The 55,142-nt window shown below is 64.2% G+C and carries 55 protein-coding genes and 1 pseudogene (2 of these 56 cut by a window edge); 21 read left to right on the top strand and 35 right to left on the bottom strand.

Annotated elements, in window-relative coordinates:
• From BM382_RS13340 to BM382_RS13285, 11 genes are all read right to left on the bottom strand, one after another.
• Positions 1–2,053 carry the 5' portion of a TonB-dependent siderophore receptor gene (locus tag BM382_RS13340; RefSeq protein WP_011059349.1) on the bottom strand. The gene continues 383 nt to the left of window position 1, outside the view, so only the first 2,053 of its 2,436 coding nucleotides appear in the window; its start codon is at positions 2,051–2,053; its stop codon lies beyond the left edge, outside the window.
• 300 nt (positions 2,054–2,353) lie between these two features.
• Positions 2,354–4,057 (bottom strand): bifunctional metallophosphatase/5'-nucleotidase, encoded by a 1,704-nt coding sequence (locus tag BM382_RS13330; protein ID WP_011059348.1) that lies wholly within the window; start codon positions 4,055–4,057, stop codon positions 2,354–2,356.
• Positions 4,058–4,203: 146 nt separating this feature from the next.
• The gene (locus tag BM382_RS13325) at positions 4,204–4,848 is read right to left on the bottom strand and encodes a MotA/TolQ/ExbB proton channel family protein (protein WP_011059347.1); all 645 of its coding nucleotides are present in this window, start codon (positions 4,846–4,848) and stop codon (positions 4,204–4,206) included.
• 28 nt (positions 4,849–4,876) lie between these two features.
• Positions 4,877–7,117, bottom strand: coding sequence for a TonB-dependent receptor family protein (locus tag BM382_RS13320; protein WP_072443042.1), 2,241 nt, complete (start codon positions 7,115–7,117; stop codon positions 4,877–4,879).
• 43 nt (positions 7,118–7,160) lie between these two features.
• A complete protein-coding gene (locus BM382_RS13315; protein ID WP_011059345.1) occupies positions 7,161–7,928 on the bottom strand; it encodes an energy transducer TonB family protein in 768 nt (255 codons plus the stop codon).
• 4 nt (positions 7,929–7,932) lie between these two features.
• Positions 7,933–8,340 (bottom strand): ExbD/TolR family protein, encoded by a 408-nt coding sequence (locus tag BM382_RS13310; RefSeq protein WP_011059344.1) that lies wholly within the window; start codon positions 8,338–8,340, stop codon positions 7,933–7,935.
• A 168-nt stretch (positions 8,341–8,508) separates the two neighbouring features.
• The gene (locus BM382_RS13305; RefSeq protein WP_011059343.1) at positions 8,509–9,498 is read right to left on the bottom strand and encodes a FecR family protein; all 990 of its coding nucleotides are present in this window, start codon (positions 9,496–9,498) and stop codon (positions 8,509–8,511) included.
• Positions 9,495–10,073, bottom strand: coding sequence for an RNA polymerase sigma factor (locus BM382_RS13300; protein ID WP_011059342.1), 579 nt, complete (start codon positions 10,071–10,073; stop codon positions 9,495–9,497). Before BM382_RS13300 ends, BM382_RS13305 begins: the two co-directional genes overlap by 4 nt.
• 11 nt (positions 10,074–10,084) lie before the next feature.
• Positions 10,085–10,411 carry a DUF3325 domain-containing protein gene (locus tag BM382_RS13295; RefSeq protein WP_011059341.1) on the bottom strand — a complete coding sequence of 109 codons (327 nt, stop codon included), beginning with the start codon at positions 10,409–10,411 and terminating at the stop codon, positions 10,085–10,087.
• Complete coding sequence (locus BM382_RS13290; protein ID WP_011059340.1) at positions 10,412–11,995, bottom strand: PepSY-associated TM helix domain-containing protein; 1,584 nt, start codon at positions 11,993–11,995, stop codon at positions 10,412–10,414. It abuts the gene before it with no gap.
• On the bottom strand, positions 11,992–12,297 hold the full coding sequence (locus BM382_RS13285; RefSeq protein WP_011059339.1) for a DUF3649 domain-containing protein: 306 nt from the start codon (positions 12,295–12,297) through the stop codon (positions 11,992–11,994). The genes BM382_RS13290 and BM382_RS13285 overlap by 4 nt, the downstream gene beginning before the upstream one ends.
• A 219-nt stretch (positions 12,298–12,516) precedes the next feature.
• Between BM382_RS13285 and BM382_RS13280 the strand changes: the two genes are divergently transcribed.
• The 3 genes from BM382_RS13280 (at position 12,517) to fecA (ending at position 16,542) form a co-directional block, all read left to right on the top strand.
• Positions 12,517–13,005, top strand: coding sequence for a sigma-70 family RNA polymerase sigma factor (locus BM382_RS13280; protein WP_019093370.1), 489 nt, complete (start codon positions 12,517–12,519; stop codon positions 13,003–13,005).
• An 8-nt stretch (positions 13,006–13,013) separates the two neighbouring features.
• On the top strand, positions 13,014–13,979 hold the full coding sequence (locus BM382_RS13275) for a FecR domain-containing protein (protein WP_072443040.1): 966 nt from the start codon (positions 13,014–13,016) through the stop codon (positions 13,977–13,979).
• A gap of 202 nt (positions 13,980–14,181) precedes the next feature.
• Entirely contained in the window at positions 14,182–16,542 is a 2,361-nt protein-coding gene (gene fecA / locus BM382_RS13270) for a TonB-dependent Fe(3+) dicitrate receptor FecA (protein WP_072443038.1), read from the top strand.
• 70 nt (positions 16,543–16,612) lie between these two features.
• Here the strand turns inward: fecA and BM382_RS13265 are convergent, their stop codons facing one another.
• Positions 16,613–17,020: an HPF/RaiA family ribosome-associated protein gene (locus BM382_RS13265; RefSeq protein WP_011059335.1), complete on the bottom strand. Its 408-nt coding sequence runs from the start codon at positions 17,018–17,020 to the stop codon at positions 16,613–16,615.
• A 213-nt stretch (positions 17,021–17,233) separates the two neighbouring features.
• A complete protein-coding gene (locus tag BM382_RS13260; RefSeq protein WP_015634207.1) occupies positions 17,234–18,181 on the bottom strand; it encodes a LysR substrate-binding domain-containing protein in 948 nt (315 codons plus the stop codon).
• 135 nt (positions 18,182–18,316) lie between these two features.
• Between BM382_RS13260 and BM382_RS13255 the strand changes: the two genes are divergently transcribed.
• The 3 genes from BM382_RS13255 to BM382_RS13245 all read left to right on the top strand — a co-directional run bounded on the left by BM382_RS13255 (position 18,317) and on the right by BM382_RS13245 (position 21,588).
• Entirely contained in the window at positions 18,317–19,693 is a 1,377-nt protein-coding gene (locus tag BM382_RS13255) for an L-serine ammonia-lyase (protein WP_072443035.1), read from the top strand.
• 63 nt (positions 19,694–19,756) lie between these two features.
• The gene (locus BM382_RS13250; RefSeq protein ID WP_041116018.1) at positions 19,757–21,052 is read left to right on the top strand and encodes a serine/threonine transporter; all 1,296 of its coding nucleotides are present in this window, start codon (positions 19,757–19,759) and stop codon (positions 21,050–21,052) included.
• 218 nt (positions 21,053–21,270) lie between these two features.
• Positions 21,271–21,588 carry a DUF3509 domain-containing protein gene (locus BM382_RS13245; protein ID WP_011059331.1) on the top strand — a complete coding sequence of 106 codons (318 nt, stop codon included), beginning with the start codon at positions 21,271–21,273 and terminating at the stop codon, positions 21,586–21,588.
• On the opposite strand, the gene BM382_RS13240 is transcribed toward BM382_RS13245, so the two are convergent.
• Positions 21,585–22,085 (bottom strand): phosphate-starvation-inducible protein PsiE, encoded by a 501-nt coding sequence (locus BM382_RS13240; RefSeq protein ID WP_011059330.1) that lies wholly within the window; start codon positions 22,083–22,085, stop codon positions 21,585–21,587. The genes BM382_RS13245 and BM382_RS13240 overlap by 4 nt on opposite strands.
• Positions 22,086–22,351: 266 nt before the next feature.
• Here BM382_RS13240 and BM382_RS13235 point away from each other — a divergent pair.
• Positions 22,352–22,591, top strand: a pseudogene (locus BM382_RS13235) (YebG family protein); the annotation flags it as partial.
• Between the two features lie 150 nt (positions 22,592–22,741).
• Here the strand turns inward: BM382_RS13235 and BM382_RS13230 are convergent.
• From BM382_RS13230 to BM382_RS13220, 3 genes are all read right to left on the bottom strand, one after another.
• A complete protein-coding gene (locus tag BM382_RS13230; RefSeq protein ID WP_072443033.1) occupies positions 22,742–23,194 on the bottom strand; it encodes a hypothetical protein in 453 nt (150 codons plus the stop codon).
• Positions 23,195–23,205: 11 nt separating this feature from the next.
• The gene (locus tag BM382_RS13225; protein WP_041774068.1) at positions 23,206–23,460 is read right to left on the bottom strand and encodes a hypothetical protein; all 255 of its coding nucleotides are present in this window, start codon (positions 23,458–23,460) and stop codon (positions 23,206–23,208) included.
• A gap of 79 nt (positions 23,461–23,539) precedes the next feature.
• Entirely contained in the window at positions 23,540–24,559 is a 1,020-nt protein-coding gene (locus tag BM382_RS13220) for a Leu/Phe/Val dehydrogenase (protein WP_011059327.1), read from the bottom strand.
• A gap of 182 nt (positions 24,560–24,741) precedes the next feature.
• Here BM382_RS13220 and BM382_RS13215 point away from each other — a divergent pair, with 182 nt between their 5' ends.
• Together BM382_RS13215 and BM382_RS13210 are read left to right on the top strand one after the other, a co-directional pair.
• On the top strand, positions 24,742–25,545 hold the full coding sequence (locus tag BM382_RS13215; RefSeq protein ID WP_011059326.1) for a SirB1 family protein: 804 nt from the start codon (positions 24,742–24,744) through the stop codon (positions 25,543–25,545).
• Between the two features lie 230 nt (positions 25,546–25,775).
• Positions 25,776–26,243 (top strand): GNAT family N-acetyltransferase, encoded by a 468-nt coding sequence (locus BM382_RS13210; protein ID WP_015634198.1) that lies wholly within the window; start codon positions 25,776–25,778, stop codon positions 26,241–26,243.
• Between the two features lie 13 nt (positions 26,244–26,256).
• Here BM382_RS13210 and BM382_RS13205 read toward each other — a convergent pair whose 3' ends face one another.
• From BM382_RS13205 to hmgA, 4 genes are all read right to left on the bottom strand, one after another.
• Positions 26,257–27,624 carry an MFS transporter gene (locus tag BM382_RS13205; protein ID WP_072443031.1) on the bottom strand — a complete coding sequence of 456 codons (1,368 nt, stop codon included), beginning with the start codon at positions 27,622–27,624 and terminating at the stop codon, positions 26,257–26,259.
• 138 nt (positions 27,625–27,762) lie between these two features.
• A complete protein-coding gene (maiA, locus tag BM382_RS13200; protein ID WP_019093360.1) occupies positions 27,763–28,401 on the bottom strand; it encodes a maleylacetoacetate isomerase in 639 nt (212 codons plus the stop codon).
• 12 nt (positions 28,402–28,413) lie between these two features.
• On the bottom strand, positions 28,414–29,718 hold the full coding sequence (fahA, locus tag BM382_RS13195) for a fumarylacetoacetase (protein WP_011059322.1): 1,305 nt from the start codon (positions 29,716–29,718) through the stop codon (positions 28,414–28,416).
• A 3-nt stretch (positions 29,719–29,721) separates the two neighbouring features.
• Positions 29,722–31,026, bottom strand: a complete 1,305-nt coding sequence (gene hmgA, locus BM382_RS13190; protein ID WP_011059321.1) for a homogentisate 1,2-dioxygenase — start codon at positions 31,024–31,026, stop codon at positions 29,722–29,724.
• A 167-nt stretch (positions 31,027–31,193) separates the two neighbouring features.
• Here hmgA and BM382_RS13185 point away from each other — a divergent pair, with 167 nt between their 5' ends.
• Positions 31,194–31,988 carry an IclR family transcriptional regulator gene (locus tag BM382_RS13185; RefSeq protein WP_011059320.1) on the top strand — a complete coding sequence of 265 codons (795 nt, stop codon included), beginning with the start codon at positions 31,194–31,196 and terminating at the stop codon, positions 31,986–31,988.
• A gap of 10 nt (positions 31,989–31,998) precedes the next feature.
• Here the strand turns inward: BM382_RS13185 and BM382_RS13180 are convergent, their stop codons facing one another.
• From BM382_RS13180 to BM382_RS13140, 9 genes are all read right to left on the bottom strand, one after another.
• Positions 31,999–34,554 carry a LuxR C-terminal-related transcriptional regulator gene (locus BM382_RS13180; protein WP_072443029.1) on the bottom strand — a complete coding sequence of 852 codons (2,556 nt, stop codon included), beginning with the start codon at positions 34,552–34,554 and terminating at the stop codon, positions 31,999–32,001.
• Between the two features lie 261 nt (positions 34,555–34,815).
• Positions 34,816–36,183, bottom strand: a complete 1,368-nt coding sequence (locus BM382_RS13175; protein ID WP_011059318.1) for a DUF1329 domain-containing protein — start codon at positions 36,181–36,183, stop codon at positions 34,816–34,818.
• A gap of 24 nt (positions 36,184–36,207) precedes the next feature.
• The gene (locus BM382_RS13170; protein WP_019093357.1) at positions 36,208–37,998 is read right to left on the bottom strand and encodes a DUF1302 domain-containing protein; all 1,791 of its coding nucleotides are present in this window, start codon (positions 37,996–37,998) and stop codon (positions 36,208–36,210) included.
• Between the two features lie 497 nt (positions 37,999–38,495).
• On the bottom strand, positions 38,496–38,855 hold the full coding sequence (locus tag BM382_RS13165) for a hypothetical protein (RefSeq protein WP_019093356.1): 360 nt from the start codon (positions 38,853–38,855) through the stop codon (positions 38,496–38,498).
• Between the two features lie 183 nt (positions 38,856–39,038).
• Entirely contained in the window at positions 39,039–39,950 is a 912-nt protein-coding gene (locus BM382_RS13160; protein ID WP_011059315.1) for an SDR family oxidoreductase, read from the bottom strand.
• Positions 39,951–40,088: 138 nt separating this feature from the next.
• Positions 40,089–40,991, bottom strand: coding sequence for an alpha/beta fold hydrolase (locus tag BM382_RS13155; protein WP_011059314.1), 903 nt, complete (start codon positions 40,989–40,991; stop codon positions 40,089–40,091).
• Positions 40,991–41,773 (bottom strand): class II aldolase/adducin family protein, encoded by a 783-nt coding sequence (locus BM382_RS13150; protein ID WP_011059313.1) that lies wholly within the window; start codon positions 41,771–41,773, stop codon positions 40,991–40,993. The genes BM382_RS13155 and BM382_RS13150 overlap by 1 nt, the downstream gene beginning before the upstream one ends.
• A gap of 143 nt (positions 41,774–41,916) precedes the next feature.
• Complete coding sequence (locus BM382_RS13145) at positions 41,917–42,603, bottom strand: LrgB family protein (RefSeq protein WP_011059312.1); 687 nt, start codon at positions 42,601–42,603, stop codon at positions 41,917–41,919.
• Positions 42,593–42,979 (bottom strand): CidA/LrgA family protein, encoded by a 387-nt coding sequence (locus tag BM382_RS13140; protein ID WP_072443027.1) that lies wholly within the window; start codon positions 42,977–42,979, stop codon positions 42,593–42,595. The genes BM382_RS13145 and BM382_RS13140 overlap by 11 nt, the downstream gene beginning before the upstream one ends.
• A 98-nt stretch (positions 42,980–43,077) precedes the next feature.
• Between BM382_RS13140 and BM382_RS13135 the strand changes: the two genes are divergently transcribed.
• Positions 43,078–43,974: a LysR family transcriptional regulator gene (locus tag BM382_RS13135; protein ID WP_011059310.1), complete on the top strand. Its 897-nt coding sequence runs from the start codon at positions 43,078–43,080 to the stop codon at positions 43,972–43,974.
• Here BM382_RS13135 and BM382_RS13130 read toward each other — a convergent pair.
• Positions 43,955–44,410 (bottom strand): flavodoxin, encoded by a 456-nt coding sequence (locus BM382_RS13130; RefSeq protein ID WP_015634186.1) that lies wholly within the window; start codon positions 44,408–44,410, stop codon positions 43,955–43,957. The two genes, BM382_RS13135 and BM382_RS13130, sit on opposite strands and share 20 nt — an antisense overlap.
• 154 nt (positions 44,411–44,564) lie before the next feature.
• Here BM382_RS13130 and BM382_RS13125 point away from each other — a divergent pair, with 154 nt between their 5' ends.
• Together BM382_RS13125 and BM382_RS13120 are read left to right on the top strand one after the other, a co-directional pair.
• Complete coding sequence (locus tag BM382_RS13125; protein WP_011059308.1) at positions 44,565–45,023, top strand: PAS domain-containing protein; 459 nt, start codon at positions 44,565–44,567, stop codon at positions 45,021–45,023.
• A 68-nt stretch (positions 45,024–45,091) separates the two neighbouring features.
• Positions 45,092–45,697: a hypothetical protein gene (locus BM382_RS13120; RefSeq protein WP_011059307.1), complete on the top strand. Its 606-nt coding sequence runs from the start codon at positions 45,092–45,094 to the stop codon at positions 45,695–45,697.
• Positions 45,698–45,708: 11 nt separating this feature from the next.
• Here the strand turns inward: BM382_RS13120 and BM382_RS13115 are convergent, their stop codons facing one another.
• Positions 45,709–46,650, bottom strand: a complete 942-nt coding sequence (locus BM382_RS13115; protein ID WP_015634184.1) for a MerR family transcriptional regulator — start codon at positions 46,648–46,650, stop codon at positions 45,709–45,711.
• A 211-nt stretch (positions 46,651–46,861) separates the two neighbouring features.
• On the opposite strand from BM382_RS13115, the gene BM382_RS13110 reads away from it, so the two are divergent.
• The 6 genes from BM382_RS13110 (at position 46,862) to BM382_RS13085 (ending at position 49,974) form a co-directional block, all read left to right on the top strand.
• A complete protein-coding gene (locus tag BM382_RS13110; RefSeq protein WP_011059305.1) occupies positions 46,862–47,431 on the top strand; it encodes an antibiotic biosynthesis monooxygenase in 570 nt (189 codons plus the stop codon).
• Between the two features lie 176 nt (positions 47,432–47,607).
• Complete coding sequence (gene folM, locus BM382_RS13105) at positions 47,608–48,318, top strand: dihydromonapterin reductase (protein ID WP_072443025.1); 711 nt, start codon at positions 47,608–47,610, stop codon at positions 48,316–48,318.
• A 23-nt stretch (positions 48,319–48,341) separates the two neighbouring features.
• On the top strand, positions 48,342–48,902 hold the full coding sequence (gene folE / locus BM382_RS13100; protein ID WP_011059303.1) for a GTP cyclohydrolase I FolE: 561 nt from the start codon (positions 48,342–48,344) through the stop codon (positions 48,900–48,902).
• A gap of 2 nt (positions 48,903–48,904) precedes the next feature.
• Positions 48,905–49,285: a dihydroneopterin triphosphate 2'-epimerase gene (gene folX, locus BM382_RS13095; RefSeq protein WP_011059302.1), complete on the top strand. Its 381-nt coding sequence runs from the start codon at positions 48,905–48,907 to the stop codon at positions 49,283–49,285.
• A 42-nt stretch (positions 49,286–49,327) separates the two neighbouring features.
• Positions 49,328–49,639 carry a DUF1244 domain-containing protein gene (locus BM382_RS13090; protein ID WP_169892840.1) on the top strand — a complete coding sequence of 104 codons (312 nt, stop codon included), beginning with the start codon at positions 49,328–49,330 and terminating at the stop codon, positions 49,637–49,639.
• The gene (locus BM382_RS13085) at positions 49,636–49,974 is read left to right on the top strand and encodes a HopJ type III effector protein (RefSeq protein ID WP_019093350.1); all 339 of its coding nucleotides are present in this window, start codon (positions 49,636–49,638) and stop codon (positions 49,972–49,974) included. Before BM382_RS13090 ends, BM382_RS13085 begins: the two co-directional genes overlap by 4 nt.
• 146 nt (positions 49,975–50,120) lie before the next feature.
• On the opposite strand, the gene trxB is transcribed toward BM382_RS13085, so the two are convergent.
• Positions 50,121–51,083, bottom strand: a complete 963-nt coding sequence (gene trxB / locus BM382_RS13080) for a thioredoxin-disulfide reductase (protein WP_011059299.1) — start codon at positions 51,081–51,083, stop codon at positions 50,121–50,123.
• Between the two features lie 310 nt (positions 51,084–51,393).
• Here trxB and cysZ point away from each other — a divergent pair, with 310 nt between their 5' ends.
• Positions 51,394–52,143 (top strand): sulfate transporter CysZ, encoded by a 750-nt coding sequence (gene cysZ / locus BM382_RS13070; protein ID WP_011059298.1) that lies wholly within the window; start codon positions 51,394–51,396, stop codon positions 52,141–52,143.
• A gap of 45 nt (positions 52,144–52,188) precedes the next feature.
• On the top strand, positions 52,189–53,469 hold the full coding sequence (locus tag BM382_RS13065) for a glycosyltransferase family 4 protein (RefSeq protein WP_011059297.1): 1,281 nt from the start codon (positions 52,189–52,191) through the stop codon (positions 53,467–53,469).
• Here the strand turns inward: BM382_RS13065 and BM382_RS13060 are convergent.
• Positions 53,466–54,569, bottom strand: coding sequence for an NADH:flavin oxidoreductase (locus tag BM382_RS13060; protein ID WP_011059296.1), 1,104 nt, complete (start codon positions 54,567–54,569; stop codon positions 53,466–53,468). The genes BM382_RS13065 and BM382_RS13060 overlap by 4 nt on opposite strands.
• 187 nt (positions 54,570–54,756) lie before the next feature.
• Positions 54,757–55,142 carry the 3' portion of a glutathione peroxidase gene (locus BM382_RS13055; RefSeq protein ID WP_015634175.1) on the bottom strand. It continues 97 nt past the right edge of the window, so only the last 386 of its 483 coding nucleotides appear in the window; the start codon falls outside the window, past its right edge; its stop codon occupies positions 54,757–54,759.

Raw genomic sequence — 55,142 nt, 5'->3', positions numbered from 1 at the left:
AGCTGCCGATCAGGCTCCACTGGTCGGTGAGCTGCCCGGTCAGGTCCAGCTCCAGGCCCTGGGAATGCACTTCACCGGCCACGCTGGTGACAGTCTCGGAGGCCGTGGCGGTGGTCACCAGCACGTTGCGCTTGGTGATGTCGAACAACGCCGCACTGGCGGTGATGCGCCCTGGAATGTCGAGCTTGGCCCCCAGTTCCCAGGACTTGGCTTCTTCCGGTGCGATGGAGCCGTCCAGCACCACGCTGCCGCCGGCCAGCTGGGCAATGCTGGAGTTGGGTTTGAACGACTCGGTGTAGCTGCCGTAGAACGACAGCTGGTCGGTGTAGCGGTACACCAGGCCGGCGCGGGGCACGAACTTCTGCCCGTTGCTGTCGGTATTGGCGTGGAACGGCCGGCCCTTGCCCGCGTACTGGTCGTATTCCTGGAAACGCCCGCCGCCCACCAGGATCCACTGGTCGGTGAGGTGGATGGCATCCTGGAAGAACAGCGAGTCACTGCGCAGCAGGTCGGTCTGGTCGCTGTCCGGGGCGCTGACGTTGGTTCCCGCCACTTGCTGGCCATACACCGGGTTGAGGTAGTTGAAACTGGTGTTCTTGCCGCGGATCAGGTCGGCGCGGTAGATCTTGCGGTACTCGTCGTCCAGGCCGAACACCAGGTCGTGCTGCATGCCGCCCAGTTGCACCTTGCCTTCCAGGCTGACGGTGGCATAGCGGTCGGTGGTCAGGGCATTCTTGGTGCCGTCCATGGTCCGGGTCAGGGTGCCGTTGGCGTTCACCGCGGTCAGGCGCACCTGGCTGGCGTCGTAGGTTTCACGGTTCCAGCTGTAGCCGAAGTGGGCCTTCCAGTCGTCGCTGAGCTCGTGATCGACCTCGAAACGATACAGGTCCGAACGCCCTTCCATGTTGTTGAACGGCTCGTCCAGGCGCCGGGTGGCCGGGATGTCCAGCGGGTGGTTGGTCTTGGGGTCGATGGCCGTGCCGCGGTCGAACGGGGTCAGGAATTCGCGATGCTCATAGGCCAGCAGCACCTTGGTGCGCTCGCCGTACCAGGCCAGGGACGGCGCCACCAGGGATTCGCGGTGGGTGCCGAAGTTGCGCCAGTAGTCTTCGTCTTCGTGGTCCACGACCAGCCGGTAGGCCAGCCCGGAATCCCCCAGCGGCCCGGTGGTGTCCAGGCTGCCGCCGCTGCCGTTCTTGCCCGAGCCGTAGGTCGAGCCGCGCACGGTCAGGGCCGTGGACTGCTGCAACTCGGGTTTCTTGCTGACGATGTTGATCACCCCGCCCGGGTCCTGGATGCCATAGAGCAGGGACGACGGGCCCTTGATCACTTCCACGCGCTCGGCCGTGGCGTTCAGGGCACGGCCCTGCACCACCGGCATGCTGTCGCGCATGATCGAGCCGTTGCGGTTGTCGCCGAAGCCGCGCAGCAGCACCGCGTCCTGAGTGCCGCCCAGGGTGTTGGTCTGGGTGATGCCACTGACGTTCTTCAGGGCGTCATCCAGGTTGCGCGGGGTCTGGTCGCGCAGTACCTGGGCCGGGATCACGTTGATGATCTGCGGGATTTCCTGGTTCAGCGCCTGGGAGCGGGCCACCGAGGTGGTGGCCGGCGGCTGGTAGCTGGTGCTTTCGTCGACGCCCTGGGTGGTGATGCTGGAAGTCCCCAGGTTCAGCCCGGCACCTTGGGGCAGGGGTTCGAGAACCAGGGTATGGGCGTCGCTGCGGCGATAGGTGAAACCGGAATTGCCCAAGAGACGCTGCAAGGCCTGCTCGGCACTGAGCTGGCCGGTGACGGCCGGGGCCTTGAGGTTGTAGGGCGCCTCGTCGGTGTAGACCACGCTGATCCCGGTGACCCGAGTGAAATCGCTCAGGGCCTGGGGTAGCGGCTTGGCCGCGATGGCGAAGTTGAACAGCACACTGTGCTGCTCGCTGCCGGCCTGGGCCGCCAATGCCACGCTCAGGGGCAGCAGGGCCAACCCCGAAACCACCAGCGCCGAAGCGCCGAACCACCGTTTGACCGAACCGTTTACCGCCGAATTTGCCCTGGACTTCATGCTGGAGACTCGTGTGTAAAAGCACCGTGAATGCGAATTAGTCGCACTTTCAAGCAATACACGTATGTCGTAGGCAAAGACCTCAGCATTTTTTTGAAAATATTTTCAGGGCGGCGAAAACGCCCTCCGCCCGATGCATCCCCTGTAGCCGCCGCCGCAGGCTGCAATCGAGCTGGGCCGCACTCTGACGAAGCGATCGAGGCGCTCGTGAGGCCGCAGGAGGTTTGACGGGAGACCGTCAAGCAAGGTCCTGCGGACCTTTTCGCAGCCTCGCAGGCTCGGCAGCGGCTACAGCGCTCGTTACAGGGATCGCTGGATGCGCCCGGCACTGGTGCTGGAGCCCACGGGCTTGCCCTGCTGGTCCATGTCCTTGAGGTAGTGCAGCATCGCCTCCAGGTCGCTGACCCCCAGGTCGCTGCGGTTCAGGCCGCTCTTGAACAGGCTGAAGCGGTCGCCGCCATCGGCCAGGAAGCCGTTCATCACCAGCCGGTAGTTCGCGCCGGCCTGCAGCGGCTTGCCGTTGAGGCGCACGCTGCCGGGGACGACACGGCTGTCCGGCGGGCGCTTGGGGTCCCAGCGATAGGTGAAGCCCTGGGACACTTGCAGGATGTTGGCATCGTCCGCGCCCTTCCATTGCTGGTTGAGCACCTGTTCGATCTGCCGGCCCGTGAGGTCGAAAGCGATCAGGTTGTTGTTGAACGGCTGCAACGTCGCCAGTTGCCCGTAGTTGACCCGGGTCTGCCCGGGCTCCAGGGCCAGGTCGCTGCGAATGCCGCCGGTGTTCATGAAGGCGATCTGTGCGCCGTTGGCCCGGCCGCCGGCCAGATGCGCGTCGGCAATCAGGTCACCGATGGGCATTTCCCCGGCCGCGTCGGCCCGCCGGGCAATCGGCGAGGCGGCAATCGCCCCCACCGGCTTGAGCAGCACCTGGTTGCTACGGGCCTCGACCTCCTGTTGCAACTGCGCCAGGGCCGGGTCCTGTGGATAACGGGCCGGATCGGCCAGCAGGTTGAGGGCCTGGATGCTCGCCACCCGGTGCTGGCCCGGGGTCACTTGCAGGGTCAGGTGAGTCAGCAGGTGGCCGTAGGAATTGCCCTGGGTCACCAGCAGCGGCCCGACCTTGCACAGGTAGCCCTGGTGCGAGTGGGCGCTGATCAGCACGTCCACCGCCGGGTCCAGGCGCTTGGCCACGTCGACGATATCGCCGCCGAGCTGCGAGCAGTCCTGCTTGTCGAACGGCTCCGGGGTCGAGCCGCCCTGGTGCACCACGGCGACGATGGCGTTGACACCCTGGGCATTGAGTTCGGGGATCAGCTTGTTGATGGATTCGGCTTCATCGGCCACCTGCAAACCGCGCATGCCCTTGGCGCTGACCACCGAGGCCACGTCCCGCAGCACCGCACCGACAAAGGCCACCTTGACCCCGCGCACCTCTTCGATGCGGTAGGCCGGCAGCAACGGCTTGCCGGTGTCGCTGTCCAGCAGGTTGGCCGCCAGGTAGGGGAAGCCGCTGCCGGGGTAGTTCGGGCGGAACTGGCAGGCCTTGTCCGGCCGCGACGACTGGCAGCCGCCATTGAGCTGGCGCAGGAACTCGGCCTTGCCGTTGTCCAGTTCGTGATTGCCGATGGCGCTGAGTTTCATGCCCATCTGGCGCAGGGCGTCCAGGGTCGGCTCGTCGGCCCACATGGCCGACAGCGGCGGGCTGCCGCCCACCAGGTCGCCGGCGCCGATGAACAGCAGTTGCGGATCCTGCTGGCGCAGTTGGGCAAGCATGCCGCCCAGGGTAGCGATGCCGCCGGCCGCAAGCTTGCGCACGCCGCCCGGGGCCTGGGGGTCCTTGTAGCTGAAGGGGTTGGCTTGCAGGTAGCCGTGCAGATCGTTGATGGCGACGATGTTCACCGCCACCGGTTGCGGCGGTTCAGACAGCGAGCTGCAACCGGCCAGGGTGACCAGGGCCAGGGTCAGTGCCCCCAGCATCCGGGGCATGGGACGAAGACGGGACATGAAAGAAATCCTTGGTAGATCAGCGAAAAAAAGCCGCTGGCGCAGGCCGATCAGACAGAGAACAGCGCTGGGAACAGCGCCGGCTTCGCCGTCGATCGCAGCCCGTGCCCGCGGCAGCGGCAGCGGCTACAGGTCAGGTCAGGTCATCAGGCAGGTTGCAGGCTGCCGTGGACCACCTGGGGTGCTGGCGGGGCCTTCAGCGCGGTGCCCATGCCGGCGCGCAGCAGCAGGATCTTCAGGTGGTCGGTGATGCGCTCGACCCGGTCCTGGAAGTGGTTGTGGAAGATCATGCTGCCCAGGGCAATGGCGATCCCCAGGGCCGTGGCATACAGCGCGGTGCCGATACCCTTGGACACTTCGCCCGGGTCGCTGACGCCGGTCTCGGCCAGGGCCTTGAAGGTGTCGATGATCCCCAGGATGGTGCCCAAGAGGCCCAGCAAGGGCGCAGCGGTAACCACGGTTTCCAGCAGCCACAGGCCATGCATCAGCTTGCTGCGGGTGGCGATGTAGATCGACTCGCTGAGGTCTTCCAGGTCCTTGTGGCTGGCCAGCCCCTGCTTGTGGGCAAACAGCTCGGCGACCATTTCCAGGGGCAGGCTGTTGCGCTCGCGCAGCGGGGCGGGCAGATCGTCGACGCTGTGCATCTTCGGGTTGAGCACGGTCTCCAGTTTCTTCGCCTGGCGCAGGCTGAAGCTGAAGTAGATGCCCCGCTCCACCGCGATGAAGGCGGCAATCGCGGCAGCGCCGTACATGGTGTAGAAGGTGATGTCGTGCAGCAGATTCATGTCCATCGTCATTTCCTCTTGTGCCTGAATCGAATCAGAACGCAGCTTCCAGGGAGACCATCGCGGTGCGTTCTTCACCCACGTTGTAATAGGCGGTGCTTGGCGCCAGGCCATTGGTCCTTACCGAGTTGAAAGACACGGTGCGTACCGACGCCAGGTATTCCTTGTCGAACACGTTGAGCATCGAGAAGCGCAGGGTCGCGGACTTCAGCACCTTCTTGTCCACCGGCAGGTGGATACCGGCATTGAGGTCGAACACGGTGCGTCCGGAGATCTTCTCGTCGTTGGTCAGGTCGCCGTAGAAGGCGCCGACGTACTTGCCCACCACGTTGCCGTAGTAGAGCGAATCGTCGTAGCCCAAGCTCAGGTTGAACATGTTTTCCGGAACGTTGGTCAGCTGTTTGCCGGACGTCGGCAGCAGCACGTTCTTGTTGGTCAGGTCATCCATCTGCTCGGACTTGGTGTAGGTGTACGAGGCGTAGTAGTTGAAGTTGCGCGGCAAGCGGCCGCTCCACTCCAGCTCCAGGCCACGGTTCTTCACTTCGCCGACGTTGGCCACGACGTAGTCGCCATTGAGATCGGTGGTGGAGATCTGCCGGTCCTTGAAGGTGATGTAGAACAGGGTCGCGCTCAGGGCCATGTTCTCCTCGCTGTAGCGCCAGCCCAGTTCCTGGTTCCAGCTCAGCTCGGGTTTCAGGCTGATGGAATCACCCTTGTTGTACAGCACGTAGTTGGGCGGCGTGCGCATGTTGCGGGTGACGTTGTAGAACGCCTGATTGTTCGGGTCCACCTGGTACTTGGCGTTGAAGCTGGGCAGGAACTCGTGGTACTTGGCGTCGCGTTTTTCCGGCTTGTCGGTGAGGCTGCCCAGGTTGTTGCCATCGCGCTCAACGTACTGGTAGGCCAGGGCTCCGGTGAGGGTCAGGTCCGGGGTCGCCTGCCAGGTGTCCTGCACCCAGAGTTTCTGCGCCGGGGTCACGGTGTACTGGTGGCGGCCCTGGACCGTCGCGCCATTGCGGTCCACCAGTTGGTCGGAGCCGTTGTAGTCGCCCCAGACGTTTTCCGGAGCGCCGTTGCCCTTGATGCCGATGAAGGGCTGGGTCTGGCGCTGGCGGGCGCGCTCGTACCAGTAGCCGACGTCCAGGCTGTGCTCTTCGTTAAGGTCCCACTTGAGCTTGGTGGTCATGCCGGGGCGCCAGGTCTCGGTCCACGAAGGCCGGTAGTAGGTGCCGCTGGGCAGCCCGCTCAGGTCATAGTTGCCGGCCCGGCTGGAGGTGCTGGACAAGGTGGTGGCGGTCTGGCCGCTGAAGCTGCCGCCGTTGGACCAGACGTAGTACGGGTTGAAGGTCAGGCTCAGGTCGTCGCGCAGCTGGAAGCGCTGGGTCACCGAGGCGGTCACGCTTTCGAAGGGGTTGCGGTTGAGCTTGTAGGACTGGGACACGCTGCCGTTCTTGAACACGGTGCTTTCCGAGTAGTCCAGGCGCCGGCCCTGGGTCTGGAACTGGGACTTGCTGACGCTGTTGTAGTTGTAGTTTTCCTGCAGGTTGTATTTGACGATGGCGTTGGTGGAGTTGCCGTTGCCGTCTTCGAACAGGGTGTTCCACTCGATCTTGTCGGCCCGCAAGGTACCCTTGCCCTTCCACTTGTCACCTTCGGTATGGGACGCCGAGACCCAGGTCTTGAAGCCCCCCAGCTCGCCGGTGTTGAGGCGGGCAAAGGATTTGCGCAGGTTGTTGGAACCCACAGACTGCTTGACGAACACCCCGAAATCCTTGGTCGGGCGCACGGTCACCAGGCCGATGTTGCCACCGCTGGAACCGATGTGCGGGCCGTCGGCTTCGGACGAACCCTGGGTGACGAAGACTTCACTGAAGTTCTCCGGGTCGCCCATCAGGTTCGGGTAGATGCTGTAGTCCCCCGAGTCGTTGATCGGGAAACCGTCGGCGGAGAGCCCGACCTGGTCGGAGTTCATCCCGCGCATGGTGAAGTTGGTGCCGCTCAGGCCCGAGGCGTCGGTGCTGGAAACGTTGATCCCCGGGGTGTACTTGAGCTTGTCCACGGCGTTGGCGGTGGGGGCCATCTGATCCATGGCCTCCTTGGTCACGGTGGAGCGGCCCTTGGCGCTTTCTTCCTTGATCATGTGGCCGTTGCCCAGGGTCTGCTTACCGGCAACGTTCACCGAACCTACGTCCACGGTATCGTCGGCCAAAACCAGTGGCGCAAAACTGCCCAGGCCCGATGCCAGAAGCAGGGCATAAAGTTTATTGATCTTCACGGGTCAATCCCTTGCTTACAACTTTCGTTAATAGGTGATGGGTTTATTCCACGTTGTAACTAAAGGTCGCGGTAAAACGTTGCTTGTTCTTGCCGGAGAACGCGTCCGAGGGAAACGGCGAAACTTTCTCCACGCGGCGCAAACTGGTTTGCGCCGCGCGATTGAGCAACATGTTCGGCGCCTTGTTTTCGATGCCACTGTCGAGCACGTTGCCGGCCCGATCGACTTCCAGCCAGATCACCACATCGCCCTGGGGACGTTGCAGCGAGGCCTCGCGGCCGCTGGGGTATTGCTTGTGCTTTTCCAGTTCCTTGCGCAAAGCGGCGGTGTACAGACTTTCCTTGATTGCACTGCTGGGCGCCGCGGGCGCGGTGGCCGGAGCAGGTACGGGAGCCGGTGCGGCCACCGGTTTCGGCGCAGCGGCCACTGCGGGCTGCGGCGCGGTGGGGGCGTTCTGGGCCACGGCCGGGGCCGGCTTGGGTGGCGCAGGCTTGGCCACCATGGGCTTGGGCACCGGCGGCTTGGGCTTGACCACCGGCTTGGGTTTCGGCGGCTCGATCACCAGCGGTTCTTCCTCCGGCACCACCTGCGGCGGCTCGGGCTCGATGGGCAACGGCTCAGGCGGTGGCGGTGGTGGCTCGGCCGCCGCCAGCAGTTCGGCGGCATCGACCAGGGCGATTTCCACGGTGCTTTCGTCATACACCGGCTTGATCTGCAACTGCTGCAACTGGCTGGTATAGATCACCAGCAGCAACAGGCCAGCCGGCAGCAGGCACGCAAGCAACTTGCGAGTTCTATAGAGACTGAACATGGCGTCAGGACTTGCGTGTAGCGATGGAGACGGAAGAGAAGCCATTGCCCTTGAGCAAGTCCATCACCGAAACCAGGCGTTTAACTTCCACGCCCTGATCGCTGTTGATAATGATCACCAACTTTTCACTGCTGTCGTTCAACACTTTGAGTTGCGCCAGCAATGCACTTTCATCCAGGTCCTGGCCATCGAGTTGCAGGCGCTCTTGCAGACCCAGGGTAATCACTGCCTTGTTTTGCGGCTTCAACTGTTGCGCGGTACTGGCGACCGGCAACTGCGTCTTGATCCCTACGGCCGGGATCACGTTGAGGCTGATGAGTACGAAGAACACCAGCAGAAACATCATCACATCGATCATCGGAATGATCTCGATATGAGCTTTTTTCTTTTTAGCTACATCCCAGCTGCGCATCGTCTTGCTCCCGCTTCAGCCATCCCTCCCTTGTGAGAGCTGAATCACAACCCTCGCCGATCCTGACCATGTGCTCAGGAATGCGCAGATCATCCCCGTCTGATGTAACGGTTTGGTGACAGAACGGAGTGATAACGATGAATGTTCGGGAGCTCTGGGACGCGGTTCTCAGCGCAGGACGATGAACCTCCCGAGCACCCGATGCTGCTGGAAGCCGAGCACCGCCTGCAGTGAATCGAGGACCGCCTGCGGGTCCTTGCTGGAGAAACTGCCACTGATGCGCCGCGCCGCCAGTTCATCGTTGAGCAGCAGGATACGCCCGGGGAAATAGCGCCGCAGGTCGTCCACCACCTCGGCCAGAGGCGCGTGGTAATAGTTCAGCCAGCCCTGGCGCCAGGCCAGTTGCGCCTCACTGTCGACAGCGTGCAGCGGGGCCGCAACGCCATGTCCGTAGGCCACTTGCTGCCCGGCGCCGAGCACCTGCTGCGCCGCGCCCTTGGCCGGCGTGACCCCCACCCGGCCGGACAGCACCGTGACCTGGGCCCCGCCCGGCTGCAGGCGCACTTCGAACTGGGTGCCCAGCACCCGCGCCTCCCCCTCTTGCGCGTCTACCACAAAGGGCTCGCCGGTGTGGCTGACGCTGAAGAAACCGGCGCCGCGACGCAGCTGCACATGGCGCTCGCCGCGGCTGAAATCCACGGCAATGGCGCTGTCGGCATCCAGGGTCACCTGGCTCTGGTCGGCCAGGGTCAGGGTGCGCACCTGGCCCGGCGCGGAAACGTAGTCGGCCCCCAGGTCATCGACCCAGCGCCCGGGCTGCCAGCCGGCGCCCAGGGCCACCGCCAGCAATACACTGGCGGCCAGCGCCAGCCCCGCCGACCAGCGCCGCCGGGCCCGGCCCCTGGCAGCATCCATGGAACGCAGCAGGCCATGCAGGGCAAAGGCGTCTTCATCGGCCAGGGTGCGCGCCGGCTGCTCGCTCAGCTCCCACACCACCTGGGCCTGGGCATAGGCCTCGATATGCGCGGGGTCGGCCTGCAACCACTGGCTGAAGGTGGCCTGGTCGCCACTGCTGGGCTGATCGTGGAGCAGGCTCAGCCAGGCCAGCGCGGCCTGCTCCTGAGCGGGCGTCGGGCAGATACTCGTGCGGTGGTTCACGGTGCATTCCTTGGCGTGCGCGTGCCCGGGGCTTCCCGCAGGCTGGCCTTGCAGGCTTCGAGGGCGCGCATCATATGTTTTTCCACGGCGCTTTGGGACAAGCCCATGGCCTTGGCGATCTCGGCGTACTTGCGCCCGTGGATGCGGTTGAGCAGGAAGATCTGCCGGGTGCGCTGCGGCAGGCTGCGCAGGGCCGCTTCGACATGCCGCAGGTCGTTGCCGGCTTCCAGCGCCGCCTGGGGCTCGCTGCCCTGGTTGTCCTGCTGCTCTGGCAGCCAGCCTTCATTGACCCGCACTCGCGCGCCCTCGCTACGCAGGTGGTCGATGGCGATATTGCCGGCGCAACGCAGCAGGTAGGTGCTGAGTTCCTCGACCTGCACCAGGGGCCGGCGCCAGAAGCGCAGGAACAGGTCCTGCACCAGGTCGGCGGCGGTGGCCCGGCAACCGACCCGGCGGCTGACCAGGGCCTCCATCTGCGAACGCTGGGACAGGAACACCTGGAGAAAATGCGCACGGCTGCCCTGCGGATCAGGGTGATCCCCCTCGGCAGGCTCCGGTGGCAGGGTGCTCATCATCGTCGGTCCGCTCAGAAGTGGGCCAGGGCCGCGACCGGGCTGGCCAGCAGGCTGGCCCCCGCCATCGTCAGCACCAGGCGCGGCCGATAGGGCAACAGCAGCACCAGCAGCAAGGCGCTGAACATCAGCACCGCGCACCACTGCACCAGCCCCAGGCTCCAGCCGGTGGCCTGCACTGCTGCTGCCAGCGACAGGCCCAGCAGCATCCAGCCGCCCAGACGCAGGCCGTGGCGGCGCAGGGCCGAAGGCTTGTGCCCGAGCAGCTCGCCGTGATGCCGGTCCAGGGACAGGCACAGGCCGGTAAAGCCGGCATAACAGAGCAACAGCACCAGGAGCATTCAATTCACCTCGGTTTCAGGAGCCGGCGGGCGTTGCCGGGGCACCCGGGGCGTGGCTGTGGCGGCGGCCCCCGCGCGATGCAGCTTGCGCGCCGCCCAGGCCAGGAACAGGCCACTGCCCAGGCACGCCAGGTCGAAACTCGCCATGGCCCAGTCGCCCCGGACCATGAAACCATCCATCAGGCTCGGGCTGGTGAGCACGCTGAGCACCGGCACCCCGGCGAACAGCAAGGCGCCAAGGCCCAGTTGTTCAACCCAGGCGCGACGGCCAGGGCGGACGCAGGCGTGCAACAGGCTCAGGCCCCAGGCCCAGAAGAAGCTGCTGACCTCCCAGTCGGCGCGTTCGGCGAAGCCTGCGGGCAACAGGCGGTTGGCCCAGAAGAACGCCGCCACCGCCAGCAGCAGCCCGGCCATGCTGGCGATGTTCAATACTTCCACCAGGCGCAGTTCGAAAGGCTGGGCGGCACTCTTGGCATGCTTGAGCTGGCGCTTGCCCAGCCAGATCACCAGCCCGGTGCCGATCATCGCGGTGCTGGCCAGCCCACAGAGGAAGTACAGCCAGCGCAACACCGGCCCGGCGAAGCGACCCATGTGCAAGCCATAGAAGCTGCCGCCGATGGCCAGCGGCAGGGATTGCTCGGCAGAGGCCTGCAACGGCTGGCCGGTCACGCCGTTGAACGCCACTTGGCTGCCGAAATCCCGGGCTACCCGGTCGGCTTCATGGCGAAACACCTGCACCGATGCATTCAGGTCCCCCGGGTAACTGACTACCAGGCGCTGCGCATGGCCGCCCGACCAACGTTCCCGGGCCTGCTTCAGCATGGGTTCGAGGGGGGCCAGCGGGGCACTCTGCCCGGCGGCCGAGGCAGCGGCAGCAGCGGGCCGCAAGTCCTCGAAGAAGGCATCGGAATCCCCTTTGTAGGCCACCAGGATGCTCGCCGGCATGACCATGTACATGAAGATCACCAGGCTGCTGTAGGTGATCATCAGGTGAAACGGCAGCACCAGCACGCCCACCGCGTTGTGCCCGTCGAGCCAGGTGCGCTGGCCCTTGCGCGGGCGGAAGGTGAAGAAGTCCTTGAAGATTTTCTTGTGGGTGATGATGCCGCTGATCAGCGCCACGAACATCACCATGGCTGCCATCGTCGACAGCCATCGGCCCCAGGGATAGGGCATCTGCAGCTGGAAGTGGAAGCGGTAGAAGAACTCGCCGCCGCGGGTGTCGCGCACATGCACTTCGCTGCCGGTGGCCGGGTCCAGCAGTTTCTCGGTGAAGGCACCGCGCTCGCCGGGTTTGCCGGGCGCCTGCCAGCCCACCGACAGGCTCGGCTGGCGGGCATCGGGCAGGCCGATGAACCAGCGTTGCGCACCCTGGGCATGGCGTTCCAGGTAGCGTTGGGCCAGCCCCAGGCTGGCATCGGCGTTCAGGACCCGGGCCGGCGCCTCCGGCTGCATCCAGTGGGTGATCTCATCCTTGAAATAGGACAGGGTCCCGGTGAGGAAGATCGCAAACAGCAACCAGCCGAACAGCAGCCCGCTCCAGGTGTGCAGCCAGGCCATGGACTGGCGAAATCCTTCCTTCATAGCAGGGCCACCCAGTAGGCACTGCCGGCGACCAGCGCCAGCACCAGGCTCGGCAGCAACAAGCCCAGCCAGGCTTGCCAGGCACTGCGACAGGCAAAGCACCAGAGCACTGCCACCAGATAGAACAGGAAGGACGTCACCATTCCGCTGACCACGGCATCGGCCCTGGGCAGGGGCAGCAGCAAGGTCAGGCAGACACTGCCCAGCGCCGCCAGCAGATAGCCCCCCAGCACCGCGGCGAATACCCGCGAAGCCACCGCCAGACGATAGGAAGCGGAAAGACCGCCAGCCTTGCTTTTCATGTTTCGACCTTGACGCGAGGGGAGGTCCGGCACAGCACACAGGCGGCCGGGGGAAGTAGGCGGGCAAGTTTAATGATAAATATTCTCATATGCAAAAAGCAGCGACGAACCCGATCCAAACCCGTCGGTCCGGCCTGATTGCCGAATGCCATGTCGCCCCACTACAATGCGAACAATTCTTGTTCTCTTATGCGCCATCTCGGTGCAGGAGCGTCCGGCTTGTCCCACACCGCTACCGTCGAAGGCCTCTACCAGGCCCATCACAGCTGGTTGAACACCTGGTTGCGGCGCCGGCTCGGCTGCCCCCACAGCGCCGCAGACCTGGCCCAGGACACCTTCATCCGGGTACTCAGCGCCCGGGAAACACCGGCCCTGATCGAGCCCCGGGCGTTTCTCACCACCATCGCCAAGCGCGTGCTGTTCAACCACTACCGGCGCCAGGACCTGGAGCGGGCCTATCAGGAAACCCTGGCGCAGATGCCTGAACAGGTGGCGCCCTCCGAGGAAGAGCGGGCCATCATCCTGCAAACCCTGATGGATCTGGACAGCCTGCTCGACGGCCTGCCGCGGCCGGTCAAGCGAGCCTTTCTGCTGTGCCAGCTGGACGGCCTGACCTACGGCGAAATCGCCCGGGAGCTGAATATCTCCATCGCCACGGTCAAACGCCACCTGAACAAAGCGGCGATGCGCTGCTACTTCGCCCTGTGAGTGCCTCGATGAACCCACACCTCAATGGCCAGCCCGATTTCAGCAACCAGGTGGCCGAACAGGCCGTGCACTGGCTGATCGAAATGCAGGGCGGGCCCTTGAGCCCGCGCCAGCAACAGGCCTGGCAGCAATGGCACGATGCCCACAGCGAACATCAGCGGGCCTGGGAGCATATCCAGCGCGTCAACCAGCGCCTGCGTGGCCTGTCTTCGCCCCTGGCCCACGCCGCCCTGAACGCGCCGAAATCCGCCAGCCGGCGCCAGGCACTGAAGCTGCTGCTGATTCTCGGCGCCGGCTCGGCCGCCGCCTGGGGCCTGCGCGAACACAACCCGCTGCCGCCACTGCTGGCGGATTACCGCAGCCCCCTGGGGCAGCGGCGCAAACTGCAACTGAGCGACGGCAGCCAGTTGCAGCTCAATACCAGCAGCGCGGTGGATGTGCGCTTTGATGGCCAGCAACGGCTGATCCGCCTGCTGGAGGGCGAGATCATGCTCACCAGTGCCCAGGATGCCCGGCCGCTGCGGGTGCAGACCGCACAAGGGCAGGTAAGCCCGCAAGGCGCGCGGCTGAACCTGCGCCAATTCAAGGACTACACCCAACTGGCGGTGTTCTCCGGAACCGTCGGCGTGACGCCCCTGGACTACGCCACAACCCCGCCCCAGGTGGCGGCCGGGCAGCAACTGAATTTCACCGGCAACAGCTGGCGAGCTCCCCGGGCCCTGGATGCCGGCAGCGGCGCCTGGAGCGAAGGCATGCTGGTGGCAGCGCACATGCGCCTGGCGGACTTTCTCGACGAACTGGGGCGCTACCGCCGCGGCCAGCTCAACTGTGATGCGCAGGTGGCGGACCTGCTGATTTCCGGCAGCTACCCCCTGGATGACAGCGAGCGGATTCTCGATCTGCTGGAGATCAGCCTGCCGGTCAAGGTACGTCGCTTCACCCGCTATTGGGTCACCGTCCAGGCCCGCGCCTGACGGCACTCTGTCGCCGCTGCCGCGGGCTGCAACCGGCTCCGCAGGGGACGCGCCCTTGACCCGGGCCTCACCCAAGCCCCCGCAAACCAATCGCCGCCCGCCCCGGCACCGAAAAAAAACCACCGCCCATGAGCCGTTTCCCCAGGTTCAAGTGACAGAGAAGGAAAGCCACCTTGATTCCCCCTTCTCAGGACCCACCTTCATGACCGAGCAACCCACCTGCCTCACGCCTCTGGCCCGTACCCTGCGCCACTTGCTGCTGGGGGCCAGCCTGAGCCTGGCCAGCCTGCCCCTGGTCCAGGCCGCCGAGGCCCAGGCCCAGAGTTATCACATCGCCCCGACCTCGCTGGAAAACGCCCTGAACCAGTTCGGCCGGCAAGCCGGGGTGCTGATCTCTTTCGGCTCACACGTCACCAGTGGCGTGCAAAGCCGTGGCCTGCAAGGCCAGTACAGCCCGCAGGAAGGCCTGAACGTTCTGCTGCAAGGCACCGGCCTGCAAGCCCGGGCCGAGGGTAGCAATGCCTTCAGCCTGCAACCGGCCAGCCCCGAGGCCGCTGCGCAGCCGCTGCACCTGGGCGCCTCCAGCGTGGTCGGCGACTGGCTCGGCGATGCCCAGCAAAGCGATGTGTTCGAGCACCCAGGGGCCCGGGACGTGATCCGTCGCGAGGAGTTCGAACGCCAGGGCGCCACCCAGGCGCGGGACGTGCTCAATCGGATTCCCGGGGTCAACGCACCGGACAACAACGGCACCGGCAGCCACGACATGGCGCTGAACTTCGGCATCCGCGGCCTCAATCCGCGCCTGGCCTCGCGCTCCACGGTGCTGATGGACAGTATCCCGGTACCCTTCGCCCCCTACGGTCAGCCGCAACTGTCGTTTGCCCCCATCAGCATGGGCAACATGGATGCCGTGGACGTGGTGCGCGGTGGTGGCGCGGTGCGCTATGGCCCGCAGAACGTCGGCGGCATCGTCAACTTCGTGACCCGGGCAATTCCCGACGCGCCGACGGTCAAGGGCGGCTTCCAGACCGAAACCAGCCCCTCCTCCAGCCATGACGGCTTCAAGACCACCGGCAACCTGCTGGCCGGTGGCACCGCCGACAACGGCCTGGGCGGCGCCCTGCTGTACTCCGGCACCCGCGGCGGCGACTGGCGCGAACACAGCGACACGCAGATCGACGACCTGATCCTCAAGGGCAAGTACCAACTCGATGAAGCCAACAGTTTCAATGCCATGGCCCAGTACTACGAAGGTGAGGCGGACATGCCCGGCGGCCTGAACGTGGCGGACTACAAGGCCGACCCGTACCAGTCGACCCGCCCCTACGACAAGTTCTGGGGCCGGCGCACGATGTTCAACGTCGGCTACCGCTACCAGGAAGACCGCCGCGAATTCACCGTCAACAGCTTCTTCACCAAGACCCTGCGCAGCGGTTACCTGGACCAGGGCAGCTTCCTCTCCCTGTCGCCTCGCGAATACTGGGTACGCGGCCTGGAAACCCGTTTCGCCCAAGGCTTCGACCTGGGGGACAGCAGCCACGAAGTGGGCGTCGGCTACCGCTACATCAACGAGGCCGGTCATGAACTGCGCTATCGCACGCCGCTGACCGCCAACCAGCAACTGCCCACCAGCAACAGCCGCAATGACCGCGACACCCGTGGCGGCACCGAAGCCCATGCGTTCTTCGTCGATGACCGGATCGATATCGGCAAGTGGACCCTGACCCCGGGCATCCGCTACGAGATGATCGAGTCGCAGCAGAGCAACAACCTCACCCACGTCAAATACAAGGGTGACTACAACACCGCGCTGCCGGCGCTGAATGTGATGTACCACCTCAACGAGAGCTGGAACCTCTACGCCAACACCGAAGGTTCCTTCGGCAGCGTGCAATACAGCCAGATGCCCAACCGCGTGGCCAGTGGCGAGGTCAAGCCGGAGAAAGCCCGCACCTGGGAACTGGGCACCCGCTATGACGACGGCACCCTGCGGGCGGAGATCGGCGCTTTCCTGATCAACTTCGACAACCAGTACGACAGCAACCAGACCAACGACACGGTGATCGCCCGGGGCGAGACTCGCCACCAGGGTATCGAGAGCAGCGTCAGCTACGCCCTGGATGGCCTGGCCCCAGCGCTGGCGGGCTTCGATGTCTACGCCACCTACGCCTATGTCGATGCCACCATTCGCGAAGACGGCCCGAACAAGGGCAACCGCGTGCCCTTCTCTTCCAAGCACAAGGGCACCCTGGGGGTGAGCTACACCGAAGGCCCGTGGAAGCTCAACCTCGACAGCAGCTACCAGAGCAGCCAGTTTGCCGACAATGCCAACACCCGTGCCGAAAGCGCCGATGGCAGCACCGGGCGCATCCCCGGCTACATGCTGTTCAGCACCCGCGCCGGGTATGACTTCGGCCCGCAACTGTCGGACCTGAACGTGGCGGTGGGGGTGAAGAACATCTTCAACCACCAGTACTTCACCCGTTCCTTCGACGACAACAACAAGGGCAAGTACGTAGGCGAGCCCCGCACGCTCTATGTGCAGACCTCCGTGGCGTTCTGATTAATTTTCCCCACAAAGCAAAACGGGCCTGCAATGCAGGCCCGTCCGGTTGGGGGGTGAAACTCGGCCGTCAGCTATTGAGCGCGGCCTGTTGGTTCTCCAGGAATTCTTCTTCGAGCAGGGCATCTGCCTCGCTGCCATCAGCTGTGGGCACGGCTGCCGCACGTTTGCCGCGCAATTTGCCGAACATGTGCTCCAGGGCACTTTCCAACTTGACGGTGGCGCCGTCGAGGGCCTGCTCCAGGGTGTCGGCCTTGTGGGTCACGGAAACCGGTTGGTGACCTTTCGGACGGGCTTCCAGCTGGCAGCGCATATCGTCCGGACCCGACTTGCCGCCGTTCTCGTCTCGCAGGTGGACCACTACCCGGGTCAGGTCTTCTTCGTAGCGTTCGAGCGTGCTTTCAACGGTGCTGCGCACCCACTCCTCCATCCGAAGGCTGCTTTGAATATGGTTATCGCTATGGACTTGGATTTGCATAGTTCTTCCCTTATTTCAGCTTGCTCGTAAGAGGGTCAAGGCAATGCGTATGAACCTGCATTTCGTGACCTCTTGATTACACAATTAGGCACGGCGACGAACATTTCAACCCCTTAAAAAAGATAAATATTCATACGCAAATAAAGCCGGACAAACCGCAAAGGCGCTGTTAAGGTCGGGAGTTAGCCCGCCCCATGCGTCAGTCAAAACCGCTCACAGCTGCCCCTCGCCCAGAGGGTGCAAGCCGCGAAAGATCTCCGCTTCCTCCACCAGCCAGTCATGCACCGCGCGTACGCCCGGATGGCTCAGTGCGCCCGGCGCATAGAGCAGCACGTAGCGTTTGTGGTTGGGCACCGCCAGGCCGAAAGGCACGATCAGGGTGCCACGCTCCAGTTCGTCATTGAGCAGGGTGCGCCGGGCAATCGCCACGCCCATGCCGGCAATCGCCGCCTCGATGGTCAGGTGGTTGCGATTGAAGGTATGGCCACGACGCACGTCCGCGCCTTCGAAGCCGATGGCATTGAGGTAGAACTCCCATTCGGCGTATTCATAGCTGCCGCGCCAGGCGGTGATGTCGTGCAGCAATGGAAAATGCGCCAGGTCCGCCGGACCGTGCAACGGCGGACGGCCCCGCAGCAGACTCGGCGCGCAGACCGGGAAAATCTGCTCATCCAGCAACGCGGTGGACTGCAAGCCGGGGTAGCTGCCGTCGTTCAGGTCGATGGCCAGGTCGAAGTCGCCCTCGTGCAGGGCCACGCTGCTGTCTTCGGCCACCAGCCGCAGCTGGATCTCCGGATAACGCTGCTGCAGGCGCGGCAGGCGCGGAGTCAGCCACTTGCCGAGAAACGACGGGATCGAGCGCAAGCGCAAGGTCCCCCCGATCATCCCCGCATCCAGGCGCCGCAGTTCCGCGTCGATGCTGCCGTAGGCCTCGCTCACCGTCAGCGCCAGCCGCTGGCCTTCGGCGCTCAGCTCCACCCCCCGGGGCCGCCGGTGAAACAGGCGAAAACCCAGGCGCTCCTCCAACTGGCGGATCTGCTGGCTGACCGCCCCCGGGGTGATGTGCAGCTCTTCGGCACACCGGGTAAAAGACAGGTGCCGCGCGGCACAGGAAAACACATGCAGCCAGACATAGGTCTGGGCATGAAATTGTCGGCTCATCGTTTAGCCCTGCTAAAGGATCTCTTAGGAAGTTTCGTTGGTCAGTGCTGACCGAGGCGGGCAGTATCGCCGACATTGCGCTTGGCCTACAAAAAATGGCAGCGATCCACCTTCCATTGCTTGTAAGGCTTTAGCATGGCTATCAGTGTTTTCGATCTCTTCAAAGTCGGTATCGGCCCCTCCAGCTCCCACACCGTGGGCCCGATGCGCGCCGCCGCGACCTTCGCCCAGGCGCTGTTCGAGCAGGGCCTGCAAGACCAGGTGCAGCGGGTACAGATCCGTCTCTATGGTTCGCTGTCCGCCACCGGCGTCGGCCATGCCACCGACCGCGCCAGTGTCATGGGGCTGATGGGTGAATGGCCCGACAGCATCGACCCCACCAGCATCAACCCGCGCATCCAGCAGTTGCGCGACAGCGGCCAACTGCTGCTGGGCGGGCACAGCCTCATTGCCTTTGACTGGCAGCAGGACCTGCTCCTGCTGGACGAAAGCCTGCCCTACCACCCCAACGCCATGTCCCTGACCGCCTTTGGCGAGCAGGGCACGCTGCTGGAGCAGACCTACTACTCGGTGGGTGGCGGCTTCATCATCGAAGCGGCCCAGGTCGAGGCCGGTGCCGAAACCACCACCGGTGTCCAACTGCCCTACGACTTCAACAGTGCCGCTGAACTGCTGGCCCTGTGCAAGACCCATAAGCTGCGGGTCGGCGAACTGATGCTGGCCAATGAACGGGCCTGGCGCAGCGACGCCGAGATCCGCAGCGGCCTGCTGCACATCTGGTCGGTGATGCGCGAATGCGTGGAACAGGGCCTGCGCCACGAAGGCATCCTGCCCGGCGGCCTCGACGTACCCCGCCGCGCCGCCAAGCTGCACCGCAGCCTGCTGGAAATCGGCAAGCCGAATGTCATCACCTCGACCCTCTCGGCCATGGAGTGGGTCAACCTCTATGCCCTGGCCGTGAACGAGGAAAACGCCGCCGGCGGGCGCATGGTCACCGCGCCCACCAATGGGGCGGCGGGGATCATCCCGGCTGTGCTGCACTACTACATGAAGTTCAACCCGCAGGCCTGTGACGACGACATCCTCAACTTTTTCCTCGGTGCCGCCGCCGTGGGCATCCTGTGCAAGAAGAACGCCTCCATCTCCGGCGCCGAAGTCGGCTGCCAGGGCGAAGTGGGTTCGGCCTGCGCCATGGCTGCCGCCGGGCTGGCGGAGATCCTCGGGGCGACCCCGGAGCAACTGTGCAATGCCGCGGAAATCGGCCTGGAGCACAACCTCGGCCTGACCTGCGACCCCGTAGGCGGGCTGGTGCAGGTGCCCTGCATCGAACGCAACGCGATTGCCGCGGTGAAGGCGATCAACGCCACCCAGATGGCCCTGCGCGGCGACGGCAAGCACTTCATCTCCCTGGACCGGGTGATCCGCACCATGCGCGATACCGGCGCCGACATGCATGACAAATACAAAGAGACTTCACGGGGCGGCCTGGCGGTGAGCTGGGTGGAATGCTGAGGAGCCTTCCCTGACCGTCCGCACTACGTGAGCCCGAGCAAAAATAATAACGAGGCGATAACGATGACCGATGTACCGACACCTGCTGCCCAAAACCCTGCTGTAGCCACACCCCGCGACACCACCAGCGCCCGCCAGGGCTGGAGCAAGCACGACACCACCTGGATGCTCGGCCTGTATGGCACCGCCATCGGCGCCGGCACCCTGTTCCTGCCGATCAACGCCGGGGTTGGCGGCTTCTGGCCGCTGATCGTGCTGGCGCTGCTGGCCTTCCCCATGACCTTCTTCGCCCACCGCGGCCTGACCCGCTTCGTTCTTTCCGGGCGCTCCGGAGACATCACCGAAGTGGTCGAGGAGCATTTCGGGGTCGGCGCCGGCAAGCTCATCACCCTGCTCTACTTCTTTGCCATCTTCCCGATCCTGCTGGTGTACAGCGTGGCGCTGACCAACACCCTGAGCAGTTTCATGGAACACCAGCTGCACATGACTCCACCGCCGCGGGCGCTGCTGTCGCTGCTGCTGATCCTCGGCCTGATGGCCATTGTGCGTTGCGGCCAGGGCGTGATCGTGCGGGCCATGAGCCTGCTGGTCTACCCGTTCGTCGCTGCGTTGCTGCTACTGGCCCTGAGCCTGATCCCCAACTGGAACGGCGCGTTCTTCGCCTCGGCCGGCGAAGGCATGCCCCTGCCGCTGTTCTTCAAGACCCTGTGGCTGGCGATCCCGGTGATGGTGTTTTCCTTCAACCATTCGCCGATCATCTCGGCCTTCGCCCTGGATCAGAAGCGCCATTACGGCCCGCAGGCCGAAGCCAAGAGCAGCGGTATCCTGGCCACGGCCCACGGCATGATGGTGCTGACAGTGATGTTCTTCTGCTTCAGTTGCGTGCTGGCCCTGTCGCCGGCGGACCTGGTAGCGGCCAAGGAGCAGAACATCTCGATCCTGTCCTACCTGGCCAACCACTTTCAGACCCCGGTGATTGCCTATGCCGCCCCGCTGATCGCCCTGGTGGCCATTACCAAGTCGTTCCTGGGCCACTACATCGGCGCCAGCGAAGGCTTCCAGGGCCTGATCGTGAAAAACCTGCGGGGGCGCTCGCTGTCCTCCAGCAGCCTGGAAAAGATCACCGCGCTGTTCATGATCCTCACGTGCTGGGCCGTGGCCACCTTCAACCCGAGCATCCTGCACATCATCGAGACCATGGGCGGACCGGTAATCGCCTGCCTGCTGTTTCTGATGCCGATGTATGCGATCCGGCGGGTGCCTTCACTGCGCCAGTATTCGGGCCAGTTGTCGAACCTGTTCGTGGTGCTGATCGGGCTGGTCGCACTGTCTGCGATCATTTATTCGGTCGTGCCCTGAATCGGACCGGGATAAAAAAAGCGGACCTCGTGGTCCGCTTTTTTGTCCCCGTATTCATTGCCCGGCGCGTTTCCCGGCATGTCCCTTGCTTTGTCCCGGGGGAGGAATACGGACGTTGGCCACCCTCGGCGAACGACTGGCCAGTGGTCCGGAATCGCGAACTAATTCCGCGCCCTGCCGGTCAATGACTGCACGATCCAATCAGGCGGTGACGCATCATGGACAACCCTTTTCAACTGATTACCGACACCTTCACCCCGCAATACCAAGTCAACCTGAGCATCCAGGGCCTGGACGGCAGCATCATGCTGACCTTGTCCGAAGGTGGCCGGGTGGTGGCCAAGCGCATGATCAGCGCGGCCCAGCGCAATGACCCGCAGCGCATCAAGCGCCTGGTGCAAAGCATTCAGTTTGGTATCGCCATCGAGCAGGGCCACAGTGCCGTGGCCATTCTCGAGGCCATGACCAACGGCGACAGCCTGGGCCTGCCGCCGCCCACCGGCCAGAAGCTCGCGCCGCCGGCCCTGAGGTTCTAGAGCTCGCCCTTCTCCACTTCCGGGTGTTCGCCGGAGCCCGCGCCGATCTTGCGCTGTGGATGCTCGATCTTCACCGAAGGGAACTGCGACGAGGCGTAGCGCACCACCAGGATGGCGAAGGCCAGCAACAGGATGCCGCCGCACAGGTAGATGATGCCCAGGTCCGGCGGGTTGTGGTGCGAGACGTTGGAAATCAGCAACCGGGTCAGCGCGGTGATCGCCACGTAGATCAGGAAACGCACCGGCATGTGGTTGGTCTTGAAGTAGATGCCGACCATCGCCCCCAATTCCAGGTAGATGAACAGCAGCAGGATGTCATCGATCTTGATGTGGCCCACCTCGATCATCTGCAAAAATTCCATCACCGCCGCCCAGGCGGTCACCGCACCGATGGCGAACAGCGCCAGGTAGTGGAACGACTCGACGAACAGGTTGCCCAGGGATTCGGCCAGCTGGTGGACGTTCTGCCGCAGGTTCTCGGCCCAATTGATTTTCACGATGGTTTTTCCTTAGGTCGTTTCGACCGGATGATGCGGACTGGACGTGACGGTTGTTCTGCATGCAGAAAAAAGGCCAGGAGCCTTCAATGAGATGGTGGCCGCCGGCAACGAGGCACGGCCTGGTAACAATCGGCCCGGGAAAAAAATTGCGTCTACATTAAAAAGCCACTATCCAAGGGAAAAGGTTTCGCCTATTCTCTCGAACTGTATATAGATACAGTGTTTATACAGACCCATTATCGTGAAGGCATGTGAGGTGGTGAATGGCCGTCGAAGTGGTATACCGCAGCAGCCGAGATCTGGAGCGCTTGTTCATGGATAAAGCCGAAGCTGACCGTCATGACAAAATGCTCGAACTGGCTGAATTGCTCGCTGAAGTGTTGCACAAAGCCGTGCCGTCGCTGAGCGAACAACAGGTGGAAGAAGCCGGGATCTACATGGCGAAGAACCGCGATGTGTTCGCCAAGGCGTTCAAGAGCCAGCCGGACGCGTTGTCCGAGTTGCTCAGTGCCCCCGCTCCCGTAGTGGAGGCTGTGGCAGAGCCGCAACCTGTTGAAGCCGAGGCGCCAGCCAAACCGGCGAAAGCGGCCAAGGCCGCAAAATAGGCTTTACGCGAATTGAATAAGCCCTGTGCCCCTGGCACAGGGCTTTTTTCATGCCTGCGAAGGCAAGAGTGGCACTTGTGCGGTGGCCCGTTGAAGCGCTGTCGCCCCTGGCGGATCAGGCAATTCGATAGCGTTGCGATGCAGCAGGGAAGTGATCTTGCCCAGGAAGGCCAGGGGCATCTCAGTCGAGTCGCCATACAGGTCAACCATTCCCACCTCAACTGCGCTGTCAACGATGCAGGAGAACGCCTCGACCTCTTCAGGCGCTATCAAGGCGACAAGCTCCTGGGGCCACTCATCTCCGCGACCATTGAGTGCCAGCAGCGCCCCGGCTCTCTCCCACGCCAGTAGATCGCCCTTTGGCGGGTAGCCCTCAAGGTGCTTTATCAACTCATCGATGGACGGGTGAGCAATGCCTTTTCGTTCGCAGTAAACCGCCAGGCATGCCGCTGCGTACAACTGCAGTTGCCTGATGGAGCAGCCAGTCAATGGTGGGGCCATATCTGGCGCTGTCATTGCGCGACGTCCCAGACCCTGGAGCCTGCGGAACAAAAACCTGATGCGATATCCATGGCTTCCAGAATTCGGTCCTCCAGCTCTTCTGATGCGCCAGGGCGGAGTGATGCCAGATGCTTGTATACGGCCTCTGCGCAAAAGCCCTTGTCCCGGTATGCCACAAGAACATCACGAACCGCCTGAAAGTCCGCCCCCGCCCGCAACAGGCAGGACAACTGCTCATCCAGCCCGGTCTCCAGCGCTTCACGCATCGTCGATACATTCCTTGTCAGTGGGCACTTCGCAGCCGGATGGTACACAGAGCCTGGCCAAGGGTTAAGGCAAGAATGCCTAGCGGTACAGCACACGTTCCGCCAGTTCATCGGCCACTCGCGCCGGGGAGCGCTTTTCGGCCTGGGCGTGGGCGAAGATTTCCGTCAGCCGCTGGCTGATCTTCGACAGGTGGGCGGTGATGACCGGCAGTTCCGTGTTGCGGTGCTTGAGGGACACATAGATCAGCCCCCCGGAATTGATCACGTAGTCCGGCGCATAGAGAATCCCGCGGCGCTCCAGTTGATCGGCCACCTGCAGGTTGGTCAGTTGATTGTTGGCCGAACCCGCCACCGCCGAGCAGCGCAGTTGCGCCACGCTGAGGCTGTTGAGCACCGCCCCCAGGCCGCAGGGTGCGAGGATGTCGCAAGGGGTGCTGAGCAGAGAATCGTTGGCGATGGGATGGGCGCCCAGTTGCTCCATGGCCAGTTGCACCTTGCCGGCATCGATATCGCTGACCAGCAACTCCGCCCCGGCAGCGTGCAACTGCTCGGCCAGGGCATAGCCGACATTGCCCAGCCCCTGGATCGCCACCCGCAGGCCTTCCAGGTTGTCGCTGCCCAGGCGCGCCATGGCGGTGCTGCGAATGCCGGCGAACACTCCCATGGCAGCATGGGGGGCCGGGTCGCCCGCGGCACTGGTGCTGGTGACGTAACGGGTCTGCTGGGCGATGCAGTCCATGTCGGCCACCGAGGTGCCGCTGTCGATGGCGGTGATGTAGCGCCCGTCCAGTTGCTCGACGCATCGGCCGAAGGCTTCGAACAGGGCGGCGCGGCTTTCCACATGGGCGGGGCGGATGATCACGGCGGTACCGCCCCCCTGGGGCAGGCCGGCCAGGGCGGCCTTGTAGCTCATGCCCTGGGCCAGGCGCGCGGCATCCGTCACGGCACTGCTGTCGTCGGGGTAGGCGAGGTAACGACAGCCGCCCAGGGCGGGCCCCAGGCGGCTGTCGTGGATGGCGATCACTGCCTTCAACCCGGTACAGGGGTCGACGCTGAGGTGCAGCGATTCAAGGCGGGTGCTGTGCATGAGAGCGAACATCGACGGGCTCCCGAATCACTTCTTGTAGACGCCAGTATAGGCTTGCGCCTGGAATTTGCTGCGCCGCGCAGGAATAAGCCCCGGGGTTTTGCAGGCTTTGGGAAATAACCTGCTACCACGCATTTCAACACTGGACGAAGCTTCGTCACGAGGCTAAAACGAGGCATCCGTCGGAGATCGAGATGAACCCGCGCCAAGCTTTTTTCGCCTGTCTGCACCGCTCGCCACCCGCCCTGCTGGAAGCTGCCCTGTGGATTGCCGCCGAGCATGATCCCCAGGTGGTGCCCGGCCTGTTGCTGGAGGAGTTCAAGCAACTGCAGCAGCAAGTGGGCAGCAGCCTGCCGACGCTGCCGGCGAACGAGCTTGGCCAACCGCTGTTGCGCCGGCTCAACGACCTGGGTTTCCAACAGGACGAACACCTGCCCCTGCGGCCCCAGGCGGCGCTGATGGACAAGGTCCTGGAGCGTCGGCGCGGCCAGCCCCTGGCCCTGGCCCTGATCGCTCTGGAACTGGCGCAGCGGCTGCAGGTGCCGCTGGCGGGGGTGAACTTTCCCGGGCACTTCCTGCTGCGGGTGCCCGGTGCCGACCACCTGCTGGACCCGTGCGGCGGGCGCCGGCTGTACCCCAACGATTGCCGGGAACTGCTGCAACGCCAGTACGGCGCCCATATCAAGCTCAGCGCCGAGCACCTGGCCAGCGCCGAACCGCTGCAGATGTTCCAGCGCCTGTCACGCAACCTGCGCCAGTTGCACCTGTCCTACGACGACCACCTGGGGGCCCTGATCAATGCCGAACGGGTCCTGGAAATCGGCAACGGCAGCGCCGCCGACTACCTGGCCCGGGCCAGCCTCTACCAGCGCCTGGAATGCCCGAATGCCGAACGCTTCGACCTGGAGCACGCCCTGCTGCTCAGCGACGACCCGATCCAGCGCCTGCGCCTGACCGAACGCCTGGGGCACCTGCCGCCCAACACCATCGTGCACTGAATCCCCCCGCTGTTTCGCGCCTGCCGTGCAACAAGGCCCGCCGCCCTTCTGCCTGCTGCAAGGATGAAAAAGCATGAACAGCGCCGAACGCTTCCTCGAGAATTTCCACCCGCGCCACCCCGGCACCACGCCAACGGCTGGGGGCTGTTGCTGATCCAGGCCAGGGCCGCATGACAGCAGCGCCCGGGCTCTGGCAGGATGGGCGGCTAACCCCAGGGAACGGACACAGCATGCTTATCAGAAAAGCCCACGGCGCCGACGCACAACGGGTCTTCGACATTCGCAACCAGGCCATCAACCAGCAGTGCGCCGGCCACTACCCCGAAGCGGACCTCCAGGTCTGGACGGCTGGCGAACTGAGCGACTACTTCATCGAAGTGGTGGAAAACACCGGCCATGTCGCGGTCATCGACAATCAGGTGACCGCCAGCGGCATGCTCGACCTGGAGACCGGGCAGGTCGACGCGGTGTTCGTCGACCCGGCCTACATGGGACGCGGCATCGGCCGCAAGATGATGGAGTACCTCGAAGAACGGGCGCTGGAAGCCGAGTTGCCCCACCTGATCCTGGATTCCACCCTCAACGCCGCCGACTTCTATCGCCGCTGCGGCTTCGTCGGTGAGCGCATCGCCCAGTACCAGTCGCCCCGGGGCCTGACCCTGGCCTGCGTGCCGATGATCAAGCACCTGGCGCGCTGAACCACCCTGCCCCTCAGGACTTGAGCGGGGCCTGCCGTTGCGCGGCCGGCCCCGCCTCACCCGAGGCCGACGCCAGGGGCGAACGCACCTGAATGATCAACAACGCCGAAAGCAGGGCCGGAATCGCGCAGAAGAAGAAAATCTGCTGCACCGGAATATGCATCGCCAGCAGCATGCTGCCGAACAGCGGACCGAGGATCGAACCGAAACGCCCCACGCCCAAAGCCCAGCCGGTGCCGGTGGCGCGTACCTGGGCCGGGTAGAAGTTGCTGGCGAAGGCATTCAGGGTCAACTGGCCACCGATGATGCAGAAGCCCGCGGCAAACACGAACACCACCAGGTAGCGCGGGTTGTCGTGGTTCAACCCCAGTAGCACGGTGCACAGTGCGGCGGCGCTGAGCACCGCGGCCAGCAGGCGCACCTTGCGTTTCAGGCGGTCGGCGAACCAGGCCATGCAGATCGCGCCGAGGGTGCCGGCGAAGAGGAACATCGAAGTCACCAGGTTGGCCTGCTTCAGGGCCAGGCCACTCTCCAGCAGCAGCGTCGGCAACCAGCTGATCATGAAATACAGCAGGATCAGGCTGACGAAAAAGGTCGCCCAGATCAGCAAGGTCGGCCGTGCATAGCCGTGGCGGAACAACTCCAGCACCGTGAGCTTGCTGTCCGCCTGCTCACCGCTGTTGAGCACTGCGGCCGGCGGTTGCCAGTCCGGGAGCATCTGTGCGGTGACCTTGCGCAGCCGCGCATAGGGCGGCGCGTCCCGCAGCAGGCGCGGCAGCGATTCGGGCAGGCGCCAGAGCAGGAAAGGAAACAGCAGCAGCGGCGTGATGCCGCCGGCGAGGAACACCGCTTCCCAGCCAAAGCGATCGATGAAGCCGGCGGCAACGAAACCACCCGCCGCGCCGCCAAAGGAGAAACCGCAGGCGGCCAGGGTCACCATCAGGGTGCGCAGGCGCGGCGGCGAATATTCGGACATCAGCGCCATCGCGCTGGGCATCGCCCCGCCCATGCCGATGCCACAGATAAAACGGGCGGCCATCAGGCTTTCAAGGGAATTGGCGAACACCATCAGCACCGTCAGGCTGGCGTAGATCAGCACGCAACAGAGCAGGATCCGGCGCACGCCAAAACGGTCGGCCAGGGGCGTCACCGCCAGGGACCCCAGGGTCAGGCCCAGCAGGTTGGCGCTGAACACCGGGCCGAAGGCGGCCTTCTCCAGCCCCCAGTCCTGGGCCAGGGCCGGCACCACATAGCCCAGCACCTGGGCGTCGTAGCCATCAGTGACCAGCAGCAAGGCGAGAAGCAACAAGAGCAACCACTGGTAGCGGGACACCGGGCGGGCGTCGAGCGCAGCACGAAAGCTGGCAATCTGATTTTGCATCGCAAGGTACCTGTTCGGTTTTTTATGGTTATGGGCAGCAATGTTGCGCAGGTCACAGGCGGTGACCGCTCAGGCCCCGTTGCGGGGCCTGGGTGATGCGGATGCCACGCTGCCCCGGATACCGGGCAGCGTGCGGGTTCAGGCTGGCGTATCCGGCTGGTTGGCCGGGTGCGCGGCCTGGAACGCCGGGTGCTCGGCGGCCAGGGCCGCGACCCGGAGGATCCGCGGATAAGCGTCCAGGGACACCTTGAAACGCTCGGCCGCATACAGCTGGGGAATCAAGAACACATCGGCCAGCCCCGGCTCATCGCCAAAACAGAAGCCCTGGTCGCCGATCAGTTGCTCCAGGGCCGCCAGCCCCTGGCTGATCCAGTGGTCGATCCACACCAGCAGTTGCGCTTCCTCATGGCCCCATTCCCGTAGCAGGTTCTGGGTGCTGGAGTTGTGCAGCGGATGAATGTCGCAGCCGATGATCGCGGCAACCGCCCGTTCCCGGGCGCGGCTGACCAGGTCCGTGGACAGCAGCGGCACCTGTGGATAACGCTCCTCCAGGTACTCGATGATTGCCAGCGACTGGATCAGCAGGTCGCCGTCATCGGTCCGCAGGGCCGGCACCCGGCCCTGCGGGTTGATCTCCAGGTACTCCGGCTGGCGATTCGCACCGCCCTTGGGCACCAGCAGATTGACCGGTATGGCCTGGAACTCCAGGCCCTTGAGGGCCAGAGCGATGCGCACCCGGTAGGACGCAGTAGAGCGGTAGTAGGTATAGAGCTGCATGAGGGCTCTCCCTTAACGTGCCGGCTGGACCGTGCCGCGGCATTCGCCGAAGCCGATGGAGGCGAAACCCTCACGGCTGCAACGCCCGCGCAGGATGATTTCATCGCCGTCCTCGAGGAACTTGCGCACCTCGCCGGACGCCAGTTCGATGGGTTTCTTGCCGCCTTCGGTGATCTCCAGCAGGCTGCCGAACTGGCCGCTCTCTGGGCCGGACAAGGTGCCCGAACCGAACAGGTCGCCGGCCTGCAACTGGCAGCCGTTGACGCTGTGGTGCGCAACCATCTGCGCCACGGTCCAGTACATGTACCGGGTGTTGCTCAGGGTCAGGCGGTGTGCCGGCAGGCCCTGCTCGCGCATGGTGCGGGTGGTCAGCAACACTTCCAGTTCGATGTCGAAGCCACCGGCGGCCTGGTCGCGCTTGTCCAGCAGGTACGGCAGCGGTTGCGGGTCGCCTTCAGGGCGCGGGGCCTGGGCCTGGCGGAACGGCTCCAGGGCCTCGGCGGTCACCACCCAGGGCGAAATGCTGGTAATGAAGCTTTTCGACAGGAACGGGCCCAGCGGCTGGTATTCCCAGGCCTGGATATCCCGCGCCGACCAGTCGTTGAGCAGGCAGAACCCGGCGATGTGTTCGGCGGCGTCGCCAATGGCGATGGGCTCGCCCATCTCGTTGCCCTGGCCGATCCAGATGCCCAGCTCCAATTCGTAGTCCAGGCGCGCGCAGGGGCCGAAAGTCGGTTCGGACTGCCCGGCCGGTAGGGTCTGGCCCTTGGGCCGGCGCACGTCGGCACCGGAAGTACGGATAGTGGAGGCGCGACCGTGGTAGCCGATCGGCACGTACTTGTAGTTGGGCAGCAGCGGGTTGTCGGGGCGAAACAGCTTGCCGACGTTCTGCGCGTGTTCGATGCCCACATAGAAGTCGGTGTAATCGTTGATCTTGGCCGGCAGGTGCATCTGGCAGTCCGCGGCCAGGGGCAGCAGTTTCGCCCCCTGGGCCTCGATCTTGCCGCGCAGGCTGCTGCCTTCGCCGAGCAGTTCCAGCAGGCGTTCGCGCAAGGCGACCCGGGCCGGGCGGCCGAGTTCGAAGAACGCATTCAGCTGGCCGCCACGGGCCGCCTGCACCGCAGCCTGGGCCTGGCCTTCGAACAGCCCGGCATCCAGCGCCGCTTCCAGGTCGAAAATCTGTTCGCCAATGGCGACCCCGCTGCGGGGCGCCGAACCCTGGGTGCTGAAGACGCCCAGGGGCAGGTTCTGCAACGGGAAGTCGGGGTGACCGTTGGCGGACTCGACCCAGCTACGGGTGATGGTGGGCAAGGTCATGGGTTATCTCCGATTCGGGTTGAAGGTGACGGGCAGCGAGGCCCAGCAAGCATCGTAGTCGTTCTGCAGCTCTGGGCACTCCAGGGCGAACTGGCTCGGGCGCAGCACCTGGCTGGTCTCGAACATGAAGGCCATGGTGTTGTCGATCTTGGCCGGCTGCAACTGGGCGTTGATCGCCTTGGTGCAGGTCTCGCCGTCCGGGCCGTGGGCGCTCATGCAACTGTGCAGCGACGCGCCGCCGGGCAGGAAGCCTTCGGCCTTGGCATCGTAGGCGCCCTGGATCAGGCCCATGAACTCGTTCATCAGGTTGCGGTGGAACCACGGTGGACGGAAGGTGTTCTCGGCCACCATCCAGCGTGGCGGAAAGATCACGAAGTCCAGGTTGGCCAGGCCCGGCACGCTGGTGGGCGAGGTCAATACGGTGAAGATCGACGGGTCCGGGTGGTCGAAGCTGACGGTGCCAATGGTGTTGAAACGACGCAGGTCGTATTTGTACGGCACGTTGTTGCCGTGCCAGGCCACCACGTTCAGTGGCGAGTGGTCGAGCTCGCAGCCCCAGAGCTCGCCGAGGTACTTCTGGACGAGCGTGGTGGGCTGGCGCAGGTCTTCGTAATGAGCCACCGGGGCCAGGAAGTCCCGAGGGTTGGCCAGGCCGTTGCTGCCAATCGGCCCAAGGTCCGGCAGGCGCAGCGGCGCACCGTGGTTCTCGGCGACGTAGCCACGGGCTTGCGGGTCCAGCAGTTCGATGCGGAATTTCAGCCCGCGAGGCAACACGGCGATTTCCAATGGCTCCAGGTCCAGCATGCCCAGTTCGGTGACGATGCGCAGGCGGCCCAGTTCCGGCACCAGCAGCAGCTCGCCATCGGCATTGAAGAACACCCGCTCCATCGAGCGGTTGGCACGGTAGTGATAGACGCTGATACCCGCCGGCTTCTGCGCAGCCGAGTTGGCCACCATCGCCACCAGGCCGTCGATGAAATCGGTGGGCTCGCTTGGAATCTGCAGGGGGCTCCAGCGCAGGCGGTTGGGGGTGACCTCACCCAGGGGGCCGCCTGCCAGCTGGCGCGCAAGCTTGGCGAAAGCCGGGTGCTTGGCCGAGGGCTGGATGCGGTACATCCAGGTACGCCGGGCTTCGCTGCGGGTCATGGTGAAGGCGGTGCCGGAAAACAGTTCGGCGTACAGGCCATAAGGGGCTTTTTGCGGGGAGTTCTGGCCGACGGGCAGCGCCCCTGGCAGGGCCTCGCTGGCAAATTCGTTGCCGAAGCCCGATTGGTAGCTGAGGGCCGACGCCGAAGAATCGAGGTTCATGGAGCCTCCTGTAAGTTGGAATAGGCAGGGGCCCACCACTCCCTCACAAGAGCTATCGGCACGCCTGGGTTATTTTTATCGTAATCCAATTACGTATAACGTAATTTGATTGCCCAGGAGCGTCAAGCTATAAAGACCGCCACTTGTCACGGGACCCCAATGCCTCCATGGAAAAGCCGCGCAGCATCAGCGACAGCACCGGTAAACAGAAAGTCCGCTCGGCCGAGGTCGGTACCGACATCCTCAAGGCCCTGGCCGAACTGTCGCCGGCCACTTCCCTTTCGCGCCTGGCCGAACATGTGCAGATGCCGGCAAGCAAGGTGCATCGCTACCTGCAGGCCTTGATTGCCAGCGGCTTTGCCGAACAGAACAGCGCCACCAATCACTACGGCCTGGGCCGCGAAGCCCTGCGGGTAGGCCTGGCCGCCCTGGGCAGCATGGACGTACTGAAAGTCGCGACCCTGCCCCTGGCGGAACTGCGGGACGAATTGAACGAAACCTGCTTCCTCGCGGTGTGGGGCAACCAGGGCGCGACGGTGGTGCATATCGAACCGGCGGTGCGGGCGGTGACCGTGGTCACTCAACTGGGCTCGGTGCTGCCACTGCTCAGTTCATCCACCGGGCTGGTGTTCAACGCCTACCTGCCACAGCGCGAAACCCTCGACCTGCGCCAGCAGGAACTGGCAACCGGCAGCCCCCACGCCCTGGCCGACAAGCAGGTGCACGATGCCCTGGCCGAGCAGATTCGCCAGCGCGGGCTGCACCATGTCCACGGTTTGCTGATGCCCGGTGTCGATGCCCTGTCGGCGCCGGTGTTCGATGCCACCGGCAAAATCGCCGCGGTGCTGACCGTGGTAGGGCCGACGTCGCTGTTCCACGCCGATGAACATGGGCCCGCAGCCCAACGTCTGCTGGCGGCCAGCTCTGCAGTGAGCTGGCGCATGGGTTATCAGCCGCAATAACCGCTAGCGCTCAACTCATCAGCCCCAGGGCCTGGGCCTTGGCTACCGCCTGGGTACGCCGCTCCACCCCCAGTTTGCTGTGAATCCGGCGCCCGTGGGTCTTCACGGTATGCAGGGAAATGAACAATTGCTCGGCGATCTGCTGGTTTGAACAGCCCTGGGCGATCAGTTGCAGCACTTGCAGTTCCCGCAGGCTGAGCAGGCTTTCGCGGTTTTCCAGGGGGCCTGCCGATGATGGCGTCTGCAGCGCTTCCCCCGCAGCCAGCAAGAGTGGTTGCCGCAGGCGCAGTTCGTGCAGTGCCTGCGGCAGGTTGCATCGCTGCACCAGTGCCTGCCCCGCCTGCAATGCTTCCTGCGCCAGCGCCGGGTTGCCTTGCAGGTGGGCGACCTCGGCCAGGGCCAGTTGCACCTCGGCCTCCAACCCCTGCATGCCGTGGCGTTGGGCCCGGGCCAGCAGCCCCTGCAAGGTAGCGATCGGCGCCTGGGCCCGCCCCAGGTGCACCTCGGCCAGCACCAGCAGGTATTCGATCCCCGGAATCAACTCCAGGGTGGCCGGTGGCGCCTGTAGCGCCTGGGGGCCGCGAAAGTGCCGGAGCAAGCGGCTCAAGGCCTCCTGAGCCAGCTCCGGTCGCCCCTGTTGCAGCCAGAGCTGGCTGCTGACCTGCAACAGCACGCCCCGGTACACCGTGTCGGGAATCTGCCGCTGCTGCATCAGCCGCTCCGCATCCCGCAGGCGTACGAAGGCCTGGGCATAATCACCCTGGTTGGCCGCCAGTTGGGCCTGGCCGAGGAAACCATACAAGGCACGCTTGTCGTGGCTCAGCAGGCAATCCTCGAGGCCGCTGCGAAAGTAGCCGGCCGCCTGCTCTGCATGCCCCTGGCGCAAGGCCAGGCGACCGAGACGCAGGGCGATGCGACCGAGCAGCGGGGTCGCCCGCAGCGCCTGCATCGACAAGCGCTCACAGACCTGCTCCAGCAGGCTCTGGGCCCGATGCGGCGCGCCCCTTTGCTCCAGCAACTGGGCATGGTCCAGTTCCAGCAGGCCTTCGAACAGCTGGGCATCCTGGGCCCGGGCCAGGCACAGGGCTTCACGATTGAGGGCCTGGGCCACATCCAGCTCCGCACCCAGCAGGGCCTGCTGGGTCAGCCCCGACAGGCACAGCAGGCGGGTGGTCCAGGCGCTGTCCGCCAGCTCATCCAGGGCCTCGATAAAATGCTGCCGCGCCGCCGCCATCCGCCCGCTCAGGTGCAGCAGCCAGCCCTGCTGTGCCTGCCAGCGGGCCAGCAACTGACGCTGCTGCGCTGCCGAGGGCTGGGGGGCGAACCGGGCCATCTGCGCCATGCACTGCCCGGCCTGCTCGAAGCGCCCGGCAAACAGCATGGCCGCAACCAGCAGCCCCACCAGGTGCGGCGACACCAGCAAGAGTTCGCCACCGTGGCGCTCATGCAGTTGCAGCAACAGCAGCGCATTGTCCTGCTGGAACAGGAACTCGAAACTGAAATGCTCCAGCAGGCTGACCGCGACTTCATACTCTTCGGCCCACAGCGCCTGCTCAAAGGCCGACTGCCAATCCTCCTGGGCAATGAACCACTGGCAGGCCCGGCGATGCCAGGAGCGCCCGCCCGGCCAGGCCTCGTCGCGCATCAGCCGGGCCAGCGGCGGAAACACCTGGAGCCAGTCGCCGCCACCGTCCCAGGGTTCGATGAAGCAGGCCATGTCCTGCAAGGTCCGCAGGTACTGGGCCCCCTCCCCGACGCCGAACAGATGCTCGCACAGCTCGGCGTTGAAACGTGGCAGGTGCGCCAGTACTTGCCAGACTTGCGCCAGCTCCGCCGGCAGCACGCTGAACAGCTCGTGCTCCAGGTACTCCAGCAAGGTATTGGGGCGCCCCGGCTTGCAGGGCTGAATCGTCAGCTCGCTGCCTTCCAGCAAGGCAATGCGCACCCCGGCGCACCAGCCGCCACTGCGTTGCAGAATGCGACTGGCGGTCTGCGCACACAGGGGTTGCGGCAGCCGTTGCAGCAGTTGCTCGATCTCGATCTGGCTGAATGCCAGTGCCGGGCCGTCCAGCTCGAACAACTGATCGTCCAGCAGCAGGCGTGGCCAGTTGCACAGGGGCCGGCGACGGCAACCCAGCCACCAGGTCAACTGCGGGTTGTCCAGGCTCAGCAGGCGATCGAGCAGCAGGTCCAGGTCCGCAGCCGCGACCCGGCAATAGTCATCGATGAAGATCCAGGCCGGCGCCTGCAGGTGCGCTAGGTGCTGCAGCACCGTGGCTTCGTCATCGCGCTCCAGCCCCAGGGCCTGGGCCAGGGCAGCGCACAGCCCCTGCGGGCTATGCCGCCCGCCGGACAACGGCAACCAGCTCACCCGGCAGGTCTCCGGTGCCTGTTGCAGGCACTCAGCCAGCAGCGCCGTCTTGCCGCTGCCGGCAGGCGCGCAAAGCAGCTTGACCCGCGCACCGGAGGCCAGCAACGGCGCGCTGAGGCGGCTGCGGGAAAAATGATGGGAGGACAAACGGGGCATGAACCCGGGACGCTCTGGACAACGAGTCATGGCGGTCATTGCGGCGTGCCTTTTTATAGTTTTAGCCAGCGTAGCCCCACCCTAGCCCCGACCTCCCGGCCAGTTGAAGAAGTATTCAGCAGGCTGATCAGCCCCCATAAAAAAACCGACCAGGCAGTCGGATAACTGCCAGTCAAGAGGAACGCAGTATTGCCGCGACTGTGGCGAGCAAGCTCGCTTGCCAGGACTGGCCGCCCTAAAAAACCGCACGCCCCAAGAGCGTGCGGCTCGACCATTGCTCCACTGCAACCCAAGAGGCGCTTAGCGCACTCCGCTGGCGCGCAGGGCCGCCGGGGTGTAGTCCGCCGCCTTGGCGGCAAAGCCGAACTCCAGGCTGTGCTTCTCTTCGTTCTTCATGCCCAGGGCCAGGTAACGGCCGGCGTTCAGGTCATACAGGGCCTCCAGGGTGTAGGCCGGTACCTGGTGGTCGTAGTAGTACTGCGCATGACCTTCGGCTACCCGCCACAGTTGGCCGCGTCCGTCATAGTGGTCCACCAGGGCCACCTGCCAGCTGTCCTCGTCGATGTACATGTGCCGAGTGGCGTAGATGTGCCGCTGGTTGGGCTTGACCGTGCCCACCACTTCCCACACCCGGTGCAGTTCATAGCGGGTCAGGTCCTGGTTGATGTGCCCGGCCTTGACGATGTCGTCGTACTTGAGGCTCGGGGAATCCAGCTTGTAGCTGTTGTAGGGGATGTACATCTCCTTCTTGCCCACCAGCTTCCAGTCGTAACGGTCGGGAGCACCGGAGAACATGTCGAAGTTGTCCGAGGTGCGCAGGCCGTCGGCGGCGGTGCCCGGGCCATCGTAGGCCACTTGCGGGGCGCGGCGCACGCGACGCTGGCCCGCGTTGTAGATCCATGCCGAACGCGGTTCCTTGACCTGGTCCAGGGTCTCGTGGACCAGCAGCACGTTGCCCGCCAGCCGCGCCGGGGCGGTCACCGACTGCTTGAAGAAGTTCTGCACGTTGGCCGCCTTGGCCGGGTCCAGGTCCGGGATCAGTTGCGGCGCCGCCACCTCTTCCTCGAAACGGATCGAGGTGTAGCTGCCGTTGGTCTGCGGGGTGACCTGGGTGACGATGCGCTTCTGGTTGCCGCCGTGATAACGGGTCAGGTGGTTCCACAGCACCTCGATGCCGTTCTTCGGAATCGGGAAGGCGTAGTAACGGTTGCCGGTAAAGTTGGCCAGGCCGTTGCCGTCGTTGGTGGTGGTCACGCTCAAGGCGCTGCGCTTGGCCGACTCGTAGATCTCGGGTGGCAAACCGACGCTGCGGTGAGTGGGGTAGACCGGGATCCGGTAGCTGTCCGGGTAGCGCTTGAACATCGCCACCTGGCCGTCCGAAAGCTTGTCCTTGTATTTGTCCACCGTCGCCGCGGTGATGATGAACAGCGGTTTTTCATTGGCGAACGGGTCGGCGAGAAAGCCCTTGCTGTCCACCGCCCCGGCATTCTTGGGAATGCCTCCGGTCCAGGCCGGGATCGAGCCGTCGGCATTACCGGCTTTTTCCGCACCCACCGGGGTCAGGCTGGTTCCCAGCTTGGCGGCCTCTTGCGGGCTCACGGCGGCCATCAGGTTGGCCGCCCACAACCCCAGTGCCAGGGCGCTGCATTGCAGAATCATCTTGCGCATTCAAATGCTCCTTCTTGTGCCGGTTCAGAAGTTCACGCCAAAGCTCAACGCGAGGAAGTCCCGGTCGGTCAGGGTGTTGTAGCGCCCGCCAAAAAAGTCGGTGTAGCTGAGGCTGGCGGTGTAGGTGTTGCGGTAGTCGGCATCCACGCCAACGCTCAGGGCCTTGGCGCCCTGGTTGAACAGGCCGTTGGGCCCGTAGCCGTTGACGTCATGGGACCAGGAAAGGTTGGGCTTGAAGTTGATGCCGGCGATCACGTTGCTGTAGTCGAGGATGGCCCGGGCGCGATAGCCCCAGGAGGTGGCCGTGACGAAACCGTCGGTGTCGCCCCCATAGCCGTATTGGCCGTACACCGAGTCCCGGCCGTAGCGCAGCTTGCTCTTGTCTTCCAGGCCTCCGACGTGGACCACTGCCGCCTCGCCCACCAGGGTCAGGCGGTCGGCCCCCAGCACCTGATCGAAGAACTGGGTCATGGAACTCTGGATCTGAGTGATTTCCTTGCGCCGGTAGCCGGTGTTGTCGGCCCCCATGGCGGTCTTGATCGGCGACGCCGCGCCCCCGGAAATAGGGTTGAGCAGGGCCAGGGTCAGGTCGTTGGTGTTGACCTGCACCGGCGCGTTGGGCCGATAGCTGATCTCGCCGGTCCAGGCGGTGCCGGTGGGCAGGGTGGTGGAGAAACTGGCGCCATACAGGCGGATGTCTTCCGGGTATTCGAGGTAGTACTGGCCACGGCCAAGCATCACGCTTTGCACCAGGCCACTGCCAGAACCCGGAACGATGCCGTTGGCGACGCCGGCAATCGCGCCCAGGGTCGCCGGACTCACATTGGCGGTGGTGGTACTCACCACCGGGCTGCGGGAGTGGTAGTTCATGAAGTACAGGCCGTACTCGGTGTCATCGCCGAGCCAGCGCAGGGCGGCGCCCCACTGCCCGGAGTCGCGGGCATCACGATCACCGCCGCGGGGCAGGATCACCCCTTCGCGGGTCACCTGGAAGCCCTGGCCGAAGGCCGCCGCCACCGGCTGCAACGGCGCGATGGCCGGGCTGCCGACGGTGTAGCCGGTGGTGCAGCCATCGGCCACCACGTCGTTGCCGAAGAAGGTGCCGCAGTTGTCCACCACGGTCTGGTCCCACTCCAGCTGATAGAAGCCTTCCACGGTCAGCTGGTTGGTCAGGCCCTGGGAAGCGAACAGCATGTTCACCGGCACCAGGCCTTCCTTGATTTCGGCGCCGGGGCGGCGAAAGGCCGAGACGTCCACAGGGTTGATGCTGTTGATGGAGTTGCCGATGAAGGTGCTCTCGCCCCAGCTGACCACCTGCTTGCCGGCACGCACGGTACCCGGCAGGTCGGCAATGGAATAGTTGTGGTAGACGAAGGCATCGAGGATCTGCGCCCCCGAGGACTTGGCGCCCTCCTTGCGGTTGTGGTCGCTGATGGGCTTGAACTCGCGGTCTTCGTCCTTGAGCTCGAAGTCGTACCAGTACTTGCCGCGAACGAAGACCCCGGTGTCGCCGTACTTGAGTTCCAGGTCATGCAGGCCCTTGAAGATCTTCGAGAAGGTTTCGCCCTTCTTGAAGTTCAGGCGGCCATCGTCGCCGGTGGACGACTGGGCGGTACCGCCATTGACCGTTCCGACGAAGGCGCGGTCGGCATTGCGCATGCCCCAGCTGGCACCAACCGATAGCGACGAGTCGAACTGCCCTTCGATTTCCCCGATGTTGAACGACACCGCCTGCGCCTGGGCGCAGCAGCCCAGCGCCACCGCGACGGCCAGCGCCTGCGGTTTGAAGATGGCGCGCATTGTTATTCTTGTCATGCGTCTTCCCCGGTGAGTGACAGGAGGCCTCACCCTACTGCCGGGGTAGCACGGTCGATAAGCGCACCAAGGAGGTATTCGCGCTGTCACTCGAAGGGATTAGTGCCCTTGCCATCAGGGCCGTTCAAGGGGTTATCCAGCGGCTGGATGCAGGCTTATCAGGGGCGTCGATGCAGGGGGATGATCGGGGCGAAAAAACGCTCAGACTGTTGCTCAGGCTGTAACAGTCCTTGTCCTGAATCGCTATTTTTCCGTACCCGGCCAGGGCTTATTCTTCACTCGCAGTCACGGCAAACAACCGCTTGCCACTGACCTTGCAAGTACCGGGCACGAGCTGTTCCCGGGAATGATTTCCAGCCGCTTGAAGGCGTGTGATTCAAGCTGCTGCCCCTGGTTCACCGACGTTGATTTTGTAGCTCCTTGATCTAACGTCTTGCTTCGGCCGCTGCTCTTGCAGCGGCCTTTTTTATGCCTGGAACACCAGAGGAAAGTGGCAACTACGCCGCGTCGTCCTCGCTCTCGTCGTAATGAAACTTGTGCAGCAGACGGTGCGCCACTGGGGACAGGATCAAGCCCAGGGTGGCAGCGAAGACCAGATTGGTATAAAGCCCGTAGCTGGCAAAAAACAGTTTGCCACCAGGGGTTTGCGGCATGTTGATGGGGCCGATGCCGCCGAGGATCATGGCCGCGTCATACAAGGCGTCATGGAAGGAAATGTCTTGTTCGAAGTACAGCAGGCCGCTGATACCCAGCAGCACCGAGAAGATGATCAGCGCCAGCACCACCAGCCCATGCATGCATAAACGGCGGATGAACAGCAGCCGCGACAATACCGGCTGATCCTTTGACTCATACATATGCAGCACCCCCTGTTCGTTCGCGGACCGTCGAGCATAGTGACGAACGCTGCAGGAGTAAAACCGCCGGGGCCAGGGCCCGGCGGGGTGATGCATCCAGTGCTGAAAACCCGGCACACTTAGCGCCAGAAGCCGGCCCCTATCACCCAGGCACAGGCGATAGGGGATGGACAAAGGGGCGTTTCAGAGGGCGTACTTTTGCAGATTCTGCATCATCTCCTTCAATGCCTCGATATTGTCCTTGGGGTGCGCCGCGCCCTCGAAGTCGCAGATCTGCTGCCAGTGGGCCGCCACGTCTTCCGGGGAAAAGCCCTGGCGAGGATCGAAGCCGGCGCCCAGGCTGCGCTCCCAGCGCACCTTGCCGATCCAGCCGCCGCCCACTTCGAACAGGCCGGAGGTTTCCTGGCACTGCTCGCTGCCCAGGTACACCACCAGCGGGCTGACCAGTTCGGGCTTGAGCTGCTCGAACACCTGGGGCGGAATCAGCCCCTCGGTCATCCGCGTGCCGCCGGTGGGCGCGATGGCGTTGACCAGGATGTTGTTCTTGCGCCCTTCGATGGCCAGGGTCCGGGTCAGGCCGTACAGGCCGAGCTTGGCCATGCCGTAGTTGGACTGGCCGAAGTTGCCATAGATGCCCGAGGTGGAAGCGGTGAAGATCACCCGCCCATACCCCTGGTCGCGCAGGTGTGGCCAGGCGGCGCGGGTGACCTTGTAGGCCCCCTCGACATGCACCCGATACACCAGGTCCCAATCGGCGTCCTCCATCTTGTGAAAGGTCTTGTCCCGCAGGATCCCCGCGTTGTTGACCACCACATCGACCCGGCCAAACACATCCAGGGCGTTCTGCACGATCTTTTCACCGTCGGTGACCGAGTCATGGCTGGCTTCGGCGATACCGCCGGCCTCGCGGATCTGCGCCACCACGCGGTCGGCGGCCGAAGCGCTGGCGCCTTCGCCCTGGGCCGAGCCGCCGAGGTCGTTGACCAGCACCTTGGCGCCGTGCCGGGCGAACAGCAGTGCATGGGCCCGGCCCAGGCCACCGCCGGCTCCGGTGACAATCACCACTTTATCTTCCAAGCGCACAGACTCACTCATACCGAACTCCAGCAGGGCCAATGGACAATGCTTCGAGTGTCAGGCAGCCAGCCTTTGGTCACAATAAAAACGTTTTGACCTGAATGGTGCGCAATAAGGCAGCGGGATAATCGCCTTGCCCGCTCAAGGCCGCGGGGTTCAGGAACACGCCAACCGTGATGATGGCGACAGCAGATTGTCGCGAAACTCCAGATAATGCTTGAGCACCGCCAGGGGCGCTTCGATCTGCGGGTAATGCCCGATGTTCGGCAGCAGCACCGTGTCGGCCCGTGGGATCAATTGCCGATAGCGCTCCACCATGTGTGCCCCGGAAATCGGGTCCAGGGCACCATCGATCACCCGCAGGGGCACCTCGCCGCGCTGCATGGCACTGACCCAACGTTCACGCCGGGCCCGGCGTTCAGGGATGTAGCCGATCAGCTTGTGCAGGATTCTCGGGCCATCGTTGCTCTGCACCAGGCTCCAGAAATCATCCAGCACCGACTCGCTGGGGCGGTTCTGGGGGCCGAATATCTGCCGGAAACTCTTGGCCAGGCCCTGGCGGCTGAACGTGCGCCCGAGCATCCAGCCCAGCGGGCTGAGCAGCAGCTTCTGGGTCAGCACCGGGCGATGGGTTTCCGGAAACAGGCCGCCGTTGAGAAACACGCAACTGGCGATATCGATCCGCTCTTCGTAGTGCCGGGCCAGCAACTCCTGGGCAACGCTGTCGCCGTAGTCGTGGGCCAGCAGATGCACCGGCTCGGCGATACCCAGATGGGCCAGCAGCGCCTGCTGCAGGTCAGCCTGCTCCAGCAGGCTGTAGTCATGCTCCAGGGGCTTGGCCGAATCGCCGAAGCCCAGCATGTCGCAGGCGATCATCTGATGATGCCGGGCCAGGGGCTGCCACAGGTAGTGCCAGTCCCAGCTGGCGGTGGGAAAGCCATGGATCAGCAGCAGCGGCTCGCCCTGCCCGGCCACCCAGTAACGGATGCGCTGGCCGCGAAAGAGCAGGTCATGTCCGCGTGTACGCCACACGCACAGCGGGATCTCGGCAATAGGCATCAGAGTGTGTAACCCGGGTCGAGTTGATCGAGTTTGCGCAGCAGGGCCGGCCAGGCCAGAGCGCCGCCCATGCCCTGAGCGCTGCGGGTGACACCAGCGATCATCGCCCTGGCCCCGGCCAGGATCGGCGCAGGGATGGCAATCAGCTCGGCGCCGCCGTTCTGCGCCAGCACCTGGATCTCGCAGGCGCGCTGGAAGGTGAACATCATCAGGAAGGTGTCGGCGATGGTCGCGCCGCAGGTGAGCAGGCCATGGTTGTGCAGCATCAGGAAACTGTTGTCCCCCAGGTCGGCCTGCAGCCGGACCTTCTCCTCGGGGTTCAGGGCCACACCTTCATAGGGGTGGTAACCCAGGCTCGACAACACGAACAGCGACTGCTGGCTGATGGGCAACACGCCCTGCTTCTGCGCCGACACCGCAACCCCGGCCGCGGTATGGGTGTGCAGCACGCAAACCACATCGTGACGCACCGCATGCACCGCGCTGTGAATGGTGTAGCCCGCCGGGTTGATCTCGTAGGGGCTGTCCATCAGCTTGTTGCCGGCCTGGTCGACCTTCACCAGGCTCGACGCGGTGATCTCGTGGAACATCAGGCCAAACGGATTGATCAGGAAATCTTCGGTGCCCGGCACCTTGGCGGATATGTGGGTGAAAATCAGGTCGTCCCAGCCATGCATCGCCACCAGGCGATAGCAGGCGGCCAGGTCCACGCGGGTTTGCCACTCGATGGCGCTGACCTGGTTTTTTACACTCGGTGTCGATTGAACGGGGGCTAGGCTCACGGCAAGGACCTCGGTGATGGTTCTTATAGGAAGAGGACCTCCAGAGTCTAGACAGCTCACGCCGCTGGCGGAGTTGCATTGGCAGCCAGCTTGATGGCCGTGCGGGTCAGCCGGGAATCAGGCCCTGGCCCGGGGCTTGCGCGTCAAAGCAACGACGCCAGCAAAGGCGCGGCGAACAGGTTCAGAAGCCCGGTCAGGACCATCACCAGCCCTGCCACCGAACCTTCTTCACCCCCCACTTCATGGGCCCGGCTGACCCCTGCACCATGGGCCCCGACGCCAAACAGGGCGCCGCGGGCCAGGGCGCTGCGCAGCGGCAGCCAGCGCAGCAGCACACCGCCGAGCATGGCCCCGAATACCCCGGTGAACATCACGAATACCGCGGTCAGCTCGGGTACGCCGCCCAGGTCATGGGCCAGGGGCATGGCGAACGGCGTGGTGATGGAGCGCGGCACCAGGGACAGGGTCACCGAGCTGTCCAGGGCCAGGGCCTTGGCCAGGCCGAACGAGCTGCCAATGGAAGCCGCGCTGCCCGCCAGCATGCCCAGCAGCAATGCCGACCAGTGGCGCATCAGCAGTTGCCGCTGCTGCCAGATGGGAATGGCGAAGGCCACGGTCACCGGCCCCAGTACCAGCATCAGCCAGTGGGTATTGGCGGCGTATTCGGCGTAGGCGGTGTGCAGCGGCACGGCGACCGCCAGCAGCAGGGCCGGCACCAGAATCAGCGGCGACAGCAGGTAGCGCCCGGTGCGCCGGTAGATCCAGCGGCTGAACAGGTAGGCGCCCAGGGTCAGGGCCAGCCAGAACACCGGCATGGCTTCAAGCTTCATGGCGCATCCTCCAGCGGCACACCAATTCCACGGTCAAGGCTGTCACCAGCATCACCAGCAGGGTGCTGACGCCTATTACCAGCAGAATCCGCCAGCCGTCCTGGCGCAGCAGGCCGCCGTAGTCCAGCAGGCTCATCAGTGCGGGAATGAAGAACAGCAGCATCTCGGCCATCAACAGGCCGGCCCCCAGCTGCAGGGCCGCCGGCTTGATCCAGCCCAGGGCGAAGGCCAGCAGCAACAGCGCAAGGCCCATGACCCCACCGGGAATCGGCCAGGGCAGCCAGCTGGCCAGTTGGCAGCCGAGAAAATAGATGGCCAGCAGCACCGCCAGTTCAAGAATCAGGCGGCCCAGGCGTTTGCAGGTGGAAATGTTCATGGTGGTTCGGTCCTCTCAGGGGCTTATTTTATGAAAAGCCCCATCATTACCGAAGCGAATTGTTAGACTGGAAGCCATTCCAATCTGGAATCAACGCCATGGATTTCAAACAACTGCGCAGCTTTGTCGAGGTCATCCGCCAGGGCGGCTTCACCCAGGCGGCCAGGACCCTGCACATCAGCCAGTCGGCGGTCAGCAAGCAGATCGCCCAGCTGGAACAGAGCCTCGGCACGCCCTTGCTGGAGCGCCAGGGTTCGCATATCCACCTCACCGCCGCCGGCAACGTGGTGCTGCAACGGGCCGAAGGCATGTTGCGCCTGCGCCACGAACTGCTCAGCGAACTGGACGACCTGAGCCAGCTGGCACGGGGTGAACTGCGCCTGGGGCTGCCGCTGCTAGGCAGTGACGCGCTGTTCGCCAGCCGTTTTGCCGAATACCGCCGGCGCTATCCGAATATCCAGGTGCAGTTGCTCGAAGGCGGCAGCCTGAATGTCGAACAGGCGGTGCGCAACGGCGAACTGGAACTGGGGGGAAGCCTGACCCCCAAGGACCCGGCGTTCGCCTACCAGCCCTTCTGCGATGAACCGCTGGATGCCTTGCTGCCCGCCGATCACCCCTTGGCGATGAACGCCCAGGTACGCCTGGAAGAACTGGCGGACACGCCGTTCCTCCTGTACCAGCGCAGTTTCGTGCTCAACGACCGGCTGTTGCAGGCCTGCCAGCAGGTGGGTTTCACCCCCAGGGAAGGCGGGCGCAGCGGCCAGGCGGATTTCCTGGCGGCGCTGGTGGCCGCCGGCCAGGGCGTGGTGCTGTTGCCCAGTGTGGTGGCCCGTGGCCTGGTGCGGCCTGGGGTGGTGCGCCTGACCTTGAAGGCGCCGGACTACCTGCGATGGGATATCGCCTTCATCTGGCGCCAGGGCGCTTATCTGTCCAAGGCAGCACAAGCCTGGCTGGCGCTGCTGCGGGAACAGCCGGTCAGCCCCGCAGGGCGCTGATCAGCTCGGCCAGCCAGGGCTCGGCGTCGGTTTCCGGGGTCACGCTCTCGCTGGCGTCCAGGCGCAGCATGGGCAGCACTTCCTGCACGCCCAGCTCGGCGAACAGCTCGCGCATCTGCTCGCCACCGCCACAGAAGGTATCGCCGTAGCTGGAATCCCCCAGGCCGATGACCGCTCCGGGCAACCCGCGCCAGGCGGCGGGCAACTGATCGCGAATACTCGAATACAGCGGCAGCAGGTTGTCCGGCAACTCGCCCATGCCGGTGGTGGAGGTCACGGCCAGAAACGCCTGCGGGGCGAAGGCCTGAAGCTCGGCCAGAGTGGCGCGCGGGTTGTGCCAGGCCTCGAAACCTGCGGCGTTGAGGAGTTTGGCGGCATGCCGGGCGACTTCTTCAGCCGTGCCGTACACCGAGCCGGAAAGGATGGCGACTTTCATCAATCTGATCCTGAAGCTGACTAAAAGGCTGGGATATTAACAGCTACGGAGTAAAATCCCGCCTGTGCCGCCACCTCTGCTGCAAAGCGCTGGTGGACAGCGGGCCAGCCTCTCTTACACTCCAGCACTTGCTGATCGAAAGCGGAACTTCAGGATGATCAACGCTCATCTGCTGCAACGGATGATCAACGCCTCCAACGACGGGATTGTGGTCGCCGAGCAGGAAGGCGAAGACAACATCGTGATCTATGTGAACCCGGCCTTCGAGCGGCTGACCGGCTACAGCGCCGACGAAGTGCTGTACCAGGATTGCCGCTTCCTGCAATCCGGGGACCGTGACCAGCCAGGCCTGGAAGTGATCCGCCAGGCCCTGCGACAAGGCCGGCCGTGCCGCGAGGTGCTGCGCAACTACCGCAAGGACGGCAGTCACTTCTGGAATGAGCTGTCGATCACCCCGGTATTCAATGACAGTGATCAGCTGACCTATTTCATCGGCGTGCAGAAAGACGTCAGCGTCCAGGTCAAGGCCCAGCAACGCTTGCTCCAGCTGGAGCAGCAACTGGCCGAAGTGCAAGCTGAACTGGCCGCCCTCAAGGCGACCAGCGGCCACTAATAAATCGCGGAATTCGTGGTCGTAGGGATATTCCCCGCCGATCTGTCCTCCACCCTCCGAGCAACATCATGCAGCGTGACGCCCTCCTCACCCAGGATGAACTGGACTTCATCCAGACCATGCAGCACAACCCGCAGCTCAATGTGCGTGATACCACCTCGAGCCTGATGGTCAATGGCGGCGCGCAGATCCGTGACCTGCTGACGCGCCTGGCGGCCAATGAAAAGGTCACCATCCAGGCCCGTTTCGACAACCAGCAGATGACCTTCCCGCTGCAGCTGGTGGAAGACGAATTTCATGCCCTGCACCTGCGGCTGGGGGTGCCGAGCATCTTCGAGGATGGGCCCATGGTGCGCCCCTGGCGCCTGGCCCTGGAGCAGCCGGTGGCCCTGGAAAATGCCAGGGGCCAGCCTGGCCGCCTGTGGGTTCGGGAGGTCTCGTTCAAGGGGATATTGGTGGAGATCCGCAACGGTACCCGGCCACCGCGGCAGTTCGCCCAGTGGTTCAGCCCCTCGGGCTATGAACGGATTGCCCTGCACGGGCGCTTCGAGCGCCAGACCGAAGCCGGTTTCTACGCCTACCGCCTGGATCAGAGCGACCTGGAAGAAACCGAGCGCCTGCGCCAGTTCATCCTCCAGCAGCACCGCCACAGCCATCCGGCATTGCACGCCTGAAGGCTAGCGCCTCAAAGGAACCCGCGCAGGCGCTGCTGCATCAAGCGCCCCTCGTTACCCAGGCAAGCCACCGGCGAACCGACCAGGCTGTCCTGGGCCAGGTCCGCCGCGTCCCCGGCCAGCAGCAATGGGCAATCCAGGGTCAGTGCCAGGCGCTTGAGGCGCTTGGGCAACTCGGCCGAGGGTGCGTGATTGGAAAACACCACCAGGGCTACCGGCGCGACCTTTTCGCAGACCAGGGTCAGTTCCTCCAGCGGCACACCCGCGCCTAGAAGGCGCACACCGATCGGGTCCTGCCCGAGCATCAGCGCCGCCACCAACAGCTCCAGTTCGCGGCATTGCTCATTGAGCGCCGTCAGCAGCAGATAGCGGCTCTGGGTGGCGCGTTGCAACAGCAGGCGCTGGGTAATCCGCGCCCGCAGGAAGCCATCCAGGAACAGCCATTCGCTGGTCTGGCCAAAAGCCTCGCGCGCCAGCAGTAACTGCTTCCAGAACGGCAGGAAGATGTCCTGGAACACCACCGGCAAGGCATAGCTGGAGAAGATCTGCCCGTAGAGGCGCTCAAGCTGCTCCTCATCGAACGCGCTGACCGCCAGCTTCAATTGATCGCGCCACTGGCCGTATTCGCCCTGCAAGCCGCCATCCACCGGAGCCTTGAGCTGGGCCTGGGCAGCCCGGCCCTTGGCCAGGATCTTGCCCACTTTGCTCACCGCCACGCCGCGTTCGATCCAGCCGAGAATCTCACGCACCGCCTCAACATCGTGCATGGAGTACAGGCGATGCCCACTTTCGGTGCGTGTCGGCTGAATCAGACCGTAGCGTCGTTCCCAGGCCCGCAGGGTCACCGGGTTGATTCCGGTCAGGCGCGCCACCTCACGGATCGGAAACAACTCGTCCTGACGAACGGCTTCGGGGGCGTGAGGGGCGGGGGCAAGTTCAGTCATGACGGGCATCTGGGAAGAAAACACCGGGAAACAAAGTGGCGATCATTCTACTCCCCTCAGGTGGCGATGCTTCAAGCACGAGAAAAACCGACCGCCGTCATTGGTGCCTGGGCAGCAATCAGGAATAATCCTTGCTTGCTTCAGGCGCGGCCCGCCACCCCGGTGCCTCGTCAAGCGACTGCCTTACCCAGGCAGCGCATTGGTTTTACGGAGATACATAATGTCTACCTCACCCGTCACCCTGATGGTTGCCCGGCGCGTTGCCGACGGCCGTTACCAGGACCTGATCGCCTGGCTGCGCGAAGGCGAACAACTGGCCACCGACTTTCCCGGCTACCTGGGTTCCGGCGTTCTTGCGCCGCCACCCAACGATGACGAATTCCAGATCATCTTCCGCTTCGCCGACGAATCCACCCTGCATACCTGGGAACACTCCGCCTCGCGTACGGCCTGGCTGGCCCGGGGCAGCGACCTGTTCGCCCACCCTTCGGAGCACCGGGTCAGCGGTATCGACGGCTGGTTCGGCGCCGCCGGCCATCGCCCGCCGCGCTGGAAGCAGGCCGTGGCCATCTGGCTGGCATTCTTCCCGGTGTCGCTGCTGTTCAACTTTGTCCTGGGCCCGTTGCTCGGCGACCTGAGCCTGCTGCCTCGGGTATTTGTCAGCACCCTGGCCCTGACCCCGCTGATGGTCTATTTCTTCATTCCGCTGTCCACCCGGCTGCTGGCCAACTGGCTCAACAGCACACCGGCCCGACCGCTGCCGGCCACCCCCTCGACGCAGAATCCGTGATTCGCCGGCAAGCCGGCTCCTACCACACCTCGCGCAATATTTGCGCCTACCGTAGAAGCTGGCTTGCCAACGAAAAGACCCCGCAAGATCGCATTCGCCGGCAAGCCCGTTGCCTGCAGGCACAGGGCCTTCCCTCGCTGGTATAGTTTTCCCACTACCCGCGACGCGAGCCCTTCATGAACACCTCTCCTGCCCCGATCCTGATCACCGGCGCCAGCCAGCGAGTCGGCCTGCATTGCGCCCTGCGCCTGCTCCAAGACGGGCAGCCGGTGATCGTCACCTACCGCAGCCAGCGCCCGGGCCTTGAGGCCCTGCGGGAAAAGGGCGCGACCCTGCTGTTCGCCGATCTCTCCAGCGAAACCGGGATCCTGGCCCTGATCACCGAGCTGAAAAACCGTACCCAGAGCCTGCGGGCCATCGTCCACAACGCCTCGGAATGGCTGGAGGAGAGCCCTGGCGACGAAGCAGCGGCCTTTGCCCGGATGTTCGGCGTGCACATGCTGGCGCCCTACCTGATCAACCTGCATTGCGCCGAGTTGCTGCAGCGCTCGAGCCCGGCAGACATCATCCACATCAGCGACGACGTGACTCGCAAGGGCAGCAGCAAGCACATCGCCTACTGCGCCAGCAAAGCCGGCCTGGACAGCCTGACCCTCTCCTTCGCAGCGAAATACGCCCCGACAATCAAGGTCAACGGCATTGCCCCGGCCCTGCTATTGTTCAACCCCGACGACGACGCGGCGTACCGCGCCAAGACCCTGGCCAAATCCGCGCTGGGCATCGAACCCGGCAGCGAAGTGATCTACCAGAGCCTGCGCTATCTGCTGGACAACCCCTATGTCACCGGCACCACCCTGACCGTCAACGGCGGGCGGCACCTCAAGTAAGCCGGCCCCTGTGAGGACCTTGCATGACCCTTTCCCTGCCCCAGCACTATCGCGAGATCCTCAAGGACCTGGGCGAAGACCCCGAGCGCGAAGGCCTGCTCGATACCCCCAAGCGCGCGGCCAAGGCCATGCAGTACCTGTGTCACGGCTACGGCCAGTCGCTGGAGGACATCGTCAACGGCGCGCTATTTGCTTCCGACAGCGATGAAATGGTGATAGTCGCCGACATCGAGCTGTATTCCCTGTGCGAACATCACCTGCTGCCCTTCATCGGCAAGGCCCATGTGGCTTATATTCCTACCGGCAAGGTCCTGGGGCTGTCGAAGATCGCGCGGATCGTCGACATGTTCGCCAGGCGCCTGCAGATCCAGGAAAATCTCACTCGGGAAATCGCCGACGCGGTACAGAGCGTGACTCAGGCCGCCGGCGTCGCGGTGGTGATCGAGGCCAAGCACATGTGCATGATGATGCGCGGCGTCGAGAAACAGAATTCCACCATGCACACCTCGGTGATGCTCGGCGCCTTCCGCGATTCGAGCACCACTCGCCAGGAATTCCTGCAATTGATTGGACGGAGCAAGTAGCAATGCCACAACTTCAGCCAGGAATGGCTCGTATCCGAGTCAAGGACCTGCTCCTGCGGACCTACATCGGAATCAACGAGGAAGAGATCCTCAACAAGCAGGATGTGCTGATCAACCTGACCATCCTCTACGCGGCCCAGGACGCGGTGCGGGACAACGACATCGACCACGCACTGAACTACCGCACCATCACCAAGGCGATCATTGCCCATGTCGAGGGCAACCGCTTTGCCCTGCTGGAGCGCCTGACCCAGGAGCTGCTGGACCTGGTGATGAGCAACGCCTCGGTGCAGTACGCCGAAGTCGAAGTCGACAAACCCCACGCCCTGCGTTTTGCCGAGTCGGTGTCCATCACCCTCGCGGCCAGCCGCGCCAGCGCCTAGAAAACTGCCACAAGTGGCAAGTGCCCGCCTGGGCGCTTGCCCCTGTCCCGGAGAAACCCCATGACTGAACAACAACGCCTGGAACTGGAAGCCGCGGCCTTTCGCCGCCTGGTGGCCCACCTGGACAGTCGCAAGGACGTGCAGAACATCGACCTGATGAACCTCGCCGGGTTCTGCCGCAACTGCCTGTCCAAGTGGTACAAGGCCGAGGCCGACGAACGCCAGATCGAGGTCAGCCTCGATGACGCTCGTGAAGTGGTGTATGGCATGCCCTACGCCGAATGGAAAAATCTCTACCAGAAAGAAGCCAGCGCCGAGCAGCAAGCGGCGTTCGCCAAAGGAAAACCCCAATGACTGACCTGAACACCCTGCGCGCCAGCCTGAACAGCGGTGAACACGCTTTTGCCGACACCCTGGCCTTTGTCGCCGCCGGCTATGACTACCAGCCCCAGGCCTTCAACAACGGCGGCGTGGAAAACGCCGCCGGGCAGAACGAAGGTTCGTGCAAGACCTTGGGCCTGGCCCTGCTGGAAGGCCTGAGCGACGAAGAGGCCCTGCTGGCCTTCGGCGAACACTACCGCTCGGTACTGGCCACCCCCGAAGGCACTGACCACGGCAATATCCGCGCCCTGATCGTTCACGGCCTGGCCGGGGTCAAGTTCTCCGCCCAGCCGCTGACCCGCCGCTGATCCGCATTCTGTAGGAGCTGGCTCGCCAGCGAAGGCGTCAGCACAGCGGCGCAAGGCTCGAGGGCCTGTTCGCCGGCAAGCCGGCTGCTACCGTGCAACACCCATAAAAAAACCGGCTTGCGCCGGTTTTTTTTATGGGTGGCAAATCAGAACGAAGCGTTCTGCAGGCCGTCCAGGTAACGCTCGGTGTCCAGTGCCGCCATGCAACCGGCGCCGGCCGAGGTGATGGCCTGGCGATAAACGTGGTCGGCCACGTCGCCGGCAGCAAAGATGCCCTCGACGCTGGTGGCGGTGGCATTGCCGTCACGGCCGCCCTGCACGACCAGGTAACCGTCCTTGAGGGTCAACTGGCCTTCGAACAGCGAGGTGTTCGGGGTGTGGCCGATGGCGATGAACACGCCGTCGACCTTCAGCTCGTCGAAGCTACCGTCGTTGTTCTTCAGGCGGGCACCGGTCACGCCCATGTTGTCACCCAGGACTTCGTCCAGGTTGGCATTGAGCTTGAGGATGATCTTGCCTTCGGCCACCCGGGCGTTGAGCTTGTCGATCAGGATCTTCTCGGCGCGGAAGGTTTCGCGACGGTGGATCAGGGTCACGGTGCTGGCGATGTTGGCCAGGTACAGCGCTTCTTCAACAGCGGTGTTACCGCCACCGACCACTGCCACCGGCTTGTTGCGATAGAAGAAGCCGTCGCAGGTGGCACAGGCGGAAACACCCTTGCCCATGAACGCTTCTTCCGAAGGCAGGCCCAGGTAGCGAGCGCTGGCACCGGTGGCGATGATCAGGGCGTCGCAGGTGTAGGTCGCGCTGTCACCGGTCAGGGTGTAGGGCTTGGCTGCGAAGTCCACGGCATTGATGTGATCGAAGACGATTTCTGTCTCGAAACGCTCGGCGTGCTCGCGCATCCGCTCCATCAGGGCCGGGCCGGTCAGGCCGTGCACGTCACCGGGCCAGTTGTCGACTTCGGTAGTGGTGGTCAGCTGGCCACCGGCCTGCATGCCGGTAATCAACAGCGGCTTCAGGTTGGCACGGGCGGCATAGACGGCGGCGCTGTAACCGGCAGGGCCGGAACCGAGAATAATCACACGCGAATGGCGTACTTCAGACATGACTCACTCCTATCGACCGGCCCGGCTAGCCTGGCGCGGAACGCCGGATTGCCGGCTGGAATAAAAAAGGACGGCGAAACCTTGGGGAAGGCTTGAACTCGTCCGTCCAAAAAATAATGGGTGAAGCGTATAGAGGGGGCGAAGATTAAGGAAATACGGTTTAACAATCCAGCTCATAGGCGGTCTCTATCCTCAGGAGGCCTATTTGAAAGGGTCTTTGTTACCGTTGATGTCGACCGCTTCGCCGTGCTTTCGCCCCCAGGACAAAGCCGGTAAGGTCGGCGCGTTTTCATTCTGCTCGGAGCGCTCTATGCCCGCCCCTGTCCTGTCCGGCCCGCAATACCTGCGTGAAGGCCTGAAGCTGGTCCTCAGCCCCGGCCTGCGCCTGTTCGTGCTCCTGCCCCTGGCAATCAACCTGGTGCTGTTCGTCGGATTGATCTATTTCGCCGGCCATCAATTCAGCCTCTGGGTCGATGCGCTGATGCCGTCCCTGCCCAGTTGGCTGAGTTTCCTCAGCTATGTCATCTGGCCGCTGTTCGTGGTGCTGGTGGCCTTCATGGTGTTTTTCAGCTTCACCATGCTGGCCAACATCATCGCCGCACCCTTCAACGGTTTCCTCTCGGAAAAAGTCGAAACCGTGGTGCGCGGCACCGATGATTTCCCGCCCTTCAGCTGGGGTGAGCTGATTGCCATGATCCCTCGCACCCTGGCGCGGGAAATGCGCAAGCTCGGCTACTTCCTGCCCCGGGCCATCGGCCTGTTCATCCTCTCGCTGATTCCGGTGGTCAACCTGATTGCCGCGCCGCTGTGGCTGCTGTTCGGTATCTGGATGATGGCTATCCAGTACATCGACTACCCGGCGGACAACCACAAGATGAGCTGGCAGGACATGCTCGCCTGGCTGCGCCAGAAGCGCTGGCAGAGCCTGGGCTTTGGCGGCATCGTCTACCTGGCGCTGCTGATCCCGCTGGTCAATATCCTGATGATGCCGGCCGCCGTGGCCGGTGCCACGCTGTTCTGGGTGCGTGAACGCGGGGTGGAGAACCTGCCGGCCAAATAAGGCCGGGGCGTCATAAATCCATCATCGCAAGGTCACAATGGCGACATGGCCTCAGCCGACACTGAGGCCATGACGACAGCTCTGCATATCACCCTCATCACTGAAACCTTCCCACCGGAAATCAATGGCGTGGCCAATACCCTTGGCCGCCTCTGCGAGGGCCTGCGCGCCCGTGGGCATCAGGTTGAGCTGGTGCGCCCGCGCCAGGGTTGCGACCAGAGCCGGGCCAGCGACGAAGCCCTGCTGCTGTGCCGGGGCTGGCCGCTGCCGGGCTACCCGGGGCTGCAATGGGGCCAGTCGTCGATGCACAAGCTGCTGCGACGCTGGAAACGCCAGCGCCCGGACGTGCTCTATATCGCCACCGAGGGGCCGCTGGGGCTGTCTGCGCTGCGGGCCGCCAAGCGCCTGGGAATCTCCGTGGTCAGCGGCTTTCACACCAACTTCCAGCAGTACTCCAGCCAATATGGCCTGGGTTTGCTGACCCGCCTGCTGACCCACTATCTGCGCTGGTTCCACAACCGCTCGCAACTAACCCTGGTACCCAGCGCCAGCCAGCACCTGGAGCTGGAGCGCCGGCATTTCGAACGCCTGGCCTTGCTGTCCCGGGGCGTCGACAGCCAACTGTTCCACCCGGCCAAGCGGCTCGATACGCTGCGGGCCGACTGGGGCCTGGGCACCGATGACCTGGCGGTGATCCACGTTGGGCGCCTGGCGCAGGAGAAGAACCTGGGCTTGCTCAAGCGCTGCTTCGAACGCCTGCAGGCGACTTATCCACAGCGCAGGATGAAGCTGATCGTGGTGGGTGACGGCCCGCAGCGTGGGGCTCTGGAAAAAAGCCTGCCCGAGGCCCTGTTCTGTGGCAGCCAGCGGGGCGAAGCCCTGGCCGCCCACTACGCCTGCGGGGATCTGTTCCTGTTTCCCAGCCTCACCGAAACCTTCGGCAACGTGGTGCTGGAGGCTCTGGCCTCGGGGCTCGCGGTGGTGGCCTACGATCAGGCTGGCGCAGCCCAGCATATCCGCCATGGCTACAACGGTGTGCTGGCCATGCCCGGCGACGAAAGCGCCTTCTGCGACGCTGCCAGCTGGCTGCTGGAAGAACCGGAAACCTTGCGCCGGGTGCGCCTCAACGCCCGCCAGCATGCCAGCCGCCAGGGCTGGGCCGCGGTTATCGAGCAGTTTGAAGATCGCCTGCGCAGTGCCTGCGAGCACGGGCCGGCCGAGGATTACGAAGGGCTTATCGAAGCGACGGTCAAACCCCGCAGCGCCGTGGAGACACTCGGCACGGCAAGGGGGCTGCCCCCCTCGCCGCCCGGAGCCGGCAGTTAAACCAGGGTCGTCAGAGCGTCACGGCTGAACGGCAGGATGTCCTGCTCGCGACCTTCACGGACTTTCTGCGCCCAATCCGGATCCACCAGCAGTGCACGGCCCACGGCCACCAGATCGAACTCGTCGTTATTCAGACGCTGCAGCAGGTTTTCCAGGCTGGCCGGCTGCGCCACCTTGTCGGTGTTGACCATGAACTGCAGGAACTCGCCGTCCAGGCCGACGCTGCCCACGGTGATGGTGGGCTTGCCGGTGAGTTTGCGAGTCCAGCCCGCCAGGTTGAGGTCGGAACCTTCGAACTCAGGCTCCCAGAAGCGGCGGGTCGAGCAGTGGAAGATATCCACACCGGCATCCGCCAGCGGCTTGAGGAAGGCCTCCAGAGCTTCCGGGGTCTGCACCAGGCGCGCGCTGTAGTCCTGTTGCTTCCACTGGGAAAAACGCAGGATGATCGGGAAATCCGGACCGACGGCAGCCCGTACGGCCTGGATCAGCTCAATGGCGAAGCGCGAGCGCTGGGCCAGGTCGCCACCGTATTCATCGGTACGCTGGTTGGTGCCTTCCCAGAAGAACTGGTCCACCAGGTAACCATGGGCACCATGGATCTCCACGCCGTCCATGCCGATGCTCTGGGCATCCTTGGCGGCCTGGGCAAAGGCTGCGATCACCTCCTGGATGTCCTGGTGGGTCATGCCGTGCACCAGCACCTTGCCGTCCTTGAGCTTCTCGGTGGGGCCGTAGCCGGGCACGCTGGCGTCCGGCTCGGTGCCCAGGCGCCGCACATTGCCCACATGCCAGAGTTGCGGGACGATCTTGCCGCCTTCGGCGTGGACCGCATCCACCACCTTCTTCCAGCCGGCCAGGGCCGCCTCGCCATGGAACTGCGGCACATTGGGGTAACCATTGGCAGCCTGGTGACCCACCGTGGTGCCCTCGGTAATGATCAGGCCGACACCCGCAGCAGCGCGGCGGCGGTAATACTCGATGACCTTGGAGTTGGGCACGCCACCGGGGGAAAACGACCGGGTCATTGGTGCCATCACCACGCGGGTCGGCAGTTCCAGCGCGCCGAGTTGAAAGGGTTTGAACAAGGCTTGAACAGGCATGCTGCGCTCCGAGAAAAAGGCTTGAGTCGATATTCGACGCACAAGACTGCGCCGGGTACCGGCCCCGGCGCACTTATGATGAGGATAATATTCCCCCCTCAATGCGCTGCACAGCATTATTGATTTGAGTGATTTAGATGCAAAAACGCCGCATTGAAGCGGCGTTAAACAAGGGCCCGGCGCGGGTTCAGCTCAAGGCTTTTTCAATCGCCTGGATCACTGTCGGATCATCGGGAGCGGTACGCGGCGAGAAACGCGCCAGTACCCGGCCGTCCTTGCCCAATAGGAATTTCTCGAAGTTCCAGGTGATGTCCCCGGGAAACTCGGCGCCTTCGCCCGCCAGCAGGCGGTACAGCTGATGGCGCTCGGGACCGTTCACGTCCAGTTTGCTGCTCAAGGGAAAGGTCACCCCGTAGTTGAGGCTGCAAAATTCCTGGATCTCCTGCTCGGTGCCCGGTTCCTGCCCGGCGAACTGGTTGCAAGGCAACCCCAGCACGCTGAATCCCTGGGCCTTGTATTGCTGGTAGAGATTCTCCAGCGCCGCATATTGTGGTGTCAGACCACATTTGGAGG

Source organism: Pseudomonas sp. NFPP25 (assembly GCF_900116505.1).
Classification (GTDB): Bacteria; Pseudomonadota; Gammaproteobacteria; order Pseudomonadales; family Pseudomonadaceae; genus Aquipseudomonas; species Aquipseudomonas protegens.
This window is presented reverse-complemented; position numbering and strand designations above follow the sequence as displayed.

Excerpts from the sequence above, each read along its gene's own strand:
- BM382_RS13330 (WP_011059348.1), bottom strand. The coding sequence starts at position 4,057 with ATGTCCCGTCTTCGTCCCATGCCCCGGATGCTGGGGGCACTGACCCTG.
- BM382_RS13325 (WP_011059347.1), bottom strand. The coding sequence starts at position 4,848 with ATGGACATGAATCTGCTGCACGACATCACCTTCTACACCATGTACGGC.
- BM382_RS13315 (WP_011059345.1), bottom strand. The coding sequence starts at position 7,928 with ATGTTCAGTCTCTATAGAACTCGCAAGTTGCTTGCGTGCCTGCTGCCG.
- BM382_RS13310 (WP_011059344.1), bottom strand. The coding sequence starts at position 8,340 with ATGCGCAGCTGGGATGTAGCTAAAAAGAAAAAAGCTCATATCGAGATC.
- BM382_RS13300 (WP_011059342.1), bottom strand. The coding sequence starts at position 10,073 with ATGATGAGCACCCTGCCACCGGAGCCTGCCGAGGGGGATCACCCTGAT.
- BM382_RS13295 (WP_011059341.1), bottom strand. The coding sequence starts at position 10,411 with ATGCTCCTGGTGCTGTTGCTCTGTTATGCCGGCTTTACCGGCCTGTGC.
- BM382_RS13290 (WP_011059340.1), bottom strand. The coding sequence starts at position 11,995 with ATGAAGGAAGGATTTCGCCAGTCCATGGCCTGGCTGCACACCTGGAGC.
- BM382_RS13285 (WP_011059339.1), bottom strand. The coding sequence starts at position 12,297 with ATGAAAAGCAAGGCTGGCGGTCTTTCCGCTTCCTATCGTCTGGCGGTG.
- BM382_RS13275 (WP_072443040.1), top strand. The coding sequence starts at position 13,014 with ATGAACCCACACCTCAATGGCCAGCCCGATTTCAGCAACCAGGTGGCC.
- fecA (WP_072443038.1), top strand. The coding sequence starts at position 14,182 with ATGACCGAGCAACCCACCTGCCTCACGCCTCTGGCCCGTACCCTGCGC.
- BM382_RS13265 (WP_011059335.1), bottom strand. The coding sequence starts at position 17,020 with ATGCAAATCCAAGTCCATAGCGATAACCATATTCAAAGCAGCCTTCGG.
- BM382_RS13260 (WP_015634207.1), bottom strand. The coding sequence starts at position 18,181 with ATGAGCCGACAATTTCATGCCCAGACCTATGTCTGGCTGCATGTGTTT.
- BM382_RS13255 (WP_072443035.1), top strand. The coding sequence starts at position 18,317 with ATGGCTATCAGTGTTTTCGATCTCTTCAAAGTCGGTATCGGCCCCTCC.
- BM382_RS13250 (WP_041116018.1), top strand. The coding sequence starts at position 19,757 with ATGACCGATGTACCGACACCTGCTGCCCAAAACCCTGCTGTAGCCACA.
- BM382_RS13245 (WP_011059331.1), top strand. The coding sequence starts at position 21,271 with ATGGACAACCCTTTTCAACTGATTACCGACACCTTCACCCCGCAATAC.
- BM382_RS13230 (WP_072443033.1), bottom strand. The coding sequence starts at position 23,194 with ATGGCCCCACCATTGACTGGCTGCTCCATCAGGCAACTGCAGTTGTAC.
- BM382_RS13225 (WP_041774068.1), bottom strand. The coding sequence starts at position 23,460 with ATGCGTGAAGCGCTGGAGACCGGGCTGGATGAGCAGTTGTCCTGCCTG.
- BM382_RS13220 (WP_011059327.1), bottom strand. The coding sequence starts at position 24,559 with ATGTTCGCTCTCATGCACAGCACCCGCCTTGAATCGCTGCACCTCAGC.
- BM382_RS13215 (WP_011059326.1), top strand. The coding sequence starts at position 24,742 with ATGAACCCGCGCCAAGCTTTTTTCGCCTGTCTGCACCGCTCGCCACCC.
- BM382_RS13210 (WP_015634198.1), top strand. The coding sequence starts at position 25,776 with ATGCTTATCAGAAAAGCCCACGGCGCCGACGCACAACGGGTCTTCGAC.
- BM382_RS13205 (WP_072443031.1), bottom strand. The coding sequence starts at position 27,624 with ATGCAAAATCAGATTGCCAGCTTTCGTGCTGCGCTCGACGCCCGCCCG.
- maiA (WP_019093360.1), bottom strand. The coding sequence starts at position 28,401 with ATGCAGCTCTATACCTACTACCGCTCTACTGCGTCCTACCGGGTGCGC.
- fahA (WP_011059322.1), bottom strand. The coding sequence starts at position 29,718 with ATGACCTTGCCCACCATCACCCGTAGCTGGGTCGAGTCCGCCAACGGT.
- hmgA (WP_011059321.1), bottom strand. The coding sequence starts at position 31,026 with ATGAACCTCGATTCTTCGGCGTCGGCCCTCAGCTACCAATCGGGCTTC.
- BM382_RS13185 (WP_011059320.1), top strand. The coding sequence starts at position 31,194 with ATGGAAAAGCCGCGCAGCATCAGCGACAGCACCGGTAAACAGAAAGTC.
- BM382_RS13180 (WP_072443029.1), bottom strand. The coding sequence starts at position 34,554 with ATGACCGCCATGACTCGTTGTCCAGAGCGTCCCGGGTTCATGCCCCGT.
- BM382_RS13175 (WP_011059318.1), bottom strand. The coding sequence starts at position 36,183 with ATGCGCAAGATGATTCTGCAATGCAGCGCCCTGGCACTGGGGTTGTGG.
- BM382_RS13170 (WP_019093357.1), bottom strand. The coding sequence starts at position 37,998 with ATGACAAGAATAACAATGCGCGCCATCTTCAAACCGCAGGCGCTGGCC.
- BM382_RS13165 (WP_019093356.1), bottom strand. The coding sequence starts at position 38,855 with ATGTATGAGTCAAAGGATCAGCCGGTATTGTCGCGGCTGCTGTTCATC.
- BM382_RS13160 (WP_011059315.1), bottom strand. The coding sequence starts at position 39,950 with ATGAGTGAGTCTGTGCGCTTGGAAGATAAAGTGGTGATTGTCACCGGA.
- BM382_RS13155 (WP_011059314.1), bottom strand. The coding sequence starts at position 40,991 with ATGCCTATTGCCGAGATCCCGCTGTGCGTGTGGCGTACACGCGGACAT.
- BM382_RS13145 (WP_011059312.1), bottom strand. The coding sequence starts at position 42,603 with ATGAAGCTTGAAGCCATGCCGGTGTTCTGGCTGGCCCTGACCCTGGGC.
- BM382_RS13140 (WP_072443027.1), bottom strand. The coding sequence starts at position 42,979 with ATGAACATTTCCACCTGCAAACGCCTGGGCCGCCTGATTCTTGAACTG.
- BM382_RS13135 (WP_011059310.1), top strand. The coding sequence starts at position 43,078 with ATGGATTTCAAACAACTGCGCAGCTTTGTCGAGGTCATCCGCCAGGGC.
- BM382_RS13130 (WP_015634186.1), bottom strand. The coding sequence starts at position 44,410 with ATGAAAGTCGCCATCCTTTCCGGCTCGGTGTACGGCACGGCTGAAGAA.
- BM382_RS13125 (WP_011059308.1), top strand. The coding sequence starts at position 44,565 with ATGATCAACGCTCATCTGCTGCAACGGATGATCAACGCCTCCAACGAC.
- BM382_RS13120 (WP_011059307.1), top strand. The coding sequence starts at position 45,092 with ATGCAGCGTGACGCCCTCCTCACCCAGGATGAACTGGACTTCATCCAG.
- BM382_RS13115 (WP_015634184.1), bottom strand. The coding sequence starts at position 46,650 with ATGCCCGTCATGACTGAACTTGCCCCCGCCCCTCACGCCCCCGAAGCC.
- BM382_RS13110 (WP_011059305.1), top strand. The coding sequence starts at position 46,862 with ATGTCTACCTCACCCGTCACCCTGATGGTTGCCCGGCGCGTTGCCGAC.
- folM (WP_072443025.1), top strand. The coding sequence starts at position 47,608 with ATGAACACCTCTCCTGCCCCGATCCTGATCACCGGCGCCAGCCAGCGA.
- folE (WP_011059303.1), top strand. The coding sequence starts at position 48,342 with ATGACCCTTTCCCTGCCCCAGCACTATCGCGAGATCCTCAAGGACCTG.
- folX (WP_011059302.1), top strand. The coding sequence starts at position 48,905 with ATGCCACAACTTCAGCCAGGAATGGCTCGTATCCGAGTCAAGGACCTG.
- BM382_RS13085 (WP_019093350.1), top strand. The coding sequence starts at position 49,636 with ATGACTGACCTGAACACCCTGCGCGCCAGCCTGAACAGCGGTGAACAC.
- trxB (WP_011059299.1), bottom strand. The coding sequence starts at position 51,083 with ATGTCTGAAGTACGCCATTCGCGTGTGATTATTCTCGGTTCCGGCCCT.
- cysZ (WP_011059298.1), top strand. The coding sequence starts at position 51,394 with ATGCCCGCCCCTGTCCTGTCCGGCCCGCAATACCTGCGTGAAGGCCTG.
- BM382_RS13065 (WP_011059297.1), top strand. The coding sequence starts at position 52,189 with ATGGCCTCAGCCGACACTGAGGCCATGACGACAGCTCTGCATATCACC.
- BM382_RS13060 (WP_011059296.1), bottom strand. The coding sequence starts at position 54,569 with ATGCCTGTTCAAGCCTTGTTCAAACCCTTTCAACTCGGCGCGCTGGAA.